General features: G+C 60.0%; 52 protein-coding genes and 7 pseudogenes. 22 read left to right on the forward strand and 37 right to left on the reverse strand.

Translation table 11 applies throughout. The features are described 5' to 3' along the window. Window positions 1-169: 169 nt before the first annotated feature. The 3 genes from sphantq_RS24440 to sphantq_RS21580 all read right to left on the reverse strand — a co-directional run bounded on the left by sphantq_RS24440 (window position 170) and on the right by sphantq_RS21580 (window position 3,384). Complete coding sequence (locus tag sphantq_RS24440; protein ID WP_083216946.1) at window positions 170-556, reverse strand: PilZ domain-containing protein; 387 nt, start codon at window positions 554-556, stop codon at window positions 170-172. A 194-nt stretch (window positions 557-750) separates the two neighbouring features. Then, on the reverse strand, window positions 751-2,544 hold the full coding sequence (locus sphantq_RS21575; protein WP_272800357.1) for an AI-2E family transporter: 1,794 nt from the start codon (window positions 2,542-2,544) through the stop codon (window positions 751-753). A gap of 150 nt (window positions 2,545-2,694) precedes the next feature. After that, window positions 2,695-3,384 (reverse strand): class I SAM-dependent methyltransferase, encoded by a 690-nt coding sequence (locus sphantq_RS21580; RefSeq protein ID WP_069063913.1) that lies wholly within the window; start codon window positions 3,382-3,384, stop codon window positions 2,695-2,697. A 600-nt stretch (window positions 3,385-3,984) separates the two neighbouring features. On the opposite strand from sphantq_RS21580, the gene sphantq_RS21585 reads away from it, so the two are divergent. After that, window positions 3,985-4,317, forward strand: a complete 333-nt coding sequence (locus sphantq_RS21585) for a hypothetical protein (protein ID WP_272800358.1) — start codon at window positions 3,985-3,987, stop codon at window positions 4,315-4,317. Between the two features lie 72 nt (window positions 4,318-4,389). Continuing rightward, window positions 4,390-5,418 carry a patatin-like phospholipase family protein gene (locus tag sphantq_RS21590; RefSeq protein ID WP_272800359.1) on the forward strand — a complete coding sequence of 343 codons (1,029 nt, stop codon included), beginning with the start codon at window positions 4,390-4,392 and terminating at the stop codon, window positions 5,416-5,418. A 217-nt stretch (window positions 5,419-5,635) separates the two neighbouring features. Here sphantq_RS21590 and xth read toward each other — a convergent pair whose 3' ends face one another. The 3 genes from xth to sphantq_RS21605 all read right to left on the reverse strand — a co-directional run bounded on the left by xth (window position 5,636) and on the right by sphantq_RS21605 (window position 9,990). After that, window positions 5,636-6,457: an exodeoxyribonuclease III gene (xth, locus tag sphantq_RS21595; protein WP_069063916.1), complete on the reverse strand. Its 822-nt coding sequence runs from the start codon at window positions 6,455-6,457 to the stop codon at window positions 5,636-5,638. Between the two features lie 10 nt (window positions 6,458-6,467). Further along, window positions 6,468-8,969: a DNA ligase D gene (ligD, locus tag sphantq_RS21600; RefSeq protein WP_069063917.1), complete on the reverse strand. Its 2,502-nt coding sequence runs from the start codon at window positions 8,967-8,969 to the stop codon at window positions 6,468-6,470. Window positions 8,970-9,030: 61 nt separating this feature from the next. Beyond that, entirely contained in the window at window positions 9,031-9,990 is a 960-nt protein-coding gene (locus tag sphantq_RS21605) for a GNAT family N-acetyltransferase (RefSeq protein WP_069063918.1), read from the reverse strand. Between the two features lie 172 nt (window positions 9,991-10,162). On the opposite strand from sphantq_RS21605, the gene sphantq_RS21610 reads away from it, so the two are divergent. Further along, entirely contained in the window at window positions 10,163-10,375 is a 213-nt protein-coding gene (locus sphantq_RS21610; RefSeq protein WP_272800360.1) for a KTSC domain-containing protein, read from the forward strand. A 6-nt stretch (window positions 10,376-10,381) separates the two neighbouring features. On the opposite strand, the gene sphantq_RS21615 is transcribed toward sphantq_RS21610, so the two are convergent. The 3 genes from sphantq_RS21615 to sphantq_RS21625 are packed head-to-tail and all read right to left on the reverse strand — an operon-like array spanning window position 10,382 to window position 11,317. Then, complete coding sequence (locus sphantq_RS21615) at window positions 10,382-10,636, reverse strand: hypothetical protein (RefSeq protein ID WP_069063920.1); 255 nt, start codon at window positions 10,634-10,636, stop codon at window positions 10,382-10,384. 4 nt (window positions 10,637-10,640) lie between these two features. After that, window positions 10,641-11,063 carry a hypothetical protein gene (locus sphantq_RS21620; RefSeq protein ID WP_272800361.1) on the reverse strand — a complete coding sequence of 141 codons (423 nt, stop codon included), beginning with the start codon at window positions 11,061-11,063 and terminating at the stop codon, window positions 10,641-10,643. Between the two features lie 35 nt (window positions 11,064-11,098). Beyond that, window positions 11,099-11,317, reverse strand: a complete 219-nt coding sequence (locus tag sphantq_RS21625) for a hypothetical protein (RefSeq protein WP_066602573.1) — start codon at window positions 11,315-11,317, stop codon at window positions 11,099-11,101. Between the two features lie 124 nt (window positions 11,318-11,441). Between sphantq_RS21625 and sphantq_RS21630 the strand changes: the two genes are divergently transcribed. After that, window positions 11,442-12,223, forward strand: a protein-coding gene (locus sphantq_RS21630) for an IS5 family transposase (protein WP_272799347.1) whose coding sequence is annotated in 2 segments (ribosomal slippage) — window positions 11,442-11,766 and window positions 11,766-12,223 — 783 coding nt in all. Because the reading frame shifts where the segments join, the coding sequence is not laid out codon by codon here. Here sphantq_RS21630 and ku read toward each other — a convergent pair. Next, window positions 12,221-12,703, reverse strand: a pseudogene (gene ku, locus sphantq_RS21635) (non-homologous end joining protein Ku); the annotation flags it as partial. The gene sphantq_RS21630 and the pseudogene ku sit on opposite strands and share 3 nt — an antisense overlap. 146 nt (window positions 12,704-12,849) lie before the next feature. Between ku and sphantq_RS21640 the strand changes: the two are divergent. Continuing rightward, complete coding sequence (locus sphantq_RS21640) at window positions 12,850-13,026, forward strand: DUF3606 domain-containing protein (RefSeq protein WP_069064446.1); 177 nt, start codon at window positions 12,850-12,852, stop codon at window positions 13,024-13,026. Window positions 13,027-13,047: 21 nt separating this feature from the next. Then, complete coding sequence (locus tag sphantq_RS21645) at window positions 13,048-14,085, forward strand: ATP-dependent DNA ligase (RefSeq protein ID WP_272800362.1); 1,038 nt, start codon at window positions 13,048-13,050, stop codon at window positions 14,083-14,085. A gap of 36 nt (window positions 14,086-14,121) precedes the next feature. On the opposite strand, the pseudogene sphantq_RS21650 reads toward sphantq_RS21645, so the two are convergent. Both sphantq_RS21650 and sphantq_RS21655 read right to left on the reverse strand, forming a co-directional pair. Next, window positions 14,122-14,540 (reverse strand): annotated as a pseudogene (locus tag sphantq_RS21650) (transposase); the annotation flags it as partial. Between the two features lie 96 nt (window positions 14,541-14,636). Beyond that, a complete protein-coding gene (locus sphantq_RS21655; protein WP_272800363.1) occupies window positions 14,637-14,765 on the reverse strand; it encodes a hypothetical protein in 129 nt (42 codons plus the stop codon). A gap of 143 nt (window positions 14,766-14,908) precedes the next feature. Between sphantq_RS21655 and sphantq_RS21660 the strand changes: the two genes are divergently transcribed. The 3 genes from sphantq_RS21660 (at window position 14,909) to sphantq_RS21670 (ending at window position 19,220) form a co-directional block, all read left to right on the forward strand. Then, entirely contained in the window at window positions 14,909-16,003 is a 1,095-nt protein-coding gene (locus sphantq_RS21660) for a glycosyltransferase family 4 protein (RefSeq protein ID WP_272800364.1), read from the forward strand. 8 nt (window positions 16,004-16,011) lie between these two features. Beyond that, window positions 16,012-18,228: an amylo-alpha-1,6-glucosidase gene (locus sphantq_RS21665; RefSeq protein WP_169575214.1), complete on the forward strand. Its 2,217-nt coding sequence runs from the start codon at window positions 16,012-16,014 to the stop codon at window positions 18,226-18,228. Between the two features lie 671 nt (window positions 18,229-18,899). Beyond that, entirely contained in the window at window positions 18,900-19,220 is a 321-nt protein-coding gene (locus sphantq_RS21670) for a DUF6766 family protein (RefSeq protein WP_336314460.1), read from the forward strand. A gap of 457 nt (window positions 19,221-19,677) precedes the next feature. On the opposite strand, the gene sphantq_RS21675 is transcribed toward sphantq_RS21670, so the two are convergent. Beyond that, window positions 19,678-21,048, reverse strand: a complete 1,371-nt coding sequence (locus sphantq_RS21675) for an IS1380 family transposase (protein WP_019052503.1) — start codon at window positions 21,046-21,048, stop codon at window positions 19,678-19,680. A gap of 368 nt (window positions 21,049-21,416) precedes the next feature. Here sphantq_RS21675 and sphantq_RS21680 point away from each other — a divergent pair, with 368 nt between their 5' ends. Both sphantq_RS21680 and sphantq_RS21685 read left to right on the forward strand, forming a co-directional pair. Further along, a complete protein-coding gene (locus sphantq_RS21680; RefSeq protein WP_069063930.1) occupies window positions 21,417-21,929 on the forward strand; it encodes a hemerythrin domain-containing protein in 513 nt (170 codons plus the stop codon). Between the two features lie 450 nt (window positions 21,930-22,379). Further along, complete coding sequence (locus sphantq_RS21685; RefSeq protein ID WP_069063931.1) at window positions 22,380-22,703, forward strand: hypothetical protein; 324 nt, start codon at window positions 22,380-22,382, stop codon at window positions 22,701-22,703. Window positions 22,704-22,723: 20 nt separating this feature from the next. Here the strand turns inward: sphantq_RS21685 and sphantq_RS21690 are convergent, their stop codons facing one another. Continuing rightward, the gene (locus sphantq_RS21690; RefSeq protein ID WP_169575215.1) at window positions 22,724-23,998 is read right to left on the reverse strand and encodes a cation:proton antiporter; all 1,275 of its coding nucleotides are present in this window, start codon (window positions 23,996-23,998) and stop codon (window positions 22,724-22,726) included. A gap of 156 nt (window positions 23,999-24,154) precedes the next feature. On the opposite strand from sphantq_RS21690, the gene sphantq_RS21695 reads away from it, so the two are divergent. The 3 genes and pseudogenes from sphantq_RS21695 (at window position 24,155) to sphantq_RS21705 (ending at window position 25,309) form a co-directional block, all read left to right on the forward strand. Continuing rightward, a complete protein-coding gene (locus sphantq_RS21695) occupies window positions 24,155-24,841 on the forward strand; it encodes an MgtC/SapB family protein (protein WP_169575216.1) in 687 nt (228 codons plus the stop codon). 156 nt (window positions 24,842-24,997) lie between these two features. After that, window positions 24,998-25,096: pseudogene (locus sphantq_RS21700) on the forward strand (hypothetical protein); the annotation flags it as partial. 75 nt (window positions 25,097-25,171) lie between these two features. Further along, on the forward strand, window positions 25,172-25,309 hold the full coding sequence (locus tag sphantq_RS21705) for an excalibur calcium-binding domain-containing protein (protein WP_272800573.1): 138 nt from the start codon (window positions 25,172-25,174) through the stop codon (window positions 25,307-25,309). A gap of 394 nt (window positions 25,310-25,703) precedes the next feature. Here sphantq_RS21705 and sphantq_RS21710 read toward each other — a convergent pair whose 3' ends face one another. The 3 genes from sphantq_RS21710 to sphantq_RS21720 form a co-directional block, all read right to left on the reverse strand. Then, entirely contained in the window at window positions 25,704-25,955 is a 252-nt protein-coding gene (locus tag sphantq_RS21710) for a hypothetical protein (RefSeq protein WP_069063933.1), read from the reverse strand. A 263-nt stretch (window positions 25,956-26,218) separates the two neighbouring features. After that, window positions 26,219-26,860 carry a beta/gamma crystallin-related protein gene (locus sphantq_RS21715; RefSeq protein ID WP_169575218.1) on the reverse strand — a complete coding sequence of 214 codons (642 nt, stop codon included), beginning with the start codon at window positions 26,858-26,860 and terminating at the stop codon, window positions 26,219-26,221. Between the two features lie 259 nt (window positions 26,861-27,119). Beyond that, on the reverse strand, window positions 27,120-28,010 hold the full coding sequence (locus sphantq_RS21720; protein WP_272800365.1) for a L,D-transpeptidase family protein: 891 nt from the start codon (window positions 28,008-28,010) through the stop codon (window positions 27,120-27,122). A 237-nt stretch (window positions 28,011-28,247) separates the two neighbouring features. Here sphantq_RS21720 and sphantq_RS21725 point away from each other — a divergent pair, with 237 nt between their 5' ends. Next, window positions 28,248-28,784 carry a YcbK family protein gene (locus tag sphantq_RS21725; protein WP_169575220.1) on the forward strand — a complete coding sequence of 179 codons (537 nt, stop codon included), beginning with the start codon at window positions 28,248-28,250 and terminating at the stop codon, window positions 28,782-28,784. A gap of 10 nt (window positions 28,785-28,794) precedes the next feature. Here sphantq_RS21725 and sphantq_RS21730 read toward each other — a convergent pair whose 3' ends face one another. After that, on the reverse strand, window positions 28,795-30,213 hold the full coding sequence (locus sphantq_RS21730; protein ID WP_169575221.1) for a L,D-transpeptidase family protein: 1,419 nt from the start codon (window positions 30,211-30,213) through the stop codon (window positions 28,795-28,797). Here sphantq_RS21730 and sphantq_RS21735 point away from each other — a divergent pair. Then, window positions 30,149-30,502, forward strand: coding sequence for a DUF892 family protein (locus tag sphantq_RS21735; RefSeq protein WP_083216951.1), 354 nt, complete (start codon window positions 30,149-30,151; stop codon window positions 30,500-30,502). The two genes, sphantq_RS21730 and sphantq_RS21735, sit on opposite strands and share 65 nt — an antisense overlap. Window positions 30,503-30,630: 128 nt before the next feature. Here the strand turns inward: sphantq_RS21735 and sphantq_RS21740 are convergent, their stop codons facing one another. After that, window positions 30,631-31,047, reverse strand: a complete 417-nt coding sequence (locus tag sphantq_RS21740) for a DUF3597 family protein (protein WP_069063938.1) — start codon at window positions 31,045-31,047, stop codon at window positions 30,631-30,633. A 145-nt stretch (window positions 31,048-31,192) separates the two neighbouring features. On the opposite strand from sphantq_RS21740, the gene sphantq_RS21745 reads away from it, so the two are divergent. Continuing rightward, window positions 31,193-31,759 (forward strand): DUF4142 domain-containing protein, encoded by a 567-nt coding sequence (locus tag sphantq_RS21745; RefSeq protein ID WP_069063939.1) that lies wholly within the window; start codon window positions 31,193-31,195, stop codon window positions 31,757-31,759. 724 nt (window positions 31,760-32,483) lie between these two features. Here sphantq_RS21745 and sphantq_RS21750 read toward each other — a convergent pair. From sphantq_RS21750 to sphantq_RS21760, 3 genes are all read right to left on the reverse strand, one after another. After that, window positions 32,484-33,662: a hypothetical protein gene (locus sphantq_RS21750; protein WP_235955255.1), complete on the reverse strand. Its 1,179-nt coding sequence runs from the start codon at window positions 33,660-33,662 to the stop codon at window positions 32,484-32,486. Beyond that, window positions 33,659-33,970 carry a PadR family transcriptional regulator gene (locus sphantq_RS21755; RefSeq protein WP_169575222.1) on the reverse strand — a complete coding sequence of 104 codons (312 nt, stop codon included), beginning with the start codon at window positions 33,968-33,970 and terminating at the stop codon, window positions 33,659-33,661. Before sphantq_RS21755 ends, sphantq_RS21750 begins: the two co-directional genes overlap by 4 nt. Before the next feature lie 228 nt (window positions 33,971-34,198). Further along, window positions 34,199-35,023 carry an IS5 family transposase gene (locus sphantq_RS21760; RefSeq protein WP_272799736.1) on the reverse strand — a complete coding sequence of 275 codons (825 nt, stop codon included), beginning with the start codon at window positions 35,021-35,023 and terminating at the stop codon, window positions 34,199-34,201. A gap of 425 nt (window positions 35,024-35,448) precedes the next feature. Between sphantq_RS21760 and sphantq_RS21765 the strand changes: the two genes are divergently transcribed. After that, window positions 35,449-36,237 (forward strand): hypothetical protein, encoded by a 789-nt coding sequence (locus sphantq_RS21765; protein WP_235955256.1) that lies wholly within the window; start codon window positions 35,449-35,451, stop codon window positions 36,235-36,237. A gap of 243 nt (window positions 36,238-36,480) precedes the next feature. Here the strand turns inward: sphantq_RS21765 and sphantq_RS21770 are convergent, their stop codons facing one another. The 4 genes and pseudogenes from sphantq_RS21770 to sphantq_RS21780 form a co-directional block, all read right to left on the reverse strand. Next, complete coding sequence (locus sphantq_RS21770) at window positions 36,481-37,131, reverse strand: EAL domain-containing protein (RefSeq protein ID WP_235955257.1); 651 nt, start codon at window positions 37,129-37,131, stop codon at window positions 36,481-36,483. A gap of 21 nt (window positions 37,132-37,152) precedes the next feature. Next, a pseudogene (locus tag sphantq_RS21775) lies at window positions 37,153-37,413 on the reverse strand (helix-turn-helix domain-containing protein); the annotation flags it as partial. Window positions 37,414-37,477: 64 nt separating this feature from the next. After that, window positions 37,478-37,639, reverse strand: a pseudogene (locus sphantq_RS24445) (ISL3 family transposase); the annotation flags it as partial. Beyond that, complete coding sequence (locus tag sphantq_RS21780; RefSeq protein ID WP_169575225.1) at window positions 37,594-39,075, reverse strand: ISL3 family transposase; 1,482 nt, start codon at window positions 39,073-39,075, stop codon at window positions 37,594-37,596. The gene sphantq_RS21780 and the pseudogene sphantq_RS24445, both read right to left, overlap by 46 nt. Window positions 39,076-39,468: 393 nt before the next feature. Here sphantq_RS21780 and sphantq_RS21785 point away from each other — a divergent pair, with 393 nt between their 5' ends. Next, entirely contained in the window at window positions 39,469-39,867 is a 399-nt protein-coding gene (locus sphantq_RS21785; RefSeq protein WP_169575226.1) for a hypothetical protein, read from the forward strand. A gap of 730 nt (window positions 39,868-40,597) precedes the next feature. Here sphantq_RS21785 and cueR read toward each other — a convergent pair. The 3 genes from cueR to sphantq_RS21800 all read right to left on the reverse strand — a co-directional run bounded on the left by cueR (window position 40,598) and on the right by sphantq_RS21800 (window position 43,692). Next, window positions 40,598-40,984 carry a Cu(I)-responsive transcriptional regulator gene (gene cueR / locus sphantq_RS21790; RefSeq protein WP_169575227.1) on the reverse strand — a complete coding sequence of 129 codons (387 nt, stop codon included), beginning with the start codon at window positions 40,982-40,984 and terminating at the stop codon, window positions 40,598-40,600. Further along, complete coding sequence (locus sphantq_RS21795; RefSeq protein ID WP_169575228.1) at window positions 40,981-43,347, reverse strand: heavy metal translocating P-type ATPase; 2,367 nt, start codon at window positions 43,345-43,347, stop codon at window positions 40,981-40,983. Before sphantq_RS21795 ends, cueR begins: the two co-directional genes overlap by 4 nt. A 99-nt stretch (window positions 43,348-43,446) precedes the next feature. Then, window positions 43,447-43,692, reverse strand: coding sequence for a CopD family protein (locus sphantq_RS21800; protein WP_169575229.1), 246 nt, complete (start codon window positions 43,690-43,692; stop codon window positions 43,447-43,449). Window positions 43,693-44,066: 374 nt separating this feature from the next. Here sphantq_RS21800 and sphantq_RS21805 point away from each other — a divergent pair, with 374 nt between their 5' ends. Beyond that, window positions 44,067-46,502 (forward strand): MHYT domain-containing protein, encoded by a 2,436-nt coding sequence (locus sphantq_RS21805; protein WP_169575230.1) that lies wholly within the window; start codon window positions 44,067-44,069, stop codon window positions 46,500-46,502. Window positions 46,503-46,547: 45 nt separating this feature from the next. On the opposite strand, the pseudogene sphantq_RS21810 reads toward sphantq_RS21805, so the two are convergent. After that, a pseudogene (locus sphantq_RS21810) lies at window positions 46,548-46,973 on the reverse strand (IS701 family transposase); the annotation flags it as partial. Between the two features lie 62 nt (window positions 46,974-47,035). Beyond that, window positions 47,036-50,005, reverse strand: coding sequence for a Tn3 family transposase (locus sphantq_RS21815; protein ID WP_066532466.1), 2,970 nt, complete (start codon window positions 50,003-50,005; stop codon window positions 47,036-47,038). A 140-nt stretch (window positions 50,006-50,145) separates the two neighbouring features. Between sphantq_RS21815 and sphantq_RS21820 the strand changes: the two genes are divergently transcribed. Beyond that, window positions 50,146-50,715: a recombinase family protein gene (locus sphantq_RS21820; protein ID WP_011607925.1), complete on the forward strand. Its 570-nt coding sequence runs from the start codon at window positions 50,146-50,148 to the stop codon at window positions 50,713-50,715. An 81-nt stretch (window positions 50,716-50,796) separates the two neighbouring features. Here the strand turns inward: sphantq_RS21820 and sphantq_RS21825 are convergent. Continuing rightward, a pseudogene (locus sphantq_RS21825) lies at window positions 50,797-51,711 on the reverse strand (IS701 family transposase); the annotation flags it as partial. Between the two features lie 549 nt (window positions 51,712-52,260). Further along, window positions 52,261-52,410 (reverse strand): FAD/NAD(P)-binding protein, encoded by a 150-nt coding sequence (locus sphantq_RS21830; RefSeq protein ID WP_272800366.1) that lies wholly within the window; start codon window positions 52,408-52,410, stop codon window positions 52,261-52,263. A 108-nt stretch (window positions 52,411-52,518) separates the two neighbouring features. On the opposite strand from sphantq_RS21830, the gene sphantq_RS21835 reads away from it, so the two are divergent. After that, entirely contained in the window at window positions 52,519-53,112 is a 594-nt protein-coding gene (locus sphantq_RS21835; RefSeq protein ID WP_272800367.1) for an alpha-ketoglutarate-dependent dioxygenase AlkB, read from the forward strand. 10 nt (window positions 53,113-53,122) lie between these two features. Here the strand turns inward: sphantq_RS21835 and sphantq_RS24450 are convergent, their stop codons facing one another. From sphantq_RS24450 to sphantq_RS21850, 4 genes are all read right to left on the reverse strand, one after another. Beyond that, window positions 53,123-53,314 carry a DUF6961 family protein gene (locus sphantq_RS24450; RefSeq protein ID WP_443021574.1) on the reverse strand — a complete coding sequence of 64 codons (192 nt, stop codon included), beginning with the start codon at window positions 53,312-53,314 and terminating at the stop codon, window positions 53,123-53,125. Further along, window positions 53,311-53,961, reverse strand: coding sequence for an SOS response-associated peptidase (locus sphantq_RS21840; RefSeq protein WP_272800368.1), 651 nt, complete (start codon window positions 53,959-53,961; stop codon window positions 53,311-53,313). The genes sphantq_RS24450 and sphantq_RS21840 overlap by 4 nt, the downstream gene beginning before the upstream one ends. A gap of 49 nt (window positions 53,962-54,010) precedes the next feature. After that, window positions 54,011-54,673 (reverse strand): SOS response-associated peptidase family protein, encoded by a 663-nt coding sequence (locus sphantq_RS21845; protein WP_272800369.1) that lies wholly within the window; start codon window positions 54,671-54,673, stop codon window positions 54,011-54,013. A 114-nt stretch (window positions 54,674-54,787) separates the two neighbouring features. Further along, window positions 54,788-55,063 (reverse strand): HU family DNA-binding protein, encoded by a 276-nt coding sequence (locus sphantq_RS21850; protein WP_069064636.1) that lies wholly within the window; start codon window positions 55,061-55,063, stop codon window positions 54,788-54,790. Window positions 55,064-55,147: the final 84 nt, after the last annotated feature.

Consider the following 55,147-nt stretch of genomic DNA (forward strand, 5'->3'; position numbering starts at 1 on the left):
ACATTGCTCCCTGATGACCGCTCGGTTCTTATGCCGACGAGCCAAGTTCGCCGGCAAGCTGGCGTCCGCGCCGCAGCAGCATCAAGCTCACCGACTCATTGGCCCTGCAATCTGTGGTCTCTGCTCCTTCACCTGTTTTGCCACCTCCTCCCGCCATCGACAGAGAAACTCACGCGCGCCCGAGCCTTGCTACGAGATTAGCTGTCAGCGCTGGCCGCGCTGTCGACCGCCCATGTTCGGTACGCTGCTTCTCGATTGAAGCCGTTGGGGCCATGTCAATTATCTTTGCTAGTTCCTCCACAAGGAGAGGCTTGAGAAATGCTACTCCAAATTTGGGGCCTCGTACCCAGGCCACTCGTGCGGCTATATCGAGATCTTTGCAGTGTATTTGGAGAAACGTGCCAGACGGAGGCGTGGTCGGCCCACCATGCACGAGAGCGCCGGTATAGGAGAGGTCCAGCAAGTGGACGCGGGCGCTGGCACGCCCACATTGGATAAATGCAGGCTCAAATATCTTCAGGCGTTTGGCAATGCGAGTTGTGGACTGACCGGTCATAGGCTCCCCCTTTGCTGCCGAACATCCGACGCTGCCTATCGATCCGCCAAATTGATGCTGGACGAGCCGTTAAGGTTCTTTCCCGAAAAGCAAACGTCAAGAGCGACGAAGTTCGCAAGCGAGGAACGACCGCCATCGCGAGTAGACGCGCGCAGGTTTAAGCGGCGGAAGCTCATTATTCGTTTTCGAGCCCCTTAACTGTCACAGGTTCCCGCACCTGAAGCGAGCTCAAGTCTCGCCAATTGTATCGCATGCGTCACATCTGAAAATGTCCTGGGCAAAGCTGTATCGATATCTTCGATCCCAATGGCAGGTTCGACGTTGCGCGCGACGCCGATGATCACCCGACTTGAAGCAAAGCGGTTTTCAAGTGCAGCGGCGACGCGCTTCATCCGTGACGCCGCTCGGGGGTCAAATAGGCCAAGAATGCAAATGATCTCCGCGTCGCCAAGATCGAGTATTTCACCGCCCTCGCCCCGCAAACGGTCACGAGATTGTTCGCGAACTGTATATCCTTCACGACGCAACAATTGAGCGCCCATCATGGCAATGGCGGCGTCTAAAGGTCCCGCGCCGGGAAAGCAGATGACTTCTCCTTGCTCCAACTTTCCAGGACCGGTGGCAACGTCAGGGGCCGCTACATGCGCGTCGATGTCGATATGGTCAGCCAGCATGACGAGCGTCTCCTTCGCGGCATCGCAGATCGCCCGCATGGCGGATCGCTCGACCGCTCCGCGATCAACATCGGCTGCTGCGAGACGCAACCCAGGCAAAACCACCTCTTCATAATATGTTGCGAGGGATCGCGTCTCCAGAAGAACCTCGGCCTGTTCCACCGCCTCTTCTGCGTGGCCGCCGAGCGCGCGTTGGTAGAAAGTTTCGGCTGGCGACAGCGCGGGTCGATCGCCAAGCATGATGTCGAAGAAGGCGAATGCAGGGACGTGGCGACCGAGTACGACCAACATCAGTGTCAATGGCATGGAAAGCACAAGTCCGATCGGACCCCAGATCCACGTCCAGAAAAGTGCGGCGACGACTACCGACACGGGCGAGAGACCGGTCGACCTGCCATAGATCATCGGCTCGAGTGCATAGCCAATGATCGGTTCCACTATCAGAAATAGCAGCGCTACGTATGTCGCCAAGCTCCAGCCCGGATCTACAGCAGCCGCTATCGCAATGGGACCCGCTGCTGCAACGATCGATCCTACGTACGGCACAAATCGCAGCAGGGCCGCGAGTATGCCCCAAAGACCAGGCGAAGGTATGCCAAGAACGAATAGGCCGCACCATATTATAATACCGAACCCGCAGTTCACGAAAAACTGAGACAGAAAATATCGGCTGAGCCGCGTGGCACCGTCGTCTAGCGCAATTGTAGAGCGGTGCAGATCAGAAGACCCCATCAGGCGGATCAAGCGATCTCGCAGGTCGTCCTTCTGGAACAGGACGAAGATCGTTACGATAACGACGATCAGGACGGTTTCCAGCGGCGCGAGCGCCGGGACGACGATTGTCTGTATTTCTTGAAATGCAGTGAGCGGTGGATCACGAACCTCCACCGGAATGACCTCCGCGTCAGTCCGTGCGGAGAGGTCGCGCTCCCCTTGCTGACGGGCCCGCTCCGCTGCGCGATGACCGCTGCCGCCGCTTGGCGTTTCCCGCGTGAGAAAACCGAATTTTCCTTGTACGTCCGCGCGGACTCTCGCCGCTTTTTCAGCAATCCGTTCCGCATAAGCTGGGGCATCCTGACTCAGCGTCGATGCTTGGCTAACGATGACCGCTCCTGTCACGCCGATCCCGCAGAGTGCAATCAGGACGGCAAATATCACCGAGGGCGTACGCGGCAGCCCTGACCGACGGATGATAGCGACCACCGGCGCAAGCAGAAATGAAAGGAGGATAGCGAGAATTATCGGAATCAAGATGGAGCGGCCAAAGTAAAGCCAGCATGCAACGATGGTACCCACCAACCAAGGCACGAGCATATCCCATCCCCGATGAGAGGCTTGATAATGCCCCCGCAGCGGGAACGGGCGAGCCTGTCGCTCAGATAAGTTCAGCATATCTTTCCCGTCGCCATGGCTTGATCCGATCTCGCGGGCCTTGCGGGCTCGCTATCCCCATTTTAGCCTATATCAGTTTTGGCAATGCAAGATGTTTGGCTCGCCGGCTGGCCTTTCCGGCAGTGTTGGCTTTGGCTCACGGCCGTCCGCGACATTCTCGCGCTTGGCCCAATATAAATGACAGGGAGGAATGTTACGCCATTCGTAAGAGCGCCAGACAGTAGAAAAGTGACTCCGTAAGAGCGGCTCGACAGCTCGCCGCATCTGATAGGCGCAGAACTGGCCAGCCGGCCGAAGCGCGGCGTGGGTCGCAAGCATGATCTTTCCAGCCTCTTCGCCCGAAATCGTCGAAAACGGCAACCCGGAAAGAATGCAGTCTGCTTGCTGCAGTCCTAGTTTCGATAAGATCGCCTCGACGCTGGAAGCCGAACCGGTGACTGCATATAGGCGCCGATCCGTGATCGAGGCCTTGAGATGGGCGACAAAGTCTGGGCTTGTGTCGATCGCGACCAACTTGGCATCCGGCGCAAGACGGTCGAGAATAGCACGCGTGAACGCGCCGGCACCCGGTCCATATTCTACGAAGGTACGGATAGCCCTCCAGTCGAGTGGAGCAAGCATGGTGCGGACCATCCAGCGGCTGGCCGGAAAGCCCGAGCCCACCATAGCTGGATGTTTGAAAAACATTCGCATCGACAAGGCGAAAGCCGATCCGTCCCCCTGCCCCCTCACCTCTCCGACTTCTTCGAACAAAGACGCCATATCGTACCCCTCATTTTCTTGCTCGTAGAGGCATGACTCCCGAGTGTCACATTTGCTCCAGGCATCGGAACAGCGCTATCTCGCCATTCCTTATATTTGGCTGTCTATGGCGTCAGCCGACTACCGCGGGCATCTGACACCGTCTGCGCGCGCGGCTGCGAGGAACCCGCTTCCGACACGTGACGGAGCTAAATCAGCACTGCGCGGTTTCTATTCCTCACAAGGGGAAGGTCATGAAGCGCACATGCATATTAGCGATTATAGGCCTCAGCGTGGCTCTGGCCGAGCGGGAGAAGGTTATCAACGGAAACTAATCGGTAGCGGAGAGAGAACTAGTGCCGGTTCGCATTGGGCAGATCGGCACTCGATATTTTGGGGAGGATATTCCTGACTAAAATATCCGCAGGACGCGAAAGGACCGCAGTCAGAGGTGGCGTAACGTAACGCACCTCTTTATCTGTCTGCGCCGATGTTCGGCCAGAGATTATCTTTTGCAGGCAATGGGTCTGCCGCAGCGCCCCGGCAGTTGTATCCTGATAATGATCGGAAACAGGCATGGCTGTCTGAAGACCCACACCCACCCATCGAATGGAAATGATTATGGCCAAGGACGAGAGCAAGCCATTCGCGCCCCCTGTCTATCATGGCGGCGAAGCGATCAGGGACGCGGATGGCGCGAAAACGCCCTTCACGACGCAGTCCGATCACGAACGCGGCAGACGGGCCCAGCCAGGCACGGGCGCTGTCGTTGGCAGTGGCGCGGGTGCCGGGGGCACCAGCGGCGGCAATGAAGATTATGACGACGACGATGCGGGCGGTGGTCGATCGCCACCGACAGGCTCGCTGGCGAACCAGGAGCATGAGCCCGATCGCCAGGGTACGGAAGCTGCAGGGGAAGAAGCAGACATACCGCCTGGATCGATCTCCCTTTAACAGCACAGGCCCTGTCCGGCGATCTCGGCCAAAGACGGCCCGCGCAGCTGGAAGTTGAGAAAGCCAAGCGCCATGCCGGACTATCAGATTGCGCTCGTCCTGAGCGGTGGCAACGCACTGGGGGCCTATCATGCCGGGGTCTATGAGGCGTTGCACGAGAGCGGGATTCAGCCTGACTGGGTCGTCGGTGCTTCGATCGGCGCGATCACCGGGGCCATCATCGCCGGCAATCGCCGCGAAGACAGACTGGATCGGCTTCGCGCGCTTTGGCAGCCCGCTGGGCCAGGTTCGAGCCCAGCTTCGCTGGGCTGGATGCCAGAAACCATGCGTCGCACCATGTCCGTCATGTGGACGATGGCGGTCGGCCGCCCAGGCATATTTGCGCCGCTCGGCCCACTTGGATCCTGGTGGTTGCCCGATGTCTGCGCGGGGTCTCCATCGCTTTATGAAAGTGCTCCGCTGGGAAAGACGCTGGAACGGCTGATTGACTTCGATCTGCTCCAGTCTGGAAGCGTTCGCTATGCAGCGCTCGCCGTCGACATCGAAACCGGTGAAGAAGTCATATTCGATACACGGCATCAGCGCGTAAAGCCCGATCATATTCGCGCCAGCGCCGCGCTGCTGACCGCTTTTCCCGCGATCGAAATCGATGGCCGTGCCTTTGTCGATGGCGGCCTGTCCTCCAACCTGCCGCTCGATCCGGTTCTGGGGGAACACAGCTGTGCGCCTCTGCTCTGCATCGCCGTCGATCTTCTGCCACTCACAAGCGGGCGCCCCAAGACGCTGGGCGACGTCGCCGGACGCATGCAGGATCTCGTATTTGCCGCCCAGTCGCGGCGAACCATGGAGCATTGGAAGCGCCGATATGAGGCAGATAGTCAGAAGGACGGAAGCCTTCCTCCGGTGACGCTTGTGCGACTGAGCTATACTGACCAGGGCGCGGAGGTGGCAGGAAAGGCCATGGATTTCTCGTCAGAATCGGTCCGGCGCAGATGGGCGGCCGGGCTGAAAGATGGGCAGGCTTTGGTATCTCGCCTGAAAGCCGGCGACATCAGGACCGGGCTATCGGGCCTCGCTATCGCTGACGAGGCGATGGAGTAAGTCGGTGGCCGACTAGTGAAGAGCATTACGGTATCCCACATCAGCTTCTCAGTTTGATAGCACTGTTAGCCAGATGCGCCGTCATAAGCGCATTGCCCTGATGTTGCGCTACTGCGATCGCGCTATTTCCTGCCAGGCGAGCGCTTGGCGAGCGCGGTCCGGTCTGGTGGGGCAATGACGCACGCGCCTATAATGGGCACATGGTGCACAACACGCCCTATGCGGGCTGGTTCGCGACCTTGGCCTGACGGCGTTTACGCACGGTGCCATCAGCTAGAGAGATCCAGACTGGCGCATGATCACTGGTCTTATCCCACCCGCGCACATCCGCATCCACCTGCGCGTTCATCAAACGGTCGGCGAGAGCCGGGCTAAGCAGTAGGTGGTCGATGCGCAAACCTGCGTTACGGCCATAGGCGTTCCGAAAATAATCCCAGAAGGTGTAGATCGTCTCGTCGGGATGGATTGTCCGTAGGGCGTCGGTCCAGCCTTGCCCCGTCAGCCGGAAAAAAGCGTCACGCACCTCGGGGGCGAACAGGGCATCATCCAGCCAGCGCTCGGGTTTGTAGACGTCGCGTTCGGTCGGCATGACGTTGAAGTCGCCTGCCAGCAGGACGGGCAGACCGGACTCGAGCAGTCCTGCTGCATGCTCGATCAATCGATCGAACCAAGCGAGCTTATATTCGAATTTGGGCCCAGGCCGGGGGTTGCCATTGGGAAGATAGAGACCGCCTATAAGGATGCCGTTGACCGCCGCTTCGATATAGCGGCTCTGCGCAGCATCCGGGTCACCGGGGAGGCCGCGCCGGGTTTCATGAATTTCGCCGACGCGGCTCAGGATAGCGACGCCATTCCAGCTCTTCTGGCCATGCCAGATCGACTGGTAGCCCAGATCGCGGATAGCGCTTTGCGGAAATTTTTCCTGCGGCGCCTTCAATTCCTGGAGAACGACAATGTCCGGCGCGGCTTCTTCAAGCCACCGCAACAGGACTGGCAAGCGGCCGTTGACCCCATTCACATTGTAGGTGGCGATCTTCATGCTCACGCCGTCACAGGTCCGGCAGGATCTGATCGGTCCGACCCCAATGCGCCAGATTCTTCGATGCCGCGCGCTTCAACATCTCAGGCGCGTCGCCGATATGCCAATGGTTGGGGGTGTCGAGATCGCGCAGTTCTTCCCATGTCAGCGGCACTGCGATCGGCGCAAAGGGCCGGGAGCGCGCGCTGTAGGGCATGACGGCCGTCGCGCCGCGCTGATTGCGCAGATAATCGATGAAGATCTTGCCCGTGCGCTTGGCCTTTGCAAGGGCAGCGGTGAATCTTTGGGGATCGGCCTGCGCGAGCGCCATGGCAAAGCGATGCGCGAAATCCTTGACCTGCGGCCATTCCGCCGTCGGCGTCAGCGGCGCGATCACATGCACGCCCTTGCCCCCGGTGACCATCGGAAAGGTGACGAGTCCCATCTGCCCCAAGACATCCTGAAGATGGAAGGCGGCGGAGACGACATCCTTGAAATCGAGGCCTTCATCGGGATCGAGGTCGAATACCAGGCGATCGGCCTTCTCAACATCCTCGATACGCGCGCCCCAGCCATGGAACTCGATAGTGCCCATCTGTACGCAGGTGAGGAGCCCCGCCGGTGTGTCGACGAAAAGATAGGGTTCCTGATGCCCGTCCTTCTCCAATATTCCGACCTGCTTGACGTCATCGCCGAAGCTGCCGGCGTCATGCTTCTGGAAGAAGCATTTCTTGTCGCGACCCTGGGGGCAGCGGACCAGGCTGATCGGTCGGCTTCCTGCCCAAGGCAGCATGATCTGCGCAACCGCCTCATAATAGTCGGCCAGTTCGCCTTTGGTGAGCTTGCCCTCGGGGAAGATCATGCGATCCCGGTTGCTGATCTTGACGCCGCTGGTTGCGGCAGGATTTGCGGTTGTCGCAACCGGGGCTTCAATCTCCAACACCACGGCCTCGGGCTTCTTGTCCTCGCGCAAACCCAGATAACTCGAGTGTCGCAACACACCTTCGTCCGTGAACTCGATATAGGCGACCTCGGCGACCAGCTTCGGCTTGATCCAATGTGCCCCACGTACGGCGGCGCGCGGCGCTTCGACCGTCGCGGTCTTTTGTTCGAGCGGCGCCATCAAATCCATCAGACGCTCGATCTCGTCGCCGGTAAAGCCGGTACCGACCTTGCCAGCGAAGCGCAGCTTGCCCTTCTCGTTGACGCCCAGCAGCAGCGAACGAAAGCCGCGCTGCTTGTCCGAAGGCGTCCAGCCCAAGATCACGAACTCCTGTCGCCGGATGCATTTGGTCTTCACCCAGGAGCCGGACCGCGAGCCGGAATAGCGCGCATCGACACGCTTGGAGATGACGCCCTCCAGCCCCGCGCCGCAGAAGCTTTTGAACAGCTCCTCGCCGCGTCCGACGATATGATCAGAGTAGCGCAGATGGCCCCTGCCCTCACCGATCAGCGCCGCTAGCATCTCCTTGCGTTCAAGAAGCGGTCGCTGCGTGAGATCCTCGCCGTCAAGCTCGAGTAGGTCGAATGCGACATAGTCAATTTTGCCCGGATCACCCTTGAGCGCCGCCTGCAGGGCCTGAAAGCTGGTGCGCCCATCGGGCATGATCACCACGGCCTCGCCATCGATCAGCGCGCTTGCCACGTCCAGGGTGACGGCGTCTCCGATCAGTCCAGCGAAACGATCCGACCAGTCGAGACCCGAACGGGTATAGGCCCTCCCCTCCCCGCCGCCGATCGCCAGCAGCGTGCGATAGCCATCATATTTAAGTTCATGGATCCATCGGTCGCCCGAAGGCACATGATCGACCAGCGCCGCGAGCTGCACCGGCTGAAACGGAGGCGGCGTGCCCGCCTTTTTGCGCTTCCCAAAGGGCTTGGCCGAAGCGGCTGACGGTGAGGCGGCAGGCTTCGCGCCCTTCCGCTTCGGCACGGCTTTGCCGGTGGCGATCTCGTCCATGGTGCGCCCGGTGTCGACGCTGGTCAAATGGATGCCGACCAGATCGTCCGAGCCGCCGGCGAAAGCATCGTTCACCTTGCGCAGGATCCAATTTTCCCCCTTCTCCTTTCCCCGAGGCTTGAGGCGGAACAGGATCCATTCGCCAGCCATGCGGCGGCCGTGCAGGATGAAATGCAAGTGACCTTCGGGCAGCGTCTCTCGGGGATCCTTGCCCGGTATCGATTCCCAGGTGCCATTGTCCCAGAGCATGACGGTTCCGCCGCCATATTCGCCTTTGGGAATCGTGCCTTCGAAGCGGGCGTAATCGAGCGGATGGTCCTCGGTCCGCACGGCAAGGCGCTTATCGTCCGGATTGACGCTTGGACCGCGTGTGATGGCCCAGCTGACGAGCACGCCATCGAGCTCAAGCCGGAAATCATAATGAAGACGTGTCGCCGCATGCTTCTGGACGACGAAGCCGTTGCCGGTGCTGGGAAGCTTCGCACCTGAAGGCTCGGCGGTCCGCCCAAAGTCTCGCTTGGCCCGATAGATCGCAAGGCTCTCGTCTGCCGACTTGGTCTGTGTCCTGGTCATGCTGATGCGTCCGTTCCCTCTACGCCTCAATCCGTAGGACCGCGGACTCGTTCCAGTCCCTTTAGCTGTCCCTATCGAGCGGCTTTGCAAAACGATAGCTGGTCTGCTCGAACTTCAGGGCCCGGAAGAAACCATGGGCGTTTCTGATCTCGATATCGCTGATCGCCTCCATCCGCGTGCAACCCGCCTCGCCAATCACGGCAGAAGCAGCCTCGATCAAATTCGTCCCAATGCCGCGGCGGCGGTGATCTTCGTCGATCATGATCAGGGTGATCCGGCCGATCAGCCCATATTGGATCGTGGGGATCAGAGCCCAAGCGCAGCAGCCGACCAGCGTGCCCCATTCGGCAACCACCATGCCGCCGCTGGACTTGCGCGCCGCCTCGAGACTGCGCACTATGCCAGGTTCGTCGATCTCAACATGAGCCAGTTGCGCAAGAAGCTTCGCCAATGCTGCAGCATCGGCAGGCTTCGCGGCGCGAACGTGCAACTGCGGAGCTGGTACAGGCGCGGGCGCAGGCTGGGCAGTTACGCGCGCGTGGGGCCTAGCTTCTGGCGGCGCGGATTTGCGACCGGTAAACGTTCGGCTGACCCGCTTGGCGCTGGGCTTAGGTTCGTCTGCTGGTTGGGCCTTTCGACTTTCGGGTGCCGCCTGCCTGACGCCGGCGTTTCGAGCGTCGGCGTGCCGGCTGCGGGGCCGTATGACCGACGGACCTTCGGTATCGTCATTTGTCCTGACATCCCTTTTTGGCTTCTCCGCAGGCACGACGCGGGCCGGCGCGCTTTGCGCCGAAGCTTTCCAGGTGCTCACAGACCCCTTGCGCAGATAGGCTTCGATATCGTCGGCCGAGGCCGTCAGCCCGTCCTTGCCCATTCCCAGCAACGGCTTGCCGTCCCCCTGCGTCAGCCCGAACTTGCCGAAGTCTCCCGTCCCAGGCTTGCGCTTCCGGGATTTGACAAGCTTGAAGCCGCGGTGTTCCGCCATCTCACGCAGTTTCTGATCGATAGTCTCCTCGGGCATCCCTCCATAACCCGCAATCGAAACGACAGTTCAAAACAGGCTGGTCTAAGGCTACACGCATTGCTGGACACGCTTGGGCGCGCAGCGGATTCGCCTGGGCGCACGGGATGGAACGGCAGAGTCCACCAGACGCTGGGCGGACATGCGCGCCTGCCGTCTCAAGACCTCCTCAATGATCGAACGTGTCACTTTCGATGACGATGCGGGTGTCTTGAGCGTTTCGTTTCGACAAACGGGCAAATACGTCTATTATGGCGTGCCTGCCGCGATCTTCGAGGCTTTATGCAAGGCGACTTCTGCAGGTGCCTTCTTCAACGACCAGATCAAAGGGCGTTTCCAGTGCTGCCGCGATCCGGAACGACGGCGATTCGGGCCAAACGCTTGACTGACGTCAGGCTTCGCCGAGTACCCGATAGACCGACATGAGGTGGCGTCCGGCGATCGCGCGTGCGCGAGGCGAGCGGATCGTTTCCTCATTGGTCTCATGCAGCATCGTCAGCATATCGAGCACTTCCTGGCGCGGTGTCCCCGCCTCAAGGAGATGGGTGCCCATCAGCGCAAGCAAATTACTCCACAAGGTGATGGCGCCCTCTGCGAAGGCGGCATCGTCATCGTCGTTGCTCGACGCTCGAACCGGATCTGCCATGCTTTTAGGCCCGCTTTTTTGCGGGCGCCTTGGCAGGCGCTTTCTCCGCCGGCTTCTTCTCGGACTTCGCAGCAGCTTTGGCTGCTGGCTTCTTGGCCGGTGCCTTGCCTGCACCACCACCGCTTGCCGGACCAATCGACTTTTTGAGGGCCGCCATCAGGTCGACCACGTTGCTACCGCGCGGATCTGAGCCGACCTCGCTATCTTCATCGATGTTGAGCGTCTTGCCTTTCTTTTTGCGTTCGATGAGATCCTTGAGCGCATCGACATAACGGTCGTGGAACTCGCTCGCATCGAACCTTCCGGTCTTCTTGTCGATCAATGTGGTGGCGAGATCGAGCAGTTCCTCATCGGGATCAGCGTCGCCAATCTCGCGGAAATAGCTCGCAGCCTTGTTGACCTCATCGGCATAGCGCAGCGTTTCCATGACTAGGCGGCGTGGACAAATTGGCGGGCGTGAGCTTATCGCGGCTGACGGGCGATCTCGACTGCGGCCTCGATCAGGTTTGCGGCAACTTCCTTGCCGAAGGTGTTGACGGTGATGTGACCGTCATCCGGTATGCTGATGTCGAAGAGTGTAGTTCCGTCGCTTGAGAGCACCTCCAGACGTATGCCGTCGAAGTTTACGTCGGTTGCCCACTGGTATTCCGCAGTGCGATCTTCGAGTTTCAGCGTTCCCATATAAATAGCTTATCGCCTACCGGTCCGGTTTGCTATCGATCCCGCGCTGTAGGTGTCGGCCATCAGCGAAGACGATTGACGTAGCGCAGGCGGATTGATTCAAGGCTGCTTTTTGGAGGCAGGCTTGAGCAGGGGCGATCTCACTGAATCAGAATGGCGCGTTCTGAAGGCCTTGTTGCCCATCGAGCCTGAAAACCGTGGTCGAGGCAGGCCGCCCGAACAGAACCGCTCCATCATCAATGGCATCCTCTGGCGACTTCGTTGCGGCGCTCCGTGGCGTGACGTGCCGCCTAAATATGGCAGTTGGAACACCATCTATCGACGATTCCGGCGGTGGAGCGAGGCCGGGGTCTGGGAGGCGGTCGCCGTGACGCTGGCCGAGATCATGGCGGACAGCGGCCACTACAGCATCGACAGCACCACCGTTCGCGCCCACGTCTCGGCAGCGGGCGGAAAAGGGGGACTCATCGACGCGCTCTTGGCCGCTCGCGGGGCGGGTTCACAAGTAAGCTTCACTGCTTGGCTGATGCCCTCGGACGACCACTCGCCTTCATCCTGACGGGCGGTGAAGTGGCGGATTGCAAGGCATATGATGCCTTGATCGGCCTGCCAGAACGCGCACCTGATGCACTGTTGGCCGACAAGGGCTACGATGCCGACGCAATCCGTGCCGACCTCGCCAAACGGCAGATAGAGCCCGTAATTCCGGGCCGCTCAAACCGCAGGGTGAAGATCGAGCATGACCGAACGCTCTACAAGCAGCGCAACCGCATCGAGCGTATGTTCGGGCACCTCAAAATCAACCGTGCCATCGCAACCCGCTACGACCAACTGGCCAATAGCTTCCTCGGCATGGTCCATCTCGCCACCGCCAGATACTGGCTCAAATTTGTCCACGCCGCCTAGGCCACGGCCACAGGCTTTTATGCTGACCACATATTCTCGGCCGCGCATCGCCAGTTGCCCAAGGCCAATCTTGTGACTGCGGCGAAGCGCTTCACGCAGGACGATGAAGGCTTCTTCGGCCAGATCGTCGGCGGGCACGACATAATATGGCTTCTCGAAATAGATAGCGTCGATTTCATGGCTATCGACGAACTGGGTAAGCTCGAGCGTTTTCTTGCTCTCGAGCTTCACGCCTTCGATCTCTTTCTCGTCGAGGAGGACATATTCGCCCTTGGCATATTCGAAGCCCTTGACGATGTCCTCGACGTCGACCGGGCCGATGCCGGGCACGACCTTTTCATATTTGATGCGCTTGCCCGAAGGCTCGTGGATCTGGTTGAAGGCAATCGTCGCCCCGCTCTTGGTAGCCGAGTAAATCTCGACCGGGATCGAAACAAGCGCGAGCCGGATCTGGCCTCGCCAATAGGGTCGTGCAGCCATGATCGTCTCCTATGTCATTGCGTGCCTCAACCCTCGGCCGCTATGCCCGTTCCAACGCACAGCCCTCCCCGGGAAATAGTCTCGTGATTGGTGCAACGGACGACAACACAACGCGTTGGGAAGCTGCAATCGAAGAGGAGGACAAGATGGCCGACGACAAGACACTGCGCTCACCAGCGGACAGTTCGCGGATAGCGATGGGCGAGGATTATGAGGTCGCATACTGGACCGACAAGTTCGGGGTCGACCGCGAGGCCCTGCAAAAGGCGGTCGACGCAGTCGGCAACAGCGCTTCCGCCGTCGAAGCTCATCTGAAAAGCTGACGATTCGGCGAGGGGAAGTCTATGTCCAAGTCCCATCCCCTCGCCGCCACGCTGCCCATGGAAGCGAAGCTCGTGGGCGCGTTGCCAGCAGGCCCAGGGTGGCAATATGAGCCGAAATGGGATGGCTTCCGCGCTATTGCTTCACGCTGGGGCGACGCAATCGAGATCATGTCGAAGTCGGGAAAGAGCCTCGCCCGCTACTTCCCCGAGATCGTGGCCGTGCTGGCGGCTACGCATGAACGCGACTTCGTCGTCGATGGCGAACTGATCCTCCCAATCGGCGAGATATTGTCATTTGATGCGCTGCAGGACCGACTTCATCCAGCACAAAGCCGCATCGCTCGACTGTCCGTCGAGACGCCCGCCAAGTTGATGTTGTTCGACTGCCTGGCGCTGGGCGGCAGAGACATGGTCGATGCACCCCTCGAGGAGCGGCGTACGGCGATCGAGCGCTTCCACGCTGCCGAGGTCAATTCGACCTTGCTGCTCTCGCCTGCGACAACGGATGAGCGCCAGGCAATGTTGTGGCTTGAAAACAGTGGCGGCGCGCTCGACGGCGTTATCGCCAAGCCATTAAGCGTACCGTACGGGCCGGGCGAGCGCGCGATGCGCAAGATAAAGCAACATCGCACGGCTGATTGCGTCGTGGGTGGGTTCCGGCGAAGCAAAAATGGTTCCGAGGTCGCCTCTTTGCTGCTTGGCCTCTACGATGATACAGGGCTCCTCAATCATGTCGGCTTCACCTCCGCGCTCGCTGACGAAGACAAGGCAGCACTGACCAAAAGGCTTGAGGCGCTGATCGCGGAACCCGGCTTTACCGGCAAGGCGCCAGGCGGCCCGAGCCGCTGGACCGATGGCAAAGAGAGCCTCTGGCATCCACTCGCCCCCGAACTGGTGGTCGAGGTCCGATACGACCAGGTCACCGGTGAGCGGTTTCGACATGGTACCGCGCTCATGAGATGGCGGCCGGACAAGGTGCCGAGGCAATGTGGCATGGAGCAGCTTCACTATGAGCTGCAGCCCTCAGAGCTGACTGATCTCCAGGCGACCAAAGGGTAGAGAAATTCGTCCGTCTCGGGAGTTGGCGAATGCCGCTTGCGTGGTCGGCCCGGCCTTGATCAGGCTGGCATCAACGGCAAAGTCTTCGCCACCGACCAGACCTTCCTGAATGCAGCGCGAGACGGACATCTCGAACAACTCCGACAACAGATCGCTATCCCGAAAGTGGCCCTGCCGGTTCTGCGAATGCCGAGAGACCAGGGCACGCCTTCGTCGAGACCTAGGCGGCAGAACCAGCGATAGGCCAGGTTGACATGCACTTTCTCACACAACCGCCGGTCCGACCGGATCCCAATGCAATAGCCGAAGAGCAAAATCTAGATCATCAGTTCTGGATCGATCGAGGGGCGGCCTGTCTCGTTGCAGAATGGCCGCAGCTTTTCCCGGATGCCGTCGAGATCGACAATCCTGTCTATCGCCCGCAACAGATGGCTATGGGGAACATGGTCTTCCAAGCTGAAGCCCTAAAACAGCGTCTCCTGCATCACTGCCCGATCACCCATCATAAGCTTGTCTCCCAACGACAGGGCCACGGAATCCGGACAGTGCAATCAACGCAAGGCCGGATTTTCACCACTTTCGACCCTTATTGGCCGTTCGGCAGCTGATTTAAGTTTCTCAAGTGCAGACCAGCCGCTTCGCGTTCCAAAGGCTGCAAAAACGGCGGCTTGCTCGGTCATTTATAATAATCCCCAGATGGGTGACGAAGAAATGAGACAGAATATTTCCGTTCATGAAACTCCCGCGCATTTAAATGCTTGTAGCGGTGCAGCCTGCCGCAGATGGGGGGAGGGAGGCTCCACTCGTTTGAGAGGAAGTCTGTATGAAGATTGCGCAAATCGCCCCGTTAGCTGAAAGCGTGCCCCCAAAGCTTTATGGTGGCACCGAGCGTATTGTGTCTTATCTGACCGAAGAACTGGTTCGCCAAGGTCACGATGTCACCCTGTTCGCCAGCGGTGATTCGCAGACTAGCGCCAAGTTGGTGCCGATCACGGACATGGCGTTGCGCCTCAACCCCGCTGTGGTCGATACCATTCCCTATCATATGATGATGCTGGAGCAGGTTCGACGCCGTGCCGACGAGTTCGACGCCCTGCATTTCCATATCGACATGTTGCACCTGCCGATGGTGCAGGATTTCATTGGGCGCACGGTAACCACGCTGCACGGTCGGCTTGACCTGCCCGATCTACCGCCATTCTACAGCACCTTTGCCGACCACAGCCTGGTGTCGATCTCCGATCATCAGCGTCTGCCCATGCCCCCGGTCAATTGGGGCGGGACCATCTATCATGGCCTGCCCGCAGACCTGCTGGCTCCGCGCCTGGGTGCGGGCGAGGATTATCTCGCTTTTCTCGGGCGCATCTCGCCGGAAAAGCGGCCGGATCGCGCGATCCGGATTGCGGCGCGCTCTGGCCTTAAACTCAAGATCGCCGCCAAGATCGATGCCGTCGATCGCGGATATTGGGAGCAGGAAATCGCGTCGCTGGTGGACCATTATCCCAATGTGGAATTCATAGGTGAAATCAACGAACAGCAGAAGGTTCACTTCCTCGGCCAAGCAGCCGCGCTGCTGTTTCCGATCGACTGGCCCGAGCCGTTCGGACTCGTGATGATCGAGGCGATGGCGTGCGCCACGCCGGTCATCGCCTTCCGCTGCGGATCCGTGCCGGAAGTGATCGAGCATGGCGTGTCCGGCTTCATTGTCCAGAGCGAAGACGAAGCGGTCGACGCTGTTGCGGCGCTGCCCGATCTCGACCGGCGGCTGGTACGTGGCGCATTCGACGCACGTTTCACGGCGCGGCGGATGGCGACGGACTATGTTGCCCTGTATCATGGTCTACCGGGCGCCCGTACCGACGCCGCACGGCTGCGTCGCCAGCGAGGCGTGGAAGCCGAACTGCAGATCGTCGCATAGGAAACGCCATGACCCTGAGCCAGCCTCAGCCCGACATGCCTGGTATTGCCGGAGGGCAAGCGCTGTCCCAGGCGCAGACCCAGTTCTTCATCCCGGCGACGGCCTCGCTCCACGAGCGCAGGCCGCGAACGCTTAAACATGGCGACAGTTTTGCCGTGTTCGATCATAGCGGCGACGCCATTTCCGGCCCCGGCAGTCCGGAGGGGCTCTATCATCGCGATACCCGGCATCTCTCGCACCTCTATCTCACAATCAACGCAATGCGGCCGATCCTGCTCAGTTCCGCGCTGCGCGACGACAATGCGATGTTGACCTGCGATCTCGCCAATCCCGATTTCATCGGGGAAGATGGCCGAGTGGCCGTGGAACATGACCTCATCCACCTGCGTCGCACGCGTTTTTTGTGGAAGGACGCATTGTACGAGCGCGTCACCATCCGCAACTTCGACACGGAAACGCGGCAAGTCAGTATCGACTTCAGTTTCGCGGCGGACTTCGCCGATCTATTCGAGATACGCGGCATGACGCGCCTGCGCCGCGGGAGAATGCGCGAACCGCAGATCGGTCCGTCCGATGTCCTGCTAGGCTATCTAGGGCGTGACGAGCGCGAGCGGCAAACGCACTTGCATTTCGATCCGATGCCGGACGAGTTGACCGACAGCCATGCGCTGTTCCACATCACCGTGCCGCCCGGCGACCGTTGCGCGCTCTTTACCCGCATCTGCTGCAAACAGACAGGGGCGACAGACGCGCTCCCCAAGCAGTTCCTCAAGTCCCTGCGCGAGGCGATGGAGGCGCTGCGGGCGGCGCGCAAGCGCGGCGCGACACTGCACTCGTCGAACGACCTGTTTAACGAGGTCGCCCGCCGGTCGGTCGCTGATATATCCATGCTATCGACCGATACCGAATATGGCCCTTATCCTTATGCGGGCATTCCCTGGTTCAGCACGGTGTTCGGCCGCGACGCGATCATCACCGCGCTCGAAACCCTATGGATGGATCCGGCGATCAGCCGCGGCGTGCTGGGCTATCTCGCCGCGCATCAGGCCACCAGCTTCGATCCGACGGCCGACGCGGAACCTGGCAAGATATTGCACGAGGTGCGCCATGGCGAAATGGCGGAACTGGGAGAGGTGCCGTTCCGCCATTATTATGGCAGCATCGATTCCACGCCCCTGTTCGTGATGCTGGCGGGCGCTTACCTGGAGCGGACCGGCGACGTTGCTTACCTGACGACGATCCTGCCGCATATAGAAGCGGCCCTGAACTGGATCGACACACATGGCGATCGCGACGGCGACGGCTTCGTCGAATATGGCCGCCTGACCGACCAGGGCCTTCAAAATCAAGGATGGAAGGATAGCCATGATTCCATCTTCCACGCCGACGGCACGCTCGCGCGCGGTCCGATCGCCCTCGCGGAGGTGCAGGCCTATGTCTATGGCGCGTGGCAGGCAGCTGAGGCGCTGTTCAACGCGATCGGCGACCATGCACGCGCGGCTGACTATCGGGATCGCGCGGCGCGGCTGCGCGATAGGTTCGATGCCGCGTTCTTCGACGCGGCGCTGGGCACCTATGTCCTCGCGCTCGATGGCGACAAGATGCCCTGCCGCGTGCGGTCCTCCAATGCCGGCCATGTCCTCTATACCGGACTTGCGCGCGAAGAGCGGGTGGAGGCCGTCGTGCGCACGTTGATGGGGCCCGCCTCCTTCTCCGGATGGGGCGTGCGCACTATCGCCTCGACTGAAAAGCGCTATAATCCAATGAGCTATCATAATGGGTCGATCTGGCCGCACGACAATGCATTGATTGCCGGCGGCTTCGCGCGCTACGGCTACCAGCGGGAAGCCGCCCAGATCTTCGAGGGGCTTTTCGCCGCCGCCACCTATGTCGACATGATGCGTCTCCCTGAACTTTTCTGCGGCTTTCCGCGCCGCCGGTCGCAGGGGCCGACCTTTTATCCGGTGGCCTGCAGTCCGCAGGCCTGGTCGGCGGCGGCGCCGCTCGCCCTCATCCAGTCGAGCCTAGGGCTAAGGTTCGATGTTCCGGCGGCGCAGATATCCTTTCACCAACCGATGCTGCCGCTTTTTCTCCAGAGCCTTACGATCAGGGATTTGGGCATCGGTCTGGACAAGGTCGATATTATGTTCGATCGCCTAGGGGATCAGATCGTGGTCAAACCTATGAAGCATGGTGGCCGCGCTCGGATAATGACGATTGCTTGATGGTCGCCTTTAGGGCTAGCCTGAATGTGCGCGCGTCCGTCCGCTCAGAGGTAGGAGAGACCGAATATCGGGCATAAGCATTTGTCTCAGATCGCTTGGGCACGCCGAAGATACTGGCAATCGACGGTTCATTCATGGATATTGCGGCGGCACGCGCAACACTGATCGCGTCAATGTCGGCAAGTCGGCCCCAAGCCATATACGAGCATCAGGCACCGTTAAAACCCCGGATGCAACGTCAAGGGGACTATTGTGGTCAGCAGATACCGTCACAGCCGCTATGTGTCACAAAGCTGGTAATGAGCTGAAGCAGCCTGTAATAACAGGAGCCTTGCGCATATCGACCCTTCACGGACACTCAGTGGTCAATTTCCGTTCCTCAGGTGCAGTCAGTCCGTTTCCGGCGGCTGGCGACCACCTTAAGCCGTTGCCGATAACAAATTTAATGTCGCTTAAGCCGAAACCGGACAGCTGTCGGAGACTTAGAAAATAGAGGCATTGCGCCTCAGCAGTACGACGCGCCCACTTGCGATCCCTAAAACCGTATCCCCGGGGGGCGGGCCCCCCACCTCACTGGTCGCAGGTGCTAACTCCAGCATTCGGATCCTGATTCCCCGCCTCGCGACGTTGATCTAGACATTCAGGCGAACAAGCCGGGTGCGCCGGCTATCCTGAAATGGGGTTCATTCTGGCGCGCTTTCTATGCGCGATCCCTTGGGTTGGCCCTCGGCCTCCTTTTTATCCTGTCCTTCATCATTCACTGGACGCAAAGCGCGCGTGTCGCCGCTCAGGAAGCTTTGGCGCACGGAGAAAAACCGGTAGCCACTATGGCCTATTTGACAGATTCTCAACTGTGGTTCGAATCATTCCAGAATTGGCAAAGCGAATTTCTGTCGACTGCAGTGCTCGTGCTTCTGTCGATCTTTCTTCGCCAGCGCGAATCGCCGGAATCAAAGGGCGTCGCTGCGCCGCACCGCCAAACAGGGGAATGAAGGTCAGGTGCCAGGCCAGCTTGAGCGCTGTCCTGGCGGCGGCATGCCGCCGCCAAGTTGGGCTATCGACTAGCTGCCGCCCTGCGTGTTTATCGGCGGCGCGAGGGGATTGGGATCCTTATCCTCCCCCTTTTCTATGTTTTCCTGAACTTCCTCTCGTCAGGCACGTCCTCGGTCTTTTGCGTATCGGTCGGTGTCACGAAAAGGCTCCTAGAGTTGGTTGGAATATAATGGCGCGTTATCAGCATAGCATACTAGTTCCGCTTGCCGTTCGGCCCGAGCGGGCTTCAGCCCTTTAACCCGGATTATTCGTGACGTTGTTCGCTTCGGCGGTCCGCGTTTTTCGGTGCCAGCCTGTATGTGATCAGGACGAGGGATTTCGCTGCGTCTATTTCACCGCGGATATTTGATAGGCTTGCGAGTTGGAGGGAGCGGTTCTGGCGTGCGGCCGGGGCGGCTATGTCGGGGCAGGCCTGAAGGCGGCCGCAATGGCCCGGAAGGTGCTGGCCTCGGGACAGGCTGACGCGAAGGCGATGCGGATGCGGGTTGCGGTTTCGATCACGCGGGCGGCGACCTTGAGGAGCCGCAGGCGCAGCGTGGCGAACTCGGCGGCGGCGAGCGCGCTTGTCTTGGGTATCGCCTGCTGGATGCGCCACATCAGCCAATAGGCGGCGGTATGCAGGATCAGCCGCATCTGGTTTGCGTTGGCCGATCGGCATGAAGTTCGATCGCTGCTGAGCTGGCTCTTGTGCCGCTTGATCAGGTTTTCGGCCTGACCACGGGCGCAGTAAAGGCTGTCGTAGATGTGCTCGGCCGAGCCTTCTGCCAGGGAAGTGACGACGTAGCGGATGTCCATGCCCAAGGTGCTGGCTTCGATCCGGGCGACGACGCGGCGCTGACACTTCCAGCTTTTCGCCCCATAGCGGATTTCGGCATAGCTGCGCAGCACCACCCGGTTTTCCTCGGCACGCTGGACGGCACAGGCATCGGCGGCGGCCACGATGTCGGGATTGGCACGCAGGGCGGCGTTGGTGGGAAGGCCGAAGACATAGTCGATGCCATGTGCCTCGCAGAAGGCCATGACCTCGGGCCTGCCATAATGCCCGTCGCCACGGACGGTGATGTGCGTAGCGGGCCAATGCTGGCGGATATGCCGCACGAGGCGCCGGATGTGCCCGGCGGCCTCCGCACCCGAGGGCGTCTTGCCGGTGCGCAGCAGCATGGCGACGGGGCGGCCCGTCGCCGTATCGTACACGTGGATCGGCAGAAAGCATCGCTCGCCATGGTGACCGTTCCAGAACGAAAGTTGCTGGTAGCCGTGCACGACGTCGCAGGTGTCATCGATATCCAGCGTCACCGCTTTGGGCGGTTTGGAATAGCTGGCGCAGTAGATGCCGACCATCGCAATCATCATCCGTGCCAGTTCGCGCGTGGTCGGGGCGTTCTCCCACCGGCTCATCGTCGGCTGGCTCGCCAGACCGACCCCTGCCTCCGGCGACTTACCCAGCGCCAGGCGAAACCCCGGATCGTCACGCAGGGCGTCGAGGTCGTCGGCGTCCTCGTAGCCGCAGGCGATCGCCAGAACCCGCGCCCGCAGGATATCATCCACTCTATGGATCACCCGCGCAGGGTCGCGCGGGTCGGCGATGCAGGCGGCAAGGCGCTTGCAGATACCCATCTCCCGCTCGGCCTGGGCCAGCAGCACTACACCACCGTCCGAAGTCAGTCGCCCTCCGTCGAAGGCGCCCGTCACCTTCTTGCGCAACACCGCTGGAAACGAAATCACCGCCGCGCTATCGTGGCTCTCGGCGGGTGTGGCCTGTGGCATTTTTTGCCTCGCTGCAGGTTGGTCTAGACATCCAATTTCCTACAGCAAGCCAAAGGCTTACGCCACTCCCGCCAACCCTCAAAGCCCCACCGCTGAATAAGACAGGTTAAACCCTTGGCCATGCTGAGGTGGCCTGAAACGATCGGCACGAGGCTTGCAGCGAAGCTTTTAAGGGCCGGCACTCGAAATCGGTGGCTTATGCGCGAAGGGTGCCAAGCGTCTCCTCGTGCGCCTTGACCTGCGCCTGGGCATAGCCTGCGACACAGGGAAACTATTGATTGCGACCGCCCATGTCGCGACTCATTCGCGGGGAACCAACGCGTGTCCCGCAGGATTTTACGCCTACTTCACATACAAGGAGGACGAAGATGGCAGAGCCCCAGTTCACCGATGCGATCGCCTTGCTGAAGGCAGACCACCGAAAGGTGGAAGAGCTGTTCGAAAAATTCGAGCAAGCCACGTCCGCTAACCGCAAGCAGACCCTAGCCCAGGAAATCTGCGTCGAGCTCAAGGTTCACACGCTGATCGAGGAAGAGATTTTCTATCCTGCCTTCCGCGGTCTGATCGAGGATGACACGCTCGACGAAGCGTATGTCGAGCATGATGGCGCGAAGGTCCTGATCAACGATATCGAGGCAAGTTCGCCCGACGACGATTTCTATGACGCCAAGGTCAAAGTTCTCTCTGAAGAAATCAAACATCATGTCCATGAAGAGGAAATGCCTTCGGAAGGCATGTTTGCCCAATGTCGCAAGACCGATGTCGATTTAGTTGCATTGCGAGATCAAATGGCCAGGCGGAGGACGGAGCTCCTTACCCTGGCCAAGACGTCAGGATTGCCGGCGGCTAAACCAACCGCCGTCAATCTAGTCACGGCATAGCCGATCTGTCGTGCCCCGGCGGCGCTTATGCCGTCGGGGTTTTAACTTGAAATGAGTGAGCGCTCCGGTTGCTCGAGGGGCTGCGGCGGCGGAAGGATGCACGTGCGCTCCCGACCGCGGCTGCTTCGCATTGCAGCCATCGACGGCTTGTCAGCATACGGCAGCATCGATTGCGGATGCAATTCAGATAAAATCACGCATTTGACCTCGATTGCCCTGACTACCGCCGCTCTGAGCGCCCCTCACTCGAATGCTGACGGCTTGACTGACAACTGTCGGCGGGCACAGCCGACCAGAATATAGATTGGAAACGGCAAAAATGTCCCAAGCCCCGTCATCACTGGTCCCCGCCACCCTTCCCGCTATCGACACTCGAGCATCACCTCGTCAGTCGTGACCCGGCCGCTGCCGCCACTCCTCTGGCCTGCCGCCCAACAGCAGGAGCCAAGAATGTCCCTACCCACCGGCCTGTACAAGATCGCGTTCACCTATGGTACCGACTACGGCGTCATCGTGCTGCAGAACAACGGCAAGCTGCGCGGCGGCGACAGCGCCTATGTTGGCACCTACGAGGAGGACGGAGACCTGCTGACCATGCAGGTCAGCGTGACGCAGCACCGGCCGACGCCGGGCGTGGTCAGCGTGATTGGGTTCAACAACATGGTGGTCGAGTTGGCCGGCATGACCGACGACGGCACGCTCAGGCTACGCGGCACGTCCAAGCAGGTGCCGGGCGTGCGGTTTGAGGCTAGGTTGTCGCATATCGCGGACTGACGGGTTGCGCAGGCTGACAGTCACACGGCGGCCCCGTCGTCGGGGTCGCGTCCATGCCGTCGGTCTAGCATCCGCATCGCTGGGGTCACCGTCAGGCCGTGCAGCAGGATCGACAACAGCGCGACCAAGCCAACAATCGCCCATAGGCGCCCTCCCTCCTCTATCTTCAGATGATTCAGGCCGTAGGCAAGATAATAGAACGATCCCACCCCACGAATTCCAAAGAACGCGATCGTTTTCTTCTCCGATTGACTTGCCTTAAACCCCACAAGTGCAATCATGCCGCTGACCGGTCGAACGACCAGCAAGATCGCTACCGCCGCCGCCACGTCCACCCATTGCAACGGCCTAAGCAGGCCACTGACTAACGCGCCGCCAAACAGCAGCAGCAGCACCATCATCGCAAGCCGCTCAACCTGTTCGGTCAGGTCATGCATCTGTCGGTTGAACTCATGGTCCCGGTGGGAGCGACGCAGTGTCAAGGCGGTTACAAACACCGCCAAGAAGCCATAACAATGCAGGAGCTCGGTGACACCGTAGGACACGAACGTCGCGGAAATCGCGATTAATCCGTCGCCGGTCTTGGATAATCTTGTGTCGGCAGGGATATGGAATGTGAGCCATCCGAACAGCCGGCCGATCAGCCAGCCGCCAATTACGCCGGCAAAAATCTCCCACAGGACATTGTGGAGCAGCCATTGCTTGGCCCACGGCGCGCCGGTCGCGGCGGCAAGCCCTAGCGCTATGGCCAAATGCACAAACGGAAAGGCGAGCCCGTCGTTCAGTCCCGCTTCGGACGTAAGTCCAAAGCGCACCTCATCTTCTTCGCCCGATTTGGGCGGCCCTACCTGGACGTCGGAAGCAAGCACAGGATCGGTCGGGGCCAGACTTGCGGCCAACAGGAGTGCGGCTACCCATGAAAGGCCGAGCCACAACCCGCCGATGGCAGTGATAGCCAGGATGCCGAGTGGCATTGTGATAGCCAACAGTCGCCAAGTGATATTCCACTTTGCCCAGCTGAAGGGTCGGTCCAACTTCAAGCCGGCACCCATCAGCGCAATGATCACGACCAGCTCGGTGAAGCGCTCGGTCACTTGGGGATAGGTGAGAGGCAATGGTCGTAGCGTGACCGCCGGCATGGAGAATATGGCCACACCTATGCCGATGCAGACAATGGGCAAGGACAGGGGAAGGCGTTTGAGCGCCAAGGGTAGCCAAGCGACCAGGGCGATCAGCAGCCCCGCGCCGGTAAGCATAAGGATATAAGGATCAAGGGACGAGGTGACTTGCTGCATCGGCCCCTAACGATGCAGAAGCGTAAACGGCTCCAGAGACCAGTTGTTCATGGATTCGATCGGGAGCAGCCAGTACCGGATCGCCGCCCAATACAGGCGCGAGCCTTGTTTGCTTACACAGCCGGAACAAAGTGATGCCCTTAGGGTATGTTGGGCATGAACCTATTTGATCCGGACCTGGCCTTACCCATTCTCGGCGCGGTTGTCGCTGGCGCTATAATCGGAGCCGAACGCGAGTATAGGGCAAGCCCCGCAGGATTTCGCACGCACATACTGGTTAGCCTGTCGTGCGCGCTCCTCATGCTTACGGCCGTTCATCAGGTGCGGTGGCTGAGCGACACGCCAATGGAGATCATCAGGATCGATCCCGTCCGCATGGCGCACGGCGTCCTGACCGGCATCGGTTTCCTGTGCGGCGGTGTGATCTTCCGTGAGGGTTTTGGGGTGCGTGGGCTTACCACCGCTGCGTCACTGTGGATGACGGCGTCACTCGGCATATTATTTGGCGTGGGCTTTTATGCCCTGGCGATCGCTGGCGCGGTAGCCACTGTGTGCGTGTTGGCGGCGGTGCGCGCATCCGAGACGATTCTGCCGCAGCGCCGATACGCCAACGTGAAGGTCCGCTTCCTACGCGCGGCGGCGATATCGCAGCAAGACTTTACGGATCGTTTGTCGAGCGCCGGGCTGCGGGCTGCCACTGTTCAGCAACGCATGGAGAGCGACAGCGTGGAGTATGGCACGACGATCAGCGGCGTTAATGAGGAACGGATGGACCGGTTCACGTCGCAGCTGCGGTCAGACAGCGCGGTTATTGGGTTCGACTACATGCCGCACGACATATGAGATCAACACATGATCAGCGCGCTTGAAGTTCGTGTGATTTGCTAAAGGGCTATCGCCCCGTGCTGAGTAATCTGTCGCCACATAGTTGATTCATTCTGGACAACCAATATTTATTTACACCGGTATGTCATAAGCTTCCCAGTAGGGAGAATACATATGCCGGCCGCTCGATTCTTCTGCCTCGCCATAGCCATCACGGGGTCGGCTAGCCCCGCACTGTCGCACGGCGGCGGGCTAAACGCCCAAGGCTGCCACAATGATCGTGAGAACGGCGGATACCACTGCCATCGCTCGCCGTCAGGAGACACAGCGCCGGTCCGGCCGCAGCCGATGCTTGGCAGCAGCGGCGGCGCGGCTTTCCCCAACTGCACCGCCGCAAGGGCAGCCGGGGCAGCGCCGGTCCGGGTCGGCGAGCCGGGTTACGGACGGCATCTGGACCGGGACGGCGATGGGGTGGGCTGCGAGTAAATTACGCGCATCCCTCACTGATATGACGTTCCGGTGCCTTATCCAGGCAATATCAGTTTGCGTTTATGACCTTGGCCCGCTCCGCTGCCGTCAGTGCTTCCGCGTTCACGTCCGAGTCGTCGATTGCCTCCTCCTTGGCATCGCCGCCTCCCGCGTAGCGTCGGCGTTGGCCTGATGCCCGGCAGGTTACAGAGGGCATGGACGTCACCTTGAAGGCGGCTGCGTTCAACTGCTGGACGTTGGAGAGCTGCGGTGAGGCAAGCTCTCTTGTCGCTCTCTCGCCTCCATACGCGGCCGTTGCATGTACCAGTCTAATTGTCTGGCCATGGTCCAAGACGCAGCGTCTCAGCCGCAATAAAGCACGTCCACGCTATGGCCTGAAGCTAACGCGTCTTTAGGTAAAGCGGTTGGCGGCGGGCGGATCGCTTGCCGGATAGCTCTCGTCGCTTGCTTGATCAGTTTGGTCCCATTCTGGCGGATCGCTACGCATACCCTCGGGGCCTGCACTACGAACCTGTGTGAAGTTAGCCGGTTCATGCTCACCGGATGAAAAAGCAGCCGGCTCAGCCACCCCCTGCTTGCCAGTGAAGTACCGATAGAGGCCATAGCCAACGCCACCGATCAGCGCCAATTTCAGCAGTCCCATTGCAACACTCCCGAGGTTTCACATCGTCAACACGGGAGCTACACCGAAGTTTCCTCGCTTTCGAATTCATAGGGTGAAGCACGCGCAGTTCTACGCTATCGCTGCAGCCTCGCCGCTCGCGAGAAGCCATGCCAGGTTTGGTCCTACATAGCGAACTACCGTTGCTGCTGCCAAGCCGTCGGCATCCCGCTACAATGGATATCCAGCGTGCCATCCCCCGAAATCATCGTCTCGACGAGGTACCGTTCGAAATGGAGCGATGCCTACCTCTTGCAAACCACATCGCGCAGCGCGTAGGCGCGAACCTTGCTCTTAGCGGCGATATCGACCAGATTTGACGTCTGGAAACGAGCCTTTCCCGCATAACTTGCGCTGGTAGAGCCTGCGAGTTTGCAGAACGCGGTCGCTGCCGTGATATCATTGGTGCCAGCGGATACCTCCGTTCCTCCCAGCGATGGGCGCGCGTAAAAGGTTACATCTTGGCCATCCGTGCCGCTGCCGACGTCGAGCGCTTCGATATCCACCGCAGCGGCGGTTTGGCCAGCGGCTGACGGTGTGGCGGCAGTCGCCGAGGTGGGGGTCTCCGTCGTCGTGGCGACAGTGGTGGGAGTCGGACGAATAGAGGCGATCTGGGACTTTTTCACATACGGCATGCTGGCAGTCATGGTGCGGCAAGTGCCGGCGAACTTAACGCCGGGGCAGACTTGCCACGAGCCGGTTATGCGGACTGACTGTGCTCGTTTCGCAAATGATTCCGTTGCAAGATCAGGCGTGTCGGTCGTGACTGTGACGGAACGGCCGAGATAGCCGGGAAGCTCGTACAGGGTCATAGTCGGTGCAGCGGTCTGAGCTGCCGCTGGGGAAATAGCTGTAATTGTCAGCGCCATCAGGATTATGCCGCGCATTGTTCTCTCCATGAGTATCCAGAATTATGGCCAATCAATTCCTCAGGAGAAGATAAGGTTGCAAGTGCCGGGAGCTTTTGCCGTGGTCGCGGGTGTGCGGATCGACACACGATATGACAAAACCAAGGAATCCTACCTCGGCGTCGTCAGCCTCGTCTCAGTCTTGCAGTGGATACCCTTGTCCATGAAACCTAGCTTCGCGTTGTCATTAGACGTTACCCTGTATTGCGAACCTTTAAAACTTGCAGATTACCAGGGTTCACTCCGCAAAGATAACCCTCGTATCTGTACCGATCATCTGCGCCAGACGGGCGGCATCCCAATTGCTAAGCCGGACGCAGCCATGGCTCTGCGACCGACCGATGAGGGCTGGTTCGGGCGTGCCGTGAATGCCGTAGTGCGGCTTGTCGAGATCGATCCAGACGACACCGACCGGATTATTGGGGCCCGGCTGGACCACGGCCTTTTTCTCGGTCGCGGCAGCATCCCAGAACAGATCCGGGCTATAATGATAGGTCGGCAGGAATGCGGTGCCTTTGATCTTCCAGTTGCCGATCGGCAGCGGATCATGCTCGCTTCCCGTCGTTGCCGGAAATTGCGCGACAAGGTGGTCTTTGGCATCGTAGACCTTGAGAAGGCTTGCGGATTTGACCACGACGATCTTAGCCCCGTTGGGTTGCTGCGCACCGACGTTGAGCGTCGCGAGCGTATCGCGCCACTGCGGCGAAAGGTTGCTGGCATAGGCACGATCGGTGGGGATGAGGCCCGGCAGCCGCAACTCCATGCCGGCCTTTGGAAAGCGAAGTCCTGGATTGAGAGCCAACAGGACTTGCGGGGTCGTGTGGAAACGCTCGGCAAGGCTCTCAAGCAAATTGCGATAGCCCAGGGAGGGGAGAGCGGCCTGATCCGCGATCTTCGAGGGTATAGCTGGGGCGTAGTCAGCGGCCAGCGCTTCATCCTTCAGCACCATCATGATGAGCGCCGGTGCATTGTCCTTTTTGAGCTCGGACTGTGTAGCAACGTCTAATTCGCCAGTCACGCGTAGCCCGCGCGAGATTTGAAAGCCTTTTGCCGCCGCTGTTAAAAACCGGCCGTCGCGCCCATCGATCACGCCCGGTCCGAAGCCCGCCCGATCCAGCTGCACCTGCATGCGAAGAATCGCAACATTTATCTTTGTAGCGGGAGAACGGGGCGCTGACGCGGGTACAAGGCGAGGCGCTTGCCCGACAAGCGGCGTGGCGATGAGACCAGCGGTGGCTAAAGCAAGACGATGCCATGGAACCAATCTTCTCATGCCGTCAAATCCCCCTACATGTCAGCTAGATAGGATAACGCGCGGGTGCAGCTTTTATCTCCCTGACGACAGAATTCGGGACGTACGACTTACATGATGATGGATCGACGAGGGGTGCTGCTGGGCGCCGCTGCCTGTGGCGTGGCGCAACTGTTTCCTGCTACCGCATGGGCCGTTCTGCCGGAGCGGCGGCTGATGTTTCGCAACGCCCACAATGGGGAGCGGGCGGACGTCTGCTATTATTCTGGCGGGCGGCTGCGCGTGTCGGGGATCGCGGAGCTCAATTATTTCCTGCGCGACTGGCGCACCGGCGACGTCACTCGAATGGACACCGGTCTGTTCGATACATTGGTGCAACTCCATGCGGCGACTGGCGCCGACAAGCGGGCCGGTTTCACGCTTATTTCAGGCTACCGTTCACCCAGGACGAACGGCCGGTTGCACGAACATAGCGATGGCGTCGCCTCAAAAAGTCAGCATATGCGCGGCAAGGCAGTGGACATCAGCCTTAAATCCGTCCGTTTGTCCAACCTGCAGAAGGCGGCGCTTTCCCTGCGCGCTGGCGGCGTCGGCTATTATCCCGAAGATGGCTTCGTGCATGTCGATACCGGGCCGGTACGCCGCTGGTAGGCTGCTTGCATTATGGACCAACGTCAGAGCCGCTTCCCCGCAGGCGCGACCCACGCCCGGCCTCGAACCCGAGCGCTACGGACACCGCGTCGTTCCAGCCATAAGGGTCGGCTCTCACCACCGGATCGCCGGCATCGTCGAATAGGACGGTCTGGTAAAGCAAACGGACGGGTATCTCGCGAGGCAGGGATACGAAACTCTCCTTGCCCGTAGCGCGCGCCTTGTTCCATTCGTCAATGATGCCGGCGTCGCGCGCGAGCAAGTCGGCAAAGCCCAGGGCATCCTCGACGCGCACGCAGCCATGACTTCGCTGCCGCTGGACTTCTGCGAATAGCTGTTTTGCCGGCGTATCGTGCAAATAAATCTCATGCTCGTTCTTCATATCGAACTTGACGAGGCCGAGCGAGTTTTTGGGCCCGGGCTGCTGTACGATCCAGCCATCCTTGCGAACCATATTGTTGCGCCGCAGATAAGATGAGCCCTTGCGGGCGAAATCCTTTTCTTCGATCGACCGAGGGACTGTCCAGGTCGGGTTCGCGACCAGGCGGTAGATTGGAGACCCCAGTTGCGGGGTCTCCGTGTCGGGCTCGCCGACAACGACTTTTCTCACATTGGCCAGCTTCCCATCACGCCAGTAACTCAGGCGCGCGGCTGCAAGGTTTACGTCGACGCGCGTTGCGGGCGGATTGCGATCCAGCCAGCGGGTGCGCTCCATGGCCACGGCAATGGCGCGAGCGCGATCGGCATTGGACAGATTAAGGATTTCCAGCGCATCCTCGCCGATGGAACCATCAGGCTTGATGCCAAAGTCGCCTTGCATGCGCTTTACAGCACTGACCATCGGCGCGCTATACCGATCCCCGCCGGCTTGGGCCCGGTCCAGATAGTCCGAAGCCACCAGTTGTCGGGCGATCACCGGGATACGGATATCATTCTGTCCCGGTTCGATCGGTTTGTCAGTGGTCGGGATCACCGCCGCGGGCGCTCTGCCTTGCTTATCGAGCGCAAGATAGGCTTTGGAGAGCGCACGATACTCATCCGATTGCGGCGCGAGGCTTTCCAACCAGTCGACGACCTTGCCGTCCGCGAGCGCCTTGGCTAGGCCAGCGCGCAGATCCGTCTTCGGCCGGGGAACCGTGTAGATGTCGTACAGTTTCGTCGGATCGGCTGCGCCATGCGCAAGCGCGCTGGCATAGCGCAGGGCCAACTGCGTCAGCGCCGCCTGTCCATTCGCCTGCGTACTGAAGTTCAGGTGATCGAGGCCATGCGCGGCGCGCCGATCAATCGCTTCGCGCAATGCGCTGACATTCGTATCCGACCATTGCGCATCACCTGAGGGCGTCGCGCTGTTCTGAGTGGTGACGATGTCGCAAGCGGTGAGTGGAAGAGCCAGAGCCAGGATCGAACCGGTAATCAAGAATTTCCGCACCACTATCTCCCGCTCGTGTAAGCAGGTACAACGCTCCAGCAGCACATCTGCTCCGCTCATCGCAACTGATGAGATGGCCCGATCTTTCGACGCCGTGATTATTGCCCAGTATCAGCGGATTTCCCATTATGGTCTTGCCGGGTTCGGCACGGCTGCGTCCTACGCAAAGACGCTCGGCCTTAAGGATGATAACAAAAAGTTGCGCGAGGCTACCAAAGAAATCTACGGTAATGACCAGTATGGCACCAAGTTGGCGGAAACGAGCGTCAATATCGACGCCAAGGAATAATTAGCGTAGGCTTGGGCCGCCGTTTGGCTGCCCGGCCGCTCGAATCTAAGGTGACGTTGGGCGGCGACTTGCCGCCCCAAATGAAAATCACCTTGCCGTATGTTGGCTGACGTCCGCGACTTAGCCGCTCACGCGCGCATGCTGTCGGGCACGATTCCGCCATTCTCAGCGAGCTTGTCGATAACGGCTCGATGCAAGGCGATATTCTGCTCCGCGCTACCATCGGCGCCCGCGTCTACGCTAAGCTCATTGGCCAGTTCCTTGCGAGCGGCGAGACTGGAGTCCAGGTCGAGCAGCTTGAGCAGATCGACGATCGAGCTCTGATAGTTGCCACCTCCGCCCTTCATTTCCGCCATTGCGGCGAGCACTGCGCCAACGTCGACAGACGCTGCTGGCGGGGGCGGGGGTGCGGCGGCGTGAGTTGCCGCAGGCGCGGATGGTCGCTCCACAGGGGCGGGCTTGGGTGCTGGAATCGCCGCTGGCGCTTCTGCGGCCTTGGCGTCGTGGCGGAAAATCTTGTCCATTATCTTTCCGAAGATGCCCATGCTTGTGCCCTTTTCCGATTTTCGATCTGAAGAAACGTGCGCGTGGTATGGAAAACGGAGCAATCGGCACAAAGGTCCGTTGGAACGTCAATGCGCGAAGAATGTTCAAGCGTGATCGGTGACCGTACCGAAAGGGAGATAGACTATGAAGCCCAGCATCCTTGTCACACTGTCGGTATCGGCACTGGCCCTGGCTTCCTGCGGGAAGAAAGACGAACCCATGGTCAACAACAACGCAGTCGCGAATTCCGCCGGTCCTGTCACGACAGAGGCTCCGCCCGCGCTTAGCGCCGGGCAGATGTTCGCAAATGCCGCCGCTGCGAGCGATGCGTTTGAGATCGAAAGCTCCAAGCTCGCTGCGACCAACGCTGCGTCTGCTGCGACAAAAGCCTTTGCCCAGTCGATGATCAAGGGCCACACCGAATCCAGCGCGAAGCTAAAGAAGGCGGCAAGCGAGGCGACGCCTGTGCTCACGCCCGATCCGACACTTGCGGCGGCGCAGGTCGAGGCACTCGAAACGCTCAAGGGCAAGCAAGGCGCTGAGTTTGACGCCGCCTATGCCGACGCGCAAACCATGGCTCACGAGAAAACATTGGCGACCCTGCGCGCCTACTCAACTGGCGGGGACGTGCCTTCGCTCAAGGTCTTTGCCACTGCCATGGTACCTATCGTCACGGCGCATGTGAACATGGCCAAGGGCTTGAAGCACTGATTTGCTGATCGCAGCATGCGCGTCAAGGACGGCCTGCATGTCGGCGGCAGGTACGGGTGGGCGCGTGGTAGAAGAGGGCGCAGGGCGTGGTGGCGCCGCATTAGGCGACATGGACGATTGCGCGACGGCCGGTCCTGTCAGCGCAGTCCAGGCTAATAGTGCGATAGCGAAAGAGGATTTCACGGGCATCCCTGTTCTCGTTGTCACCCCAGCCAGATTACCGGTCCCCAGTCCGACAGTTCCGCAAAAAATATGCGGACTGACTTAGGTTAACGCAAATCGTTGGCGTCGCGACTTCGCGCATTTTGCGCTCGTTAGCCGATGACCGGAACTTGGTGGGCAATGGCCAATCGTGAGTCTGGCGTGATTCACGGCCTGGCATTCACGGTACCGATCACGACCCCAATGGCGGAATGTTTCCGTTCGCTAGGAAATTGCGGGTCGAGATTTGGCAAGGTCCCGTTTCCAAGCTCACATCATCGTAATGACACGGGGGGCTTCGGCCCACTACTTGTGGCTCTATTACCCGGTTTGGGCCGAAGCCAAATGTCGCCTTCTGACAGAACCTGCCTTGAGACACGTTGTCGCGAACGGCAGTAAAGTCCCACGTTCCGTCTACCGATGTCGACCCTTTGCAGCCCTTTAGCCGCTGCTTTACGATCCTAAGGTGCAGACGTTCCGCTATTCCAGCAGGTGTCGACCAGCAGTCGACGCAGCCATACAATCAGGCCAGTGCGACGAACAGGCGCCTGTCGGACGGCGATCCATCTTTGGCACCTGATCTACGGCAAACAGCCCCAGCACGAACACGAGACAGTTTCGGCAGCGCCAGGAGGCTCAGTGCATAGCCAATAATGGCACTGCCGCCATAACCCACGATCGGTGTCGGATAGTTGCCGAGGGCAGCAGCCATGATCGCAGCGAACCAGGCTGCGCCGAAAGCGGCGTAGGTCGCGCAGTTGTTGTTATCTTGGCTCCAGCCGACGATTGCGGGGATCAGGAGCATCGCCATACCTCCCAACACCGCCAGACCGGCCCCGACATGAACGTCGAACGACGAGTAGAGAATCTGGTCGACATAGGGGACTGCTGGCAGCGTATCGGCACGAGCCAGCGTTGCCGCGAAACCGGTGACGCCGGCGGCGAGTGCCACGGCGGCAAGCATGTCACGGCGTATGACCGCGAGCGCAGCAAGGCATAGTACGAGCATTCCTGCCATAGCCCGGTCGGGTTGAAGCGCCATTGCAGCTGCGGCTGCGATGATGCCGGCGGTTGCCAGCACGCTACGACTGCGCGAGAAGGCGATGAGCATTACCGGCAACAGGATCAGGCTCGGTTGGATGGCTAGTCCCCCGAAGCTCACCCAGCGCGCTGCGCCATCAACCTCGGAGCCAAGAAAAGCGGTGGCTAGCAGCGCGCCCGCCATCGCAGTGATCGCACCGTCCGTCCATCGCTGACCCGCCGCTACAGTGCGCTCGAGCAGCGCCAGCATCGTCAGGCCAATAGCCAGTGCGCCTACGTTGATCCCAATATAGCGCATCGGCGCGCCAGCGATTGCCATATAGACGACGCCGAGCACGACCGCACCGATCGCACAGATGATGCCGAGAGTACGAGGCCGACGTATCGCGGCGTCGAAGATGTTCATGGTGGTCGATCCTTCCGAGAATTGAGAACCGTCGCCGATGAGCGAGGCAAAGGTTTGGAGCAGATGCGATGCGACCGCACGCGGCATGAGCCCGCACAGGCTGTCGAGCGTGAACAGAAGTGCCTCGGTATCGTCTCGGATGGTGGCCGCTTCGTAACGCACCGCCCATCCCCACGACTGCAACGAGAAAGGCAACGTTGCTTGCAGGGCGCGGCAGGCTAGATCAATGAGGCCGCGGCGAAGACCAACACTCATATGGTCGCCTCCCGACGTCGCAAGGCCGACATTGCCGCCTGACCGGGATGATTTGCGCGGGCGAGCTGGACGCCGCTTGCTGTCAGCCGATAGGCGTGTCGTGGCGGACGTCCCCCTTCAGCCGGCTGCTGCCATTCCGCCTCGAGGTAGCCCTGCGCCTCCAGACGGATCAGAAGCGGGTAGAGTGTGCCGGATTTCACGTCGGCAAGCTGCGCCAGTTCATAGCCGTGTGACCATTGGTCACCGGCATCAAGCAGGGCGACAAGAACCTTCCGAGCATGGGATGAGAGCGCACGTGTTCGAGACATGCACAGTAAATCTACCTAGATAGATTTATGGTCAAGTGGCAATTTCAATGCGATCCAGGCCACGCCGACTGGCAGTTCCTGCATACGACGCCGGGTTTGGAGATGCGTTTGCGTGGTCGATCGAGCATACTATTCGGAAATCAAGCGCGTGGCACCATGTCTGCTATCGCCGCTTTGATCGGAAAGGAAGTTGATCCACTGGCTCCTTCTTAGAGTCCGTTTGGAAAATCAGGGATGAGCGTTTCGTCGTAGGAGATTGCCGCCCATGGCGACGAGGATCATGGCGTGTGATACGTCGATGCGCTTCTCGTAGTCGCGAACCAATCGGCGCCAGCGGATCATCCAGCCAAAGGTCCGCTCGACGACCCATCGCCGGGGCAGCACCTTGAAGCCTTTCTGCTGATCGCTTCGGCGGATGACCTCGATGACGAAATCCAGATAGCTGGCCTTGTCCATGAGTTTGAGACGGTCATAGGCGCCATCGGCGAAGAGATGTTTGACCCAAGGCCATCGCTTGCGGATGCCGTCGAGGATGGTCTGGGCGCCCGCACTGTCAGAAATGTCTGCCGTGGTGAGGTTGACCATCAGCAACCGGCCATCGGTATCGACGGCGATATGTCGCTTGCGCCCGACCACCTTCTTTCCGGCGTCAAAACCGCGCTTTTCCGCCGATGGTGCCTTGACCGACTGGCTGTCGATCACCGCAGCGCTCGGACTGGCCTCCCGCCCCTGGCGCTCACGATCCAGCATCAACTCAATGTCATGGATCGTCTGGAACAGGAACCTGCGCGCCAGTTCGCGAAACCAGCCATAGACCGTCTGCCACGCCCCGAAATGGATTGGCAGCATGCGCCAGCCACAGCCCGATCGAACAAGGTAGCGGACCGCGTTGATCACCTCGCGGAAATCCACCTCGCGGGGGCGGCCCCGACGCCCCGGCTGGGGCATCAACGGTGACAGGCGACCCCATTCCTCATCGGTCAGGTCACTGGGGTAGCGTTTCGTCTTCTTGGCAATCCGGGCAATTCGCCCTCGGCTCTGCTGGGTCCACATCCAGAGCCTGAATCAGACGGATAGCCCCGACGCAACCCCTTCAGCCGATTTTCCAAACAGCCTCTTATGGCAACGCGCTCGCCGGAAGCTGCGCGATGCTTCATCCACCTTTGAGCGTAGCAAATGATGGCTTAAAGCAATATCCGCTGTTCAGCAGGTCGGCAGGAAATGGAAAAACGTCCCAGATGCTGTCCGCCGATATCGACCCATTCCGGCCTTTCCGCGATCAAAACTCGCTCGCCAGCAGCAGACCGTCAGCTAATCGTCGCCTCGAAACCAATTATTACCACTAATTGGCAGCTTGGCCGAAATGAAACGATCAACCGAATTAAATAGTTAAGGTCCATTTGGATAGCTTTGCTGCACAGGTTGAGCCGTGCCTCTGGTTGCGTTATCTTCATCACCAAATGCCGTGGAGGCTGCAGATGGCGACTTTGGCTGAACCGCTACGTGGATATGGGCGGGATGATCGGTTCTTTTTGAAGATGGCGATCGCGATGGCTTTGACTATCGTGGCCGGCTTTTCCCTTCAGGCGGCAACAGGGCGCTCGACGTTCGGCGCGCCGCCACTTGTCCACCTCCACGCCTTCATCTTTTTTGGTTGGGTGGTGCTGTTCGTCTCCCAAAATTTCCTCGTCACACGGGGATCGATCGCCCTGCACCGTCGGCTCGGTTGGGTAGGCGCTGGTTGGGCCAGCGCCATGGTTGGTGTCGGGATATATACGACAGTCGCAATGACGCGAAACGCAACGACGCCGTTCTTCTTCCTCCCTGCATATTTTCTCGTGATGAACATTCTTTCGGTTCTGTGCTTTGGCAGCTTGGTCATTGTGGCGATATCGATGCGCAAGCGGACCGAATGGCACAGGCGTTTCATGTTTTGCGCCATGGCGATCCTGACCGGACCAGCCTTTGGCCGCCTTTTGCCGATGCCGCTGCTTGTCCCCTATGCAGAATGGGGCGTTTTCGCAGCAGTGATGATGTGGCCGCTGATTGCAATCGTCGCGGATCATCGCCGCCGAGGCTACGTCCATCCGGCATTGTGGTGGGGCACCGCTACCATCATCCTTATGCAGATCTCGATGACTTTGATGGCGCATAGCGTCATAGGCCTCAAGCTCTACGCTGTGAGCACTGCGGGCTATCGTGGCGCGGCAATCGCGCCGCTTGCCTTTCCGACGCCGCCATCAAGCCCACTGATTACGGGTCGCTAGACGGACATTGCCAGATTCACGCCTTAACTGGAAAATCGATCGAAATTTATGGGTGGCTAATCCGACAAGCTCAGTAATAATTCGACACGTCGCCACCCAACTGCGGATTTTTTAATCGCCAAAGGCGGGCTCACAGCGTTCTTCCCGTCCTCCCACCAGATTTCCGCTTTTTTTAGGTGGCAGTCCGCATTTCAGCCACTTTGAATATCACGCGACTGCTTTCGTCGTGGTTCGGATGGCTTATCATTCGGTTCCCGCTGCTCGTCCTTCCGACATTTCGTCAGGCGAGCGCCGCCAAAGGGCTCCGATGGTACGGCATGCACCCGACCACTGCGCATAGAGATGAAGGAGTTTAGTCATCTCCGAGCGGGAGACAGCTGGCGAATAGAGGAACGCCTGCCCAATGCGACACCCCAAAGCGAGTAGATGACGCGCCTGGCTCTCCGTCTCGATGCCTTCGGCCAAAAGGCGAATATCCAGCTTCTGGCCGATGGACGAAAGCCCTTCGACGATTGCCGCACTGGCACTACCATTCTTGAGGCCCGCAACGAACGAACGGTCAATCTTTATTATGTCGACCGGTACCGTCAGAAGATGGGTGAGCGAGGCAAAGCCCGTACCAAAGTCGTCGAGCGCAACCTTGAGACCATGATGTCGCATTTGTGCAATTTTGGCGCCGACATTGTCGTCGCGATCATCGAGATAAACCCCTTCTGTAACTTCAACGATCAGGTGTTTTAGAGGCACATTTGCCTTTGCAAACCCGGCGCTGAGATATTCATGGACCGGCATGTTCCTGCGCAGGTCGGCTGAAGATATATTCAGCCACACATGTTGAAAAGCGACACCTTCGTCGAGCCAATCGCGCACGTCATTTGAAACATTTTCCAACATGACGTCGAGCCTCGTAGCAATCGGCGCGATGCCAGGAGCACGGGTTTTGTCACGGAGCAGACCATCGACACCTTCGACCATATACCGCTCTTGCCAGCGCCACACGCAAGTCTTCGACTTGCCTGTCTGCGCCATGATCGAGGCGGTGCCCAGCGCGTCATCCGTGAGAAGGATGATCCGCGCCCGCCGTACGTGCTTCTGGGGCGACCCCCGTGCCGAAACAAGAGCCTCAAGCCGCGCCCGATCCGCTGCCGTGACGACGAAGGTGATACCGCTACGCATGCCGCTGTCATGGGTCGTGCAATTCTCCGCAAAAGTGGGCTCTCCCGCAATTTCGGTGCAGGTGTCATGCCATGATACGTGCCCGGAGTAGGTCAAGGCCAGCCCGGCCGTACATGGAACGCTTGATGAACTTGAGCTTGTTGATCTTGCCTTCGACCGGTCCAGTGCTCCACGGCAAGATCAATGCGGCGCGCACCGCATCGATATCGCGCCGGAGGCCGCGCGCGACGAAGCGATGGCGCTTCCAAGTGCCTGGGCAAGCCATGGCTCGAACTCTACGGCTTCGCGTCCGACCAGTATGGCGTGGAAGCGCCGCGCAAGGTCGGCAAATTCCGCGATTATGGGCGAGGCGGCGCGCACGGCATCGACGAACCGCGCATCGTCCTGACAGAGTGTATCGCTGGACGTGGTGAGGAGCCTGACTGCCTGTCGCGGGGATGGTGCTTTCCAGCGTGGATGTCTGACAGATGGCGCTGTAGGTGGCGACCGGCCATCGCGTAACCGAGCCTCGATCCAGCGACGAAAGCTACGCGCTTCGCCACGATAGCCTAGCCCGCACACCTCGCGGTAGAGCTGAGTGGCATTGCGACAGCCATCCTCCCAGCGCGAGACGAGATATGTTTCGAAGGCGTTCGCGGGGTGACGCGACGCGCGTTCCCAGGTTCCAGGTTGTTTGTCGAGAAGCCACTGGCGGATCGTCTTGCGATCTCGGCCGGTTTCGTGCGCTATTGCCGATATGGTCCAGCCTTTGTCGCGCAAGCTGACGACCGCATCGAACATTATGTTCCGCTGCGCCCGGCTTCGCCTTTGATGATCGAGCGCGGCACCGGACATACCGATGGTTGCTGGTCGTTCTAGCGGTCGATCCGGATAAACATCATTCGCGAGCGAGCGCCCGACCTCACGAACGAGCTTATATCGCTTCTCCACGACGGAGAGCAGTGCATCCGAACAATTGCGCAGCATGTGCCAGCGATCAGCAACCTGCCGAGCCAAAGGGGCGCCTTCGCGCGCGCCCTTGGCGTAGCTGCCGGCGCGATCGCGCGCGATAATTTCCGCGCCGGGGTGGGACTTCAGCCACGCGGCAAGTGTCTCGCTCTCCCTATCCGGTAGCAAGTCAACGACTTGGTGGGCCTCAAGATCCACCAGCACGGTGCCGTACCGCTGCCCCTTTCGCCATGCCCAATCATCAACGCCCAGGACACGCGGCGCACCCTGGTGGACCTGCCGATCAGCGCGAACGATCCGAAGCATCGTGTCAGCACTGACGCGCATGCTCAGCCGCTCAACGAGACGAGCACCCGCTTCGCCGCCAAGGGCTAGGCCGACGGAACGCTGGACATCACGCACGCGCAGCGTGCGACGAGCGTGGCGGGCGGCAACGTTCTCAGCGCGCTCGGCGAAGATACGCTGCTCACACCTCCGGTTGGCACACCGCAACCGACGAACGTGAACGCAGAGTACCACAGTGCACCCCTGCCATGGGAGATCGGCGATGCGTCGCTGGTATCTGCTGTGCATCCGTGACGACACGCGCCGGCAACTCGGACAGCGGGGCGCAGACAACCGCGCCCGGCAATTGATCACGATGCGCTCGGTTTCGATAATGACATCCTCCACGATCAGCTGGCGTGGAATAAGCGGCAGAATACGCTTGGGCACGGCAATACAGGCTCCCTCTATGGAGCCTCGATGAATCAACCAGATTCATGGTTCGTTCCCGACGCCTGCACCAAAATTGCGGGAGAGCCCACTTTTGCGGAATCTTCGGTGCCCGTTGACAGCCGCTTCGTCGCATAATGCCGCGGGCCGCGGAATCCGCTAAACGGACTTGTCCGTTCCGATCAATCCACTAGGTTCGATCGTGCAAGGGAGCGGTTGGAAACCATGGACTGACAGCCGATCTGAGTCTAGATTGAACCGGCTCCCCGTGTCCAGCACCAACCTCCGTCCAAGCGATAGGTTTTTGGAACTGGTCCTAAATTCTTGACCGTTTAACCCGTTCTTAAGTTCGGCTTTGCGACAAAATGCGTTCGCCAACCGAGGGAGCCAAGGATGACAGAGTATTTAGACGTGCAACATCGTGAAATGCTCGATTTGGCGCGAGCCATTCTGGGGGTGGTTGAGGACTTCCCAGCGCGCAGCTCTGACAAACTAAACCGCGCACGCCTGGCGTTGTCACGTACCGTGACTGCGCATTGCAAAGCAGAAGCGGCGCTGTTGGAACAGTGCAGCGAACAGATAAAGCCAGAAATCATGCGACGCTATCACGACGAGCTGCTGGCCTGGCGCCATGACCTGATCGCCTGCAATACAGATTGGCCGCCGGAACGCGTATGGGATGAACCAGCAGGTTTTAAAGCAGCTTTCCGTAAGATTGTTGACGCTCTCCAAGCGCGCATCTTATGGGAACGCAGCGCGATATACCCAATTATCCTTCATAAGGCTGCATGATGGTCAACGCTATCAACCGCTAGGTCGCAGCGACGGGCTGGCATGGGCGCGTGCGCGGGCTGGATGTGACTTTCACGGATTCGATGCCGAAAAGGGGACGGCGACAACGCGCATTAATAAGCCGCGTCGTCGTCGCCTGTATCTCTTTATCAAGCGCATTCACTTCATTCATCGCTGATAGGCGATACCAATTCGAGACCTTCCTGGGGTAGCAGCGGGGCGAATGGCTGCTGCGATCGCTATCAAATTATTCAAATCGTCGGAGCATAGGGGGGTTAGAAATGCCATTCCATATTTAGGACCACGGACCCAAGCGGTCCGAGCGGCGATGGAGAGCGTCTTGCATTCGATCCGTATGATCGTACCAACAGCGGGCGGGTTGGCACCATGGGCCAGCGCACCTGTGCAAGACAGGTCCAACAGATGTATCCGTTCAACAGCATGCTGATAACGAACCAGCGCAGGCTCGAAAAGTTTAATACGTTTCGCGATTCGAACGGATACTGGCTTTGTCACTGCTGGCCCTCCCCATCCGAAACGAAGCGCTACCGCAACCGATCCATATATTTCGTCCTTAGCGAACAGTTAAGAATCAATCCGGCCGGGAAATTTCTATTCTATTGCCATCAAGGCCGCGATTAAACGACCGGTGCAACACCAGCGTTTGCACCGCAGCCATCTCGAAATATCAGCCAATCACCGCAAGATGGCCCTCTCCGGAGTGATACGCTCAGCCGGCAAGCTGCTCGATAATCGGGCAGTCAGGCCGTTCATCCCCATGGCACTTCGCTGCAAGGTCCAGCAGCGTCGCGCGCATTTGCTCCAGTGCCTTGGCCTTGCGGCCCAGTTCCGCAGCGCGCGCGGCGGCGAGCGCCTTCACGTCTGCGCTTGATCGCGACTTGTCTAGCCATAGGCCTAGCAGTGCCCGGATCTCCTCGATAGGGAAGCCAAGGTCGCGGGCGTGGGCGACGAACCGCAGTCTCGCGACATCGGCGTCCGAATAGTCGCGATAGCCGCTGTCCCGGCGCGGGGGCGCGGGGATCAGCGCAATCTTCTCATAGTGGCGGATCATTCGCTGCGAGACGCCACTCGCATTTGAGGCTTGGCCGATGTTCACAGCCGCACCCTATTGAGCCTCAGCGCATTCGTCACCACAGCAAATGACGAGAGCGCCATCGCGGCGCCTGCCAGCATGGGCGAGAGCAGAATGCCAACCACCGGGTACAGCACCCCGGCCGCGACTGGCACACCGACCCCATTGAAGACGAACGAGAACCACAGGTTCTGGCGAATGTTCCGCATCGTTGCCTTTGCCAGCCGGCGCGCTCGGACCATAGCCGATAGATCGCCGTTCGTCAGCGTCATGCCCGCGCTCTCGATAGCAACGTCCGTGCCCGTGCCCATGGCTACACCCACGTCTGCCGCAGCGAGCGCCGGTGCGTCGTTGATGCCGTCACCGGCCATGGCCACCACGGCACCCTTCGCTTTTAGCTCCCCTATGATTCTCGCCTTGTCTTCCGGCTTCAGGTCAGCATGCACCTCGTCGATACCGCCAATCATCTTGGCCACCGCCTCCGCGGTGCCGCGGCCATCGCCCGTCAACATCACGATGCGCAGGCCTTCGGCATGAAGATCGCTAATCGCTCCGCGCGCAGACGCCTTCACGGGATCAGCAACCACGAGCATGCCGGCCAGATGCCCGTCCACCGCGATTAACATGACGCCAGCCCCTTCGAATCGCCGCACCTTGGCCGCCTCCTCGATAACCTCGGGTGCAGCGCCAACCGCCCGCATCATCGCAGCGTTGCCGATGGCGACCGACCGACCGGCGACCTTGGCCACCACACCAGCGCCAGTCGTCGAGTTGAACGCCTCCGCTGTCGGCACTTCAATCCGGCGTTCCTCCGCCGCGACCACGATCGCATGTGCGAGCGGATGTTCGGAGCGCTGCTCCACGGCTGCCGCGAGGGCCAGCAGTTCGTCTTCGTCGAAGCCGCCGACCGTCTCGATAGCGATCAGCTTCGGCTTTCCCTCGGTCAGCGTGCCGGTCTTGTCGATCACCAGCGTGTCGACCTTCTCAAGCGCCTGCAGCGCTTCGGCGTTCTTCACCAAAACTCCCGCGTGGGCACCACGGCCGGTGCCGACCATGATCGACATCGGGGTCGCAAGCCCCAAGGCGCACGGGCAGGCGATGATGAGCACCGCGATGGCGTTCAGGAGCGCGTGGCCGAAGCGCGGTTCGGGGCCGACCAGGTTCCAAATCACGAAGGTCGCGACTGCGATCGCCACCACCAGTGGCACGAACCAGCCGGATATCTGATCGGCGACCGCCTGAATGGGCGCGCGGCTGCGCTGCGCTTCGGCGACCATCTTCACGATCCGCGCAAGCACCGTTTCGGAACCGACCGCCTGAGCCTCCATGACCAGGCTGCCTGTGGAGTTGACGGTTCCGCCCGTAAGCTTTGATCCGGGTCTCTTGGCCACTGGCGCGGGCTCGCCTGTGAGCATGGACTCATCGACCGAAGAACGCCCATCGACTATCACGCCGTCCACGGGAACCGCTTCGCCCGGGCGCACCCGGATGCGGTCGCCCTGCATGACCTCAGAAAGTTGAAGCTCCTCCTCCGAGCCATCAGCGGCGATGCGGCGAGCCGTCTTCGGAGCCAGGTTCATGAGTGCACGGATCGCGCGGCCGGTCGCCGCACGAGCACGAAGCTCGAGGACCTGGCCAAGCAGCACCAGCGTGACTACCACGCCTGCGGCCTCGTAGTAGACTGGCACCCTCCCATGCATTCGGAACGCTGGTGGGAAAAGCCGCGGTGCGACCGTGGCGACGAGGCTGTAGAGGAACGCCACGCCGACTCCGATCGCGACCAGCGTGAACATGTTGAGGTTGCGCGTGCGGATCGAGGCCCACCCACGTTCGAAGAACGGCCAGCCGGCCCAAAGCACGATCGGCACGGTGAGCGCGAACTGCACCCAGTGGTTCCACTCGCCAGGCACGAACTGGAAGCCGAGCAATTCGGAAACCATCGAGACGAGCAGCAGCGGGGTCGTAAGAATGCCTGCCACCCACGTCCTGCGGGTGAAGTCCACGAGTTCAGGGTTCGGCGCGTCGTCGAGCGACGGCTCCTCGGGCTCGAGTGCCATACCGCAGATCGGGCAGGTTCCTGGGCCCTCTTGCCGGACCTCAGGGTGCATCGGACACGTCCAGATCGCGCCTGGCGTCGCTTCAGGTTCAGGCCGAGGCGCATCGTTCAGATAGGCCTCGGGATTGGCCACGAACTTTGTGCGGCAGCCTGCACTGCAGAAGTGATATTCCTGATCCTCGTGGTGAGCATGGTGCGGCGTGGCCGACGGGTCCACGCTCATGCCGCAAACAGGATCCTTCACCTGACCGACCGCTTGATCGTGGGCCTTCTTGCCGCCACCTCCGCAGCAGCCATGGCCTGCATGCGCCGTTGATTTCGGGTTGGTCATTGCCTTCTCCTGTTCGACGCATAGGGATGTAGTCCTTGACACCATGTCAGGGTCAAGGACTTAATTTGGTGGCGGCGTGCTCGCGTCGGTCTCCACTCGTCAGCTGCCGCCAGGCGGCTCAAGCGTGCCAAGCAACCCGACCAATCCGAGTATGACCACTCCTGCTGCCGCATCGGCCCAAAGGCTTCTTCGAAGCCTAGCGACAGCCACTTGATTAGCACCGCTGTCGATGCCGGTCTCGAGCGCCGGGATCAGGCGAAACCGGTTCGACGCCGCCATTGCGAGCATAGCGGTAAACAGGGCGTGCCTCATGAACAGCAGCGCGCTATACTGATCGGCCATCATCCCTGGGTCTGCGCCACCGACAATGGAGCCGTTATCGCGAAGGATATCGCCTATCGCATTTCCGATCCATTCTTCACGACCAACAAGATTTCAGAAATGCTGGAAAGATAGGCCTGCGAGCTAGTCGCCATGTGGACTGGGTCAGTCGTTTCGCGGAGGTCCTATGATTTCACGCGCGACCGTATGCTGGTTGCTGCCACCGCAATCTCGCGAGACAACGCTGACCCTCAAGCCGGAAGATGATCCACGCTGACAGGGTGGCGATACCACGATAAATTCAAGATGTTCTTGATCTTTGCTGAGGTTGTTTCCTTATGATGCCAAGGGGTTGAGGATATGTTGCACTATGGCACTGACTATGGGAGCAGTGGGTCATGATCATGACCGGCACGCACGACAGCAATCTAGTTATCCTGTCGATTCTTATCGCCATGTTCGCGTCATTTTCAGGGCTCAGCCTGGCCATGCGGATGCGCGCCTCGACCGGCTGGATGCGCCGCCTGTGGCTCGGCGCTGCGGCGGTTGCGCTGGGGGGCGGCATCTGGTCGATGCATTTCGTCGCCATGTTGGCGTACAGCATGCCGGGAATGGAGATGAGCTTCGATCTGGCTCTCACGTTGATTTCCTTCGCCATCGCACTTGCATTCACCGGCGCGGGCTTCGCGGTAATGGACTGGCGAACGATGGCAGCAGGGCGCGTGGCCGCCGCCGGATTGCTAATGGGATCGGGCGTTCTGGCGATGCACTATTTAGGCATGGCTGCGATGCACATAGCCGCAGACCTCAGCTACGATCATGGGTGGCTTGGTATATCTATATTCATTGCGATCGGCGCCGCCACGGCGGCGATGTGGCTGACCGCACGCGATCAGAAATTGTCCCACAGGCTTGTCGCCTCAGCAGTCATGGGGCTGGCGATCGCGGGCATGCACTATGCAGGCATGCGCGCCGCGATATTCACTTCCACGTCATCGGTGGACATGACGACGGGCGGAGCAAGCCTGGGACAGACTTATCTTGCGATCCTCATCAGCGCCATTACCGTGTTGATCCTTGTGATGGCCTTGAGTTCCGCAGCGGTGGAGAGGCTGTTTCAGGGATTCGTGCGCCGCGAGGCGCGCATTGCGCTGAGGTTACGGATCGCGGACGCTCTGCGCGGACGCGACACGCAAGAGGCGCTGCAGGAAGTTGCGGCGCTGATGGGCACGCACTTCAACGTGACCCGGACCGGCTATGGCCAGCTCGACCCGATCGAGGATATTTTCGAGTATGACGTATGTTGGACGGACGGCACCGTGCCGCCGCTACTCGGGCGCTATCCGGCAGAAGCGTTTGGGGCAAAAATCGTCGCCGCACTCAGCGCTGGGCAAACTGTCGTCATCGATGATCTTCTTGATGCCGAACTGAGCGATGAAGCAAAAACGCGAGAAACCGCTCAATCGGTCGATACGCGCGCAATACTGGTTGTGCCGTTTGTCCGCGACGGCCGCCTGAGCACGATCGTTTATCTCAATGATCGCGATCACCGCGCTTGGCAGCGACAGGACATTGCCTTCATGGAAGAGATTGCCGAGCGGACCCGACTGGTAATCGAACGCGCCACCGTCGAAGAAAAGCTGCGCGAATTGAATGCTACGCTTGAGCAGCGCGTCGAGATACGCACGCGTGAGCTCCGGGAAGCGCAAGAGGCTCTGCTCCATAGTCAGAAGCTGGAGGCTGTGGGCCAGTTGGTGTCGGGCATGGCACATGATTTCAACAACGTACTGGCAGCCATTATGGGTGCTTTCGACTTAATCCGGCGGCGTCCCGATGAACCCGAGCGGGTGCAGCGTTATGCAGAGGCGGGACTGGAGGCAGCTGAGCGTGGCGCTAAGCTAACCGCCCAGTTGCTCGCCTTCGCGCGGGCTCAGCGCATCCAGCTCACCCCACTCATCATCTGCGACATTATCAGGCCGTTACATAACCTACTGGCTCGCACGTTGGGCCCGATGATTAGACTCGATTTCGCACTCAATCCTCATCCAGTTCCGGTCCTCGCAGATGCTACACAGGTCGAGATGATGGTGCTCAATTTGGCGATCAACGCGCGCGACGCGATGCCAAATGGCGGCACCCTCACGGTCTCGACCACAGTACGTAATATCTCGGGACATCCGGAGGTCGATGATGGCGAATATGTCGAGATTGCGGTGGGCGACACTGGCGCAGGAATGGACGAGACCACACTTCGCCGGGCCATGGAACCGTTCTTCACCACCAAGGCGATCGGCAAGGGAACAGGGTTAGGGCTGGCCCAAATATATGGCAGCGCCCGCCAAGCAGGCGGAACGGTTCACATCGATAGCACTCTTGGGCAGGGCACGACGGTGCGCGTGCTCATGCCTTGCACCGATGAAGAGCCAAACGACCCAGTTCAAGCAGTCACACCGGTCGATATCGCGGGAACAGGCTCCATTAAAATATTGTTGGTCGACGACGACCAAGATGTGAGAAGCATGATCGCAAGCGCGCTCGAATGCCAGGGGCACTACGTGACGCAAGCCGAAAATGGCGATGCGGCATTGGTCGCATTGGAAGAAAATGTCCCAGACATCGCGATCATTGACTTTGCGATGCCTGGAATGAACGGCGCTGAATTGGCAAAGTGCATCGAGGCGCGCTGGCCAGGCTTACCTATCCTTTTCGCCAGCGGCTTTGCAGATACAGACGCTGTCGAACAAGCTGTTGGACGCCGAGCGAAAATTCTTCGTAAACCGTTTCGAGCAGACGAGCTTTTAGTGGCTATTCATCGGTTAGGTGCGTTCGCCTAGCACTACTTTGGCAGATTTTACGTAACTGGGTCCCCGAGGGATTTGTCACAGTGGGGGCATCGGGTTCGCGGTGGTTGCATGAAGAGGTCGAGAATTGCCTGCCTGATGGCTGGCATGGTCGGCTTCGGCGGCGGTCCACCGACTCTTTTTTTTCCGTCCCGCTGCCGTGAGGCGGCGGGATTGGAGGAAGGCGAAGGCGATCATCGCCATCAGGCAATGTCGGTGCAGCCCTGTCCATGATCTGCCCTCGAAGTGATCAAGGCCAAGCTCTTCCTTGAGTTGCTGGTGGGCCTGCTCGCAAATCCACCTCGCCTTGATCGCCGTGGCCAGCATTTTGAGTGTGGCGTCAGCGGGCAAGTTCGACAGGTAGTATTTTTGCTCACCGGTTGTGCGCCTTTCGCCGACCAGCCAGACTTCCTGTTCCCCGGGCATGGCCTGGACACGGCCGTCGCTCATGCGATGCCGGTGACCATCTGAGGGCATAGCGTGGAAGGTACGCTAAACAACGCTAAGGGAGAACAACCGAGGAACGCTTAGGCGGCGCGGCTGTCCGGCGGAAGATTGAGGGCCTTGCGGCCAGCGGAAGCGGCGGCTCGATCCCAGAGGAAATCGCCGGAAAAGGCAATATGCTCCCAGCCAACCGGCGACGTATGGACAAGCAGATCATCGGGGACCGGGGCCGCTGCCGATCGCAGATGCTGGAGGGCGTCGGCCATGTAGATCGTGTTCCAATAGACGATCGCCGCGATGACTAGGTTGAGGCCTGATGCCCGATATTGTTGAGCTTCATGGCTGCGGTCGATGATGCGGCCCTGGCGGAAGGTGTAGATCGCTTGCGTCAGGGCATGGCGCTGCTCGCTGTTGTTAAGGCCGGCATGGCATCGCCGGCGCAGATCGGGATTTTCAAGCCAGTCCAGCATGAACAGGGTCCGTTCGATCTTGCCGATCTCCTGTAGTGCGACGTCGAGCTGGTTCTGCCGTTCGTAGGCGGCGAGCTTTCGCAGCATGACCGACGGCGCGACGTGGCCAGCCTTGATCGACCCCACGAGGCGCAGCACGTCGTCCCATTGTTCATTGATGATGTCGGTGCGGATACGCTTGCCCAACAACGGGGCGATGGACGGATAGGCCGAAACCGGCGCGATCGGCGCAAGCCGCCTGTCCGGAAAGTCGCGCAGGCGCGGGCAGAAGCGAAATCCCAGCATCGCGCACAGGGCGAAGACATGATCCGTCGCTCCGCCGGTGTCGGTGTAATGCTCGACGATCCTGAGATCGGTGCCATGGCTGATGAGGCCGTCGAGGACATAGGGCGCTTCATGCGTGGCGGCCGAGATCACATTGACGTGGTAGGGCCCGCGCTGATCGGAAACATGGGTGTAGAAGCTGAAGCCATGATCGACGCCATAGCGCGCGTTGATGTCGCCGCCCGATGCGCCGCGCTTCGCGCCCCTGAAGAACTGACCATCGGAACTGGACGTTGTGCCGTCGCCCCATACCCGCGAGAATGGCAGGCGGTGGTGCGCGTTGATGAGGACGGCGAGCGCCGCGCGGTAGCTCTCGTCGCGGATATAGGCGTCATGGGTCCATAGGAGTTGATCGCGCGTGACGCCCTGGCTCGCGGCGGCCATGCGCGACAGGCCGAGATTGGTGGCGTCGGCGAGGATCGTGGCGAGCAGCGCATTTTCATTGGGACATAGCTCGCCGGTGCGCAGGTTGGTGAACGCCGAAAGAAAGCCAGTTTCCTGCGCCACCTCATGTAGCAGTTCGGTGATACGGATGCGTGGCATCATCGCATCGAGCCGGTCGGCCAGGGCTTCGGCGTCGGGCGTTGCGATCGTGCGAACGGGGGATATCTGGAGGCGGCCGTCGCGGTATCGCACACCCTCCAGAGCGTCGCGCTTCAGGCTCCGGGCGAATTTCTTCAGCCGCCAGTCCAGTTCGCGGCCCCGCTGTTCGAGCCATTCGCCGGCTGTGGGTGGCAGACCAAGAGCCGACACGATCGGCTTGGCCTTCGGTTCGCTTAGCAGGTAGCTGTCGAACTGGCGGTATCCCGTCGATCGTTCCACCCAGACATCACCGGAGCGCAGCTTGTTGCGCAGATGCGCGATAGTCGCGATTTCCCAGAGCCGCCGATTGATCTTGCCGTCATCGCCCATGACGATTTTCTGCCATTCCTTGCGGAAGGGCATCGGAGCGTCGGCAGGCAGATCGCGCTTGCCCGACCTATTGAGGTCGCGCAGCATCTCGATAGCGGCAATCGTTTTCGCGCTGCCCTTTCCGGCCCTGAACTGTAGCGCTTCAAGCAGATCAGGGGCGAACTTGCGCAACGTCGCATAGCGGTCGGCCGCGACCCTCAGCGGATCAAGATTGGCGGTTTCCGCGATCGTCGCCACTTCCGGTCTGGCCTTCAGGAGGGTGTGCCATCCTACTGAGGCATCCAGGACCTCCATAGGATCTTCGCCAGTATCGACTGCATCGGTGAGCGCGTCGATCGTCCTGCGGAAGATCAGCATCAGCCGGGCCACGTTCTTCGACGTGGCGGCATAGCTGCGCGCCTGGGCGTTCTTCGCGCGGGTGAAGATGCCGCCGATCAGCTTGTCCGCCATCTCCAGGGCGCTGTCCGTCAGCCGTTCTTCAAGATCGAGCAGGAAGGCAACGAGCGTGGCGCGTCGCCGGGAGGGAATATAGCGCTCGATCATATAGGCAGGCGACGCACGGCCTTCCCTGACATATTGCCGAAATCGGTCCGCGTGGATGCGGCCCGCGACGTCGGGGGAAATGCCGATCTTCCGCACCTGCCTCAGACGGTCGAGGATCTGGCGGACGTGATCGGGCTTGGCCGCGACGGGGATGGTCTTAAGCAAGGCGAGATGGCTCATGCCGCCGGCGGCGTCGAAGAGCTGATCGAGGGCCTGGACCTGTTCGGCGCTGAGATCGGCGATCAGGGCGTGGGCGGCCTGCTTGCGCGCGCGGGCACGTCCCGCGCTGCTGGCGCGTTCGATGGTGGAGATGGACGGCAGCAAAATCCGGGCCTCGCGCAGGGCGGTGACCACGCCCATCGCAATCGTCATCCCCTTGTCGGTCGCCCATGCCGTTCTCGCGGCCGCCTCGACCATGAAGGGAATATCGGCGCGGGTTGGCCCCCGAAGCCCCAAACGCGCCGCCAGCTCACGGGCATGATCCGTCATTGTCTGATCCCGCGCCGCATAGTTGGCCAGCTCGGTTACGTGCAGACCAAGTTGCTCCGCGACGAAAGCGGCGAGATCATGGGGTATTGCTCCCCTGTCCTGTATCAACTGCGCAAGCGTGATGCCCGGGTGCCGCAGGAGCGCGAGTTGCAGCGCCACGCCCAACTGGTTCCGTCGCTCCCGTCGCGCGCCGATGATCTCGATATCGGAAGGCTCGAAGGTATAGAGCCGGGCCAAATGGTCGCGATCGGTCGGGATGGCGAGTATCTGATCGCGTTCGCTCTCGGTCAGGAGTTGATGCTTGCGCTTCGTCATGCCGTTTCCTGTCCACAAAAGGTCATCTGGGCCTATGGACAGCGAGGAGTAAAGAGACATAGTATGTGGACGGATATGGGTGGGGCGCAGCGGCTGCCCTCCATAGCGTCCACAGAACGACCGTTTGGGAGACGTGCGGCATGGGTGATATTCTGGGCTATGCCCGCGTCAGCACCGGCGATCAGGACGTTGCGGGCCAGACCATGCGTCTGGAGAAGGCTGGCGCCATCAAAATCTTCACCGATGTCATTTCAGGTAAGAGCATGGAACGGCCCGGTCTGGCTGAGCTAATCGCCTATGCCCGCAAGGGTGACACGCTGGCGGTGGTCCGCCTCGATCGGCTTGGGCGCTCGCTTGCCGAACTTCTCACCACGGTTGAGACGCTACGCGGTCAGGGCATCGCGCTCCTGAGCCTTGAAGAAAAGATCGACACTTCGTCAGCTGCCGGCGAGCTCATCTTCCATGTGTTTGGGGCCATCGCCCATTTTGAGCGACGGCTGATTTCTGAGCGAACCAGAGATGGTATTGCCGCCGCCCGTGCTAAGGGCAAACAGCCTGGCCGTCAGCCGCTGGACATGTCCAAAGTGGATGCGGCCATCAAGCTGGTCGAAGCTCGTATCTCGCCTACCGAAGCAGCGCGGCAACTCGGCATCGGCCGATCGACCATTTATCGCGAAATGCGTAGGATGGGAATCGAACGGCCCGCCTGATTAAGCGTCCGTCCGTTCGCATCGAGCGTTCGCCATGCGTTCTCGCTTAGCGTTGTTTAGCGTACTTTCCACGCTATGCCCTCCATCTGCGACCCGAACACGGCGAGCCGCAAATTGACAGGTCAGCTTTCCTTTGGTTCCACGCCGCCAACTGACCTTTCGCCACTTTGCATCGGCCAACATCAATTCGGAAGAGATGGCAACATCGTCCGGTACGTGGTATTTGCGTCGCCTTCCGGTCGCAGCTTCCGGGAAAATCAGTCCAATATCAGCCCGATACACATTCTGGCGTCGTGATATGCCGACGGCCCACAACAAGTTGCGCTTGCTCAAAGCTTCGCGGAATTGCCCACTCGATCCATAACCCGCATCGGCAAGCACACAGCCAAAGCGGGCACCAGAGGCGATAACGCGATCAATTTCCTCAATGGCGATCTCAGGCTTGGTCAGCGCGACTTGCCGCTCGGCAGGGACCCGGACACGTTTCATGCGCTCGGCATCACCAGTCCAACTCTCCGGCAAAAAGAGGCGCAAGCCTACCATGACCGGCACTTCACGCGACGCCAGCGTCACAGAAACAAGAGACTGACAGTTGGATGTCTTGCCAAGCGAAGAGGCGTATTGCGGGGCCACGCCGACCGAATGACTGCCTTTCTTCGGCAGAGATGTATCGTCGATAACCAGATATCCGGCTTCGTCCCCCACCAGACGATCGGCTTCCTTCAGGAGGACAGCCTCAAGGGGAGCGCTTTCCCATACACCGTCAGCAACGAAATGGTGGAGTTGGTCATAGCCGAACTCGCGATTACGAGCTGCCATCGGTTGAACACTCTTGCGGTCCCCGGGGCCAATCAGACCCGCAACGTACGCAGGGCAAAGACGCATCCGGGTCTTGTGTCGCAACGCCGCCAGGAACGGTGCCAGCCAGACCTCCAGATCGTCGCGCCAATCTTCCACCATCACCAGCCTCCCATGAGCTGGCATCCTATGAATCAGGGAAATTGCCCCTTGGGAATCGAAAAATCAGATTTCTGCCAAAGTAGTGCTAGTGGATTGATTCCAACGTTTGGTGCCCACGCCTGAAGCGAAGATTGCTACAAAAACCGACAGGAATACCAAATTCAAATCGTGTGTGCCGATCATGATCATGATCCATAGGTCCCATAGCCCGCGCTATCGCATATCTCGATCTCTTGGATGACCTAACTGATTTGCTGCGCCGATTGGCTCAAATGACCGGTGGTGAATGCAGTACCTTGAGACAGGCATGGCCGCGACGTTTGGCCTTGCATTGCTAGCACCGGAGAAAAATTACATCGCTATCAGCCGGTACATCCCCACATTCTCTAGCAAAAAAAGCTTTCGCAACCGGAACAGATTCGGTCAAACCTCGTTCCACCTGTAAATCAGCACCGAAGCGGACCCCCGCTTCTTACTGGCGTAACTATTTGAGAAGAATGAAAACAATCACGTTGCTGGGGTCCCAATCGGCGCCGATCGGGACACCAGCTCCATATCTTTCCGGGTTCAATTTCAGTGGCCTGGCTAAATCTGACTGGGTCCCGCTTCCGAGCCGATCCACACCTGCTGCTCGAAGATCGTGATCCTCGCGGGGCAGGCTGCCTGCTCGACAAAGGCCTTGAGCGTATAAAGTGTGGTCGGTCCGGCACCGACGAAGGCAATGGATGCGGTCATTCGGCAAAAATGCTCAGATGCCGAAGTGGTGCCATCCCAGCACATGCTTCATCGAAAAAATCACCCTTGCGATTGCCTCGCGCGCGCTGCCTCCCAATCTAGGCGTGGATGGCCAACCTGTTTCCCGACCTGTTCGAGACCCCGAAAATCCCGGGCCTTTCCTATCGTGAGGACATCCTCTCGCGCCACGAGGAACTAAGGTTGATTGCCGGGATCGACGCGACCGCGCTCGAACCATTCCGCTTTCAGGGCTGGCTGGGCAAGCGCCTGACCAGTTCCTTTGGCTGGCGCTATGATTTTGACGATGCGCGCTTCGGGCCGACCGATCCCATGCCTGACTGGTTACTGCCTGCCCGCGACAGAGCCGCCGCCTTTGCTGGCATTGAGCCTGCCAGCCTCCCCCAGGCATTACTGATCCGATATGATCCCGGCGCAGGCATTGGTTGGCACCGCGATCGCCCCGTCTTCGACCATGTCGTTGGCATTTCGCTGAGCGTGGCTGCACCCTTGCGTTTTCGGCGGCGCAAGGCCGGCGGGTTCGATCGCGTCACCGTTCCGCTGGCACCGCGTTCGATCTATCACCTTCATGGTGAAGCGCGGTATGAATGGGAACACAGCATTGCCGAAATGGAAGAGACCCGCTGGTCGATCACCTTCCGCACGCTTTGTAAGAAAGTGTTGAACCAAAATAGGCTCGGATAGCGGCAAGCCTTCAATGCGCCATGGCGCCCTCATCAAGTAGCTGATCGAGCCGTGTTGCAATGTCGAGCCATCGCGTCACGCCTGCCTCATCACCCGCCAGTGCGAGAGTTCTTACTCTTTCTGCGATAAATTGCTCGGCAGCGGCGCCATGTTGCCGTTCGACCGCCAGCGCTTCGGCCCAACGTTCAAATTCGACTCTCACAGGATAGCGGGTGCGGACGTGAACATGCGGGGCTTGTTCCAGGGATCGCTTGTGCGCGTCATCTCGATCAGATCGTCGGGAAAGCAGCGATTCTGGAAGGCGACTACCTCATCGAACGATCCGCCCAGCCACTGGTCATATTCATCCTCATGGAGAAGCACAGGCATGCGATCATGCACGGGGCGGATCGCCTCGTTGCAATCGGTCATGACGCCCGAATAGACCGCGCCCCATTCCTGGCTTTCCCGCCAAAGGCCGGCCCAGGCAAAGACAGGCCGATCCTTGAGATTGAACCAGGTGCGGGTCTTGCTTCCCTTCTCGCCTTCGGCTTCTGCAAAGGCAGTCAGCGGGATAAGGCAACGCCACTGCGGTTTTCGCGCGAGACCAACCCACATGGGTTTGCGCAGGTCGGCGATATTATTAACGGGCTTGGGCTTGGATCCTGGCTTCATGCCGCGCAGGACCAGCGGAAACCCCCAGACCATGGATTGAAGGACACGCTTTCCTTCTGCCTCGCACACCACCATGCCGGGATAGCCGGGATAGACTTCGTCCGGCACGTTCATGGCGGCGATGTCGGGCGGCTCGACGCCGAAATGCGCCGCCACCTCGGCTGCACTCAGTCGCTCAGTATAGAGGTTGCACATTGTTGCACCTGCCTTGTCACGCCGCCCGACTACAAGTGTTGCGTAGCGCTCAGAGCAAGGCAAGCTGCGGCTGCGCTGTGGCGGGCAATTTTCCGCTGCGCCAGAGATCGTCTGTATGCTCAACGACCATGCGTTCGGCAGCAAAAGGCGCGCGATGCTGGAATCCGATGACGTCCCTGATGCTGCCATGCAGCCAGGCGTCATAGTCGTGGGGATCGAGAAGAACCGGCATCCTGTCGTTGGTCGGCATGACCGCGGCGTTGGCCGCCATGGTCATACCGGCATAGACTGGTCCATAATCGGGCAGGTTCCGGCAAAAGCCGGCCCAGGCCATGACGGGCGCATGTTTGACCGAGAACCAGGTTCTCGTCTTGTGGCCGGGCATGCCGTCAGGATTGGCGAAATGGGTCAGGACGATAAGGCAGCGATAGCGCGGGTCCACGACCATATGCTCCCACATGGGATTGGTGAGATCGGCAACCAGCCCCAGCCGTTGAGGATCGTCGCCATGTTCGCGCATCTCGCGGGTCAGGCGCGGGAATCCCCACCCCATCGACCGTAACAGCCGACGTCCCCGGCTTTCAAATACGACGAGCCCGTCGGCGCCCTCGGTGGTTTCACGAGCAAAATGGACAGGCCCTTGCGGCAGCGCCGCACCGAAATGCATGGCGACTTCGCCGACACTCGCCAGGGTCGTATGCAATCTGGACATCGACCGCTTCTAGGGAGACTCGAAAGACATCCGATGATTGGAACATAAAGCGAACAATATTGTCAACCGGCGATAGCCGGGAAGCGCCTTGGACGGACGTTTCCCGGCGAAATTTCAGCCGTTCAGTTTATCCTTTATCGCCTTGGCGGGCGTGAAGCCGAGCTTCTTGGCAGCTGCGATCTGGATAGTGGCGCCGGTGGAGGGGTTGCGACCTTCGCGCGCTGGCGTGTCCTTGACCTTGAACTTGCCAAAGCCATTGAGGGCAATTTCTTCGCCCGCTGCTGCAGCATCAGCGATTGCGGCGAAGACCGCATCGACCAGCTTGCGGGCATCCGCCTTGGAAAGGCCGTTGTCGCCGGCGATCTTCTCAGCGAGGTCGGTATTGTTCATGGGCTATATCCTGTGTCGTTGGACCGCGGGCATAGACGAGGGCGCAAGCCAACGTCCAGCCAGGACGTTATCGCTTGTTGGCCG

The organism is Sphingobium sp. AntQ-1, assembly GCF_028538045.1.
In the GTDB taxonomy this organism is placed as follows: domain Bacteria; phylum Pseudomonadota; class Alphaproteobacteria; order Sphingomonadales; family Sphingomonadaceae; genus Sphingobium; species Sphingobium cupriresistens.

Bases quoted from the DNA above. Each gene is read 5' to 3' on its own strand.
- sphantq_RS24440 (WP_083216946.1), bottom strand. From the start codon at position 556: ATGACCGGTCAGTCCACAACTCGCATTGCCAAACGCCTGAAGATATTT.
- sphantq_RS21575 (WP_272800357.1), bottom strand. From the start codon at position 2,544: ATGCTCGTGCCTTGGTTGGTGGGTACCATCGTTGCATGCTGGCTTTAC.
- sphantq_RS21580 (WP_069063913.1), bottom strand. From the start codon at position 3,384: ATGGCGTCTTTGTTCGAAGAAGTCGGAGAGGTGAGGGGGCAGGGGGAC.
- sphantq_RS21585 (WP_272800358.1), top strand. From the start codon at position 3,985: ATGGCCAAGGACGAGAGCAAGCCATTCGCGCCCCCTGTCTATCATGGC.
- sphantq_RS21590 (WP_272800359.1), top strand. From the start codon at position 4,390: ATGCCGGACTATCAGATTGCGCTCGTCCTGAGCGGTGGCAACGCACTG.
- xth (WP_069063916.1), bottom strand. From the start codon at position 6,457: ATGAAGATCGCCACCTACAATGTGAATGGGGTCAACGGCCGCTTGCCA.
- ligD (WP_069063917.1), bottom strand. From the start codon at position 8,969: ATGACCAGGACACAGACCAAGTCGGCAGACGAGAGCCTTGCGATCTAT.
- sphantq_RS21605 (WP_069063918.1), bottom strand. From the start codon at position 9,990: ATGCCCGAGGAGACTATCGATCAGAAACTGCGTGAGATGGCGGAACAC.
- sphantq_RS21610 (WP_272800360.1), top strand. From the start codon at position 10,163: ATGATCGAACGTGTCACTTTCGATGACGATGCGGGTGTCTTGAGCGTT.
- sphantq_RS21615 (WP_069063920.1), bottom strand. From the start codon at position 10,636: ATGGCAGATCCGGTTCGAGCGTCGAGCAACGACGATGACGATGCCGCC.
- sphantq_RS21620 (WP_272800361.1), bottom strand. From the start codon at position 11,063: ATGGAAACGCTGCGCTATGCCGATGAGGTCAACAAGGCTGCGAGCTAT.
- sphantq_RS21625 (WP_066602573.1), bottom strand. From the start codon at position 11,317: ATGGGAACGCTGAAACTCGAAGATCGCACTGCGGAATACCAGTGGGCA.
- sphantq_RS21640 (WP_069064446.1), top strand. From the start codon at position 12,850: ATGGCCGACGACAAGACACTGCGCTCACCAGCGGACAGTTCGCGGATA.
- sphantq_RS21645 (WP_272800362.1), top strand. From the start codon at position 13,048: ATGTCCAAGTCCCATCCCCTCGCCGCCACGCTGCCCATGGAAGCGAAG.
- sphantq_RS21655 (WP_272800363.1), bottom strand. From the start codon at position 14,765: ATGACCGAGCAAGCCGCCGTTTTTGCAGCCTTTGGAACGCGAAGCGGC.
- sphantq_RS21660 (WP_272800364.1), top strand. From the start codon at position 14,909: ATGAAGATTGCGCAAATCGCCCCGTTAGCTGAAAGCGTGCCCCCAAAG.
- sphantq_RS21665 (WP_169575214.1), top strand. From the start codon at position 16,012: ATGACCCTGAGCCAGCCTCAGCCCGACATGCCTGGTATTGCCGGAGGG.
- sphantq_RS21675 (WP_019052503.1), bottom strand. From the start codon at position 21,048: ATGCCACAGGCCACACCCGCCGAGAGCCACGATAGCGCGGCGGTGATT.
- sphantq_RS21680 (WP_069063930.1), top strand. From the start codon at position 21,417: ATGGCAGAGCCCCAGTTCACCGATGCGATCGCCTTGCTGAAGGCAGAC.
- sphantq_RS21685 (WP_069063931.1), top strand. From the start codon at position 22,380: ATGTCCCTACCCACCGGCCTGTACAAGATCGCGTTCACCTATGGTACC.
- sphantq_RS21690 (WP_169575215.1), bottom strand. From the start codon at position 23,998: ATGCAGCAAGTCACCTCGTCCCTTGATCCTTATATCCTTATGCTTACC.
- sphantq_RS21695 (WP_169575216.1), top strand. From the start codon at position 24,155: ATGAACCTATTTGATCCGGACCTGGCCTTACCCATTCTCGGCGCGGTT.
- sphantq_RS21705 (WP_272800573.1), top strand. From the start codon at position 25,172: ATGCTTGGCAGCAGCGGCGGCGCGGCTTTCCCCAACTGCACCGCCGCA.
- sphantq_RS21710 (WP_069063933.1), bottom strand. From the start codon at position 25,955: ATGGGACTGCTGAAATTGGCGCTGATCGGTGGCGTTGGCTATGGCCTC.
- sphantq_RS21715 (WP_169575218.1), bottom strand. From the start codon at position 26,860: ATGCGCGGCATAATCCTGATGGCGCTGACAATTACAGCTATTTCCCCA.
- sphantq_RS21720 (WP_272800365.1), bottom strand. From the start codon at position 28,010: ATGCAGGTGCAGCTGGATCGGGCGGGCTTCGGACCGGGCGTGATCGAT.
- sphantq_RS21725 (WP_169575220.1), top strand. From the start codon at position 28,248: ATGATGATGGATCGACGAGGGGTGCTGCTGGGCGCCGCTGCCTGTGGC.
- sphantq_RS21735 (WP_083216951.1), top strand. From the start codon at position 30,149: ATGTCGCAAGCGGTGAGTGGAAGAGCCAGAGCCAGGATCGAACCGGTA.
- sphantq_RS21740 (WP_069063938.1), bottom strand. From the start codon at position 31,047: ATGGGCATCTTCGGAAAGATAATGGACAAGATTTTCCGCCACGACGCC.
- sphantq_RS21745 (WP_069063939.1), top strand. From the start codon at position 31,193: ATGAAGCCCAGCATCCTTGTCACACTGTCGGTATCGGCACTGGCCCTG.
- sphantq_RS21750 (WP_235955255.1), bottom strand. From the start codon at position 33,662: ATGAGTGTTGGTCTTCGCCGCGGCCTCATTGATCTAGCCTGCCGCGCC.
- sphantq_RS21755 (WP_169575222.1), bottom strand. From the start codon at position 33,970: ATGTCTCGAACACGTGCGCTCTCATCCCATGCTCGGAAGGTTCTTGTC.
- sphantq_RS21760 (WP_272799736.1), bottom strand. From the start codon at position 35,023: ATGTGGACCCAGCAGAGCCGAGGGCGAATTGCCCGGATTGCCAAGAAG.
- sphantq_RS21765 (WP_235955256.1), top strand. From the start codon at position 35,449: ATGGCGACTTTGGCTGAACCGCTACGTGGATATGGGCGGGATGATCGG.
- sphantq_RS21770 (WP_235955257.1), bottom strand. From the start codon at position 37,131: ATGTTGGAAAATGTTTCAAATGACGTGCGCGATTGGCTCGACGAAGGT.
- sphantq_RS21785 (WP_169575226.1), top strand. From the start codon at position 39,469: ATGACAGAGTATTTAGACGTGCAACATCGTGAAATGCTCGATTTGGCG.
- sphantq_RS21795 (WP_169575228.1), bottom strand. From the start codon at position 43,347: ATGACCAACCCGAAATCAACGGCGCATGCAGGCCATGGCTGCTGCGGA.
- sphantq_RS21800 (WP_169575229.1), bottom strand. From the start codon at position 43,692: ATGATGGCCGATCAGTATAGCGCGCTGCTGTTCATGAGGCACGCCCTG.
- sphantq_RS21805 (WP_169575230.1), top strand. From the start codon at position 44,067: ATGATCATGACCGGCACGCACGACAGCAATCTAGTTATCCTGTCGATT.
- sphantq_RS21815 (WP_066532466.1), bottom strand. From the start codon at position 50,005: ATGACGAAGCGCAAGCATCAACTCCTGACCGAGAGCGAACGCGATCAG.
- sphantq_RS21820 (WP_011607925.1), top strand. From the start codon at position 50,146: ATGGGTGATATTCTGGGCTATGCCCGCGTCAGCACCGGCGATCAGGAC.
- sphantq_RS21830 (WP_272800366.1), bottom strand. From the start codon at position 52,410: ATGACCGCATCCATTGCCTTCGTCGGTGCCGGACCGACCACACTTTAT.
- sphantq_RS21835 (WP_272800367.1), top strand. From the start codon at position 52,519: ATGGCCAACCTGTTTCCCGACCTGTTCGAGACCCCGAAAATCCCGGGC.
- sphantq_RS21840 (WP_272800368.1), bottom strand. From the start codon at position 53,961: ATGTGCAACCTCTATACTGAGCGACTGAGTGCAGCCGAGGTGGCGGCG.
- sphantq_RS21845 (WP_272800369.1), bottom strand. From the start codon at position 54,673: ATGTCCAGATTGCATACGACCCTGGCGAGTGTCGGCGAAGTCGCCATG.
- sphantq_RS21850 (WP_069064636.1), bottom strand. From the start codon at position 55,063: ATGAACAATACCGACCTCGCTGAGAAGATCGCCGGCGACAACGGCCTT.